Annotated in this window: 47 protein-coding genes and 3 pseudogenes (2 of these 50 running past the window's edge); 27 read left to right on the forward strand and 23 right to left on the reverse strand. The window is 60.0% G+C overall.

All coding sequences use genetic code 11. The features are described from left to right. Together U0C82_RS16660 and U0C82_RS16665 are read right to left on the reverse strand one after the other, a co-directional pair. Positions 1-142, reverse strand: the start of a protein-coding gene (locus U0C82_RS16660) for a hypothetical protein (protein WP_322188673.1). Its footprint begins 2,474 nt before the window's first position; only the first 142 of its 2,616 coding nucleotides appear in the window; the start codon lies at positions 140-142; its stop codon lies off the left edge, out of view. Positions 143-269: 127 nt separating this feature from the next. Continuing rightward, positions 270-524: a hypothetical protein gene (locus U0C82_RS16665; protein WP_322188675.1), complete on the reverse strand. Its 255-nt coding sequence runs from the start codon at positions 522-524 to the stop codon at positions 270-272. 233 nt (positions 525-757) lie between these two features. Here U0C82_RS16665 and U0C82_RS16670 point away from each other — a divergent pair, with 233 nt between their 5' ends. Beyond that, complete coding sequence (locus tag U0C82_RS16670) at positions 758-1,423, forward strand: serine integrase family protein (protein ID WP_322188677.1); 666 nt, start codon at positions 758-760, stop codon at positions 1,421-1,423. Here the strand turns inward: U0C82_RS16670 and U0C82_RS16675 are convergent. Next, complete coding sequence (locus U0C82_RS16675; RefSeq protein WP_322188679.1) at positions 1,418-1,987, reverse strand: tyrosine-type recombinase/integrase; 570 nt, start codon at positions 1,985-1,987, stop codon at positions 1,418-1,420. The two genes, U0C82_RS16670 and U0C82_RS16675, sit on opposite strands and share 6 nt — an antisense overlap. 425 nt (positions 1,988-2,412) lie before the next feature. Next, positions 2,413-2,763, reverse strand: coding sequence for an SH3 domain-containing protein (locus U0C82_RS16680; RefSeq protein ID WP_322188681.1), 351 nt, complete (start codon positions 2,761-2,763; stop codon positions 2,413-2,415). A 311-nt stretch (positions 2,764-3,074) separates the two neighbouring features. Here U0C82_RS16680 and U0C82_RS16685 point away from each other — a divergent pair, with 311 nt between their 5' ends. Together U0C82_RS16685 and U0C82_RS16690 are read left to right on the forward strand one after the other, a co-directional pair. Further along, entirely contained in the window at positions 3,075-3,470 is a 396-nt protein-coding gene (locus tag U0C82_RS16685; RefSeq protein ID WP_322188683.1) for a hypothetical protein, read from the forward strand. A gap of 488 nt (positions 3,471-3,958) precedes the next feature. After that, positions 3,959-4,597 (forward strand): hypothetical protein, encoded by a 639-nt coding sequence (locus tag U0C82_RS16690; protein WP_322188685.1) that lies wholly within the window; start codon positions 3,959-3,961, stop codon positions 4,595-4,597. A 690-nt stretch (positions 4,598-5,287) separates the two neighbouring features. Here U0C82_RS16690 and U0C82_RS16695 read toward each other — a convergent pair. From U0C82_RS16695 to U0C82_RS16710, 4 genes are all read right to left on the reverse strand, one after another. After that, positions 5,288-6,622, reverse strand: a complete 1,335-nt coding sequence (locus tag U0C82_RS16695) for an HlyD family type I secretion periplasmic adaptor subunit (RefSeq protein WP_322188687.1) — start codon at positions 6,620-6,622, stop codon at positions 5,288-5,290. 117 nt (positions 6,623-6,739) lie between these two features. Beyond that, a complete protein-coding gene (locus U0C82_RS16700; RefSeq protein WP_416186708.1) occupies positions 6,740-8,863 on the reverse strand; it encodes a type I secretion system permease/ATPase in 2,124 nt (707 codons plus the stop codon). A gap of 86 nt (positions 8,864-8,949) precedes the next feature. Beyond that, positions 8,950-10,953, reverse strand: a complete 2,004-nt coding sequence (locus U0C82_RS16705; protein ID WP_322188691.1) for a hypothetical protein — start codon at positions 10,951-10,953, stop codon at positions 8,950-8,952. A 164-nt stretch (positions 10,954-11,117) separates the two neighbouring features. Beyond that, positions 11,118-12,836: a hypothetical protein gene (locus tag U0C82_RS16710; protein WP_322188693.1), complete on the reverse strand. Its 1,719-nt coding sequence runs from the start codon at positions 12,834-12,836 to the stop codon at positions 11,118-11,120. Positions 12,837-13,411: 575 nt separating this feature from the next. Here U0C82_RS16710 and U0C82_RS16715 point away from each other — a divergent pair. From U0C82_RS16715 to U0C82_RS16760, 10 genes and pseudogenes are all read left to right on the forward strand, one after another. Continuing rightward, positions 13,412-14,191 carry a helix-turn-helix domain-containing protein gene (locus U0C82_RS16715; RefSeq protein WP_322188695.1) on the forward strand — a complete coding sequence of 260 codons (780 nt, stop codon included), beginning with the start codon at positions 13,412-13,414 and terminating at the stop codon, positions 14,189-14,191. A gap of 12 nt (positions 14,192-14,203) precedes the next feature. After that, on the forward strand, positions 14,204-14,710 hold the full coding sequence (locus U0C82_RS16720; RefSeq protein ID WP_322188697.1) for a hypothetical protein: 507 nt from the start codon (positions 14,204-14,206) through the stop codon (positions 14,708-14,710). A gap of 79 nt (positions 14,711-14,789) precedes the next feature. Further along, positions 14,790-14,981, forward strand: a pseudogene (locus tag U0C82_RS16725) (transposase); the annotation flags it as partial. A 248-nt stretch (positions 14,982-15,229) separates the two neighbouring features. Beyond that, entirely contained in the window at positions 15,230-17,458 is a 2,229-nt protein-coding gene (gene bcsA, locus U0C82_RS16730; RefSeq protein WP_322188699.1) for a UDP-forming cellulose synthase catalytic subunit, read from the forward strand. An 11-nt stretch (positions 17,459-17,469) separates the two neighbouring features. Further along, positions 17,470-19,827, forward strand: a complete 2,358-nt coding sequence (locus U0C82_RS16735; RefSeq protein ID WP_322188701.1) for a cellulose biosynthesis cyclic di-GMP-binding regulatory protein BcsB — start codon at positions 17,470-17,472, stop codon at positions 19,825-19,827. Then, on the forward strand, positions 19,824-20,957 hold the full coding sequence (locus tag U0C82_RS16740; protein WP_322188703.1) for a family 8 glycosyl hydrolase: 1,134 nt from the start codon (positions 19,824-19,826) through the stop codon (positions 20,955-20,957). Before U0C82_RS16735 ends, U0C82_RS16740 begins: the two co-directional genes overlap by 4 nt. Next, positions 20,954-22,999 carry a hypothetical protein gene (locus U0C82_RS16745; RefSeq protein WP_322188705.1) on the forward strand — a complete coding sequence of 682 codons (2,046 nt, stop codon included), beginning with the start codon at positions 20,954-20,956 and terminating at the stop codon, positions 22,997-22,999. The genes U0C82_RS16740 and U0C82_RS16745 overlap by 4 nt, the downstream gene beginning before the upstream one ends. Positions 23,000-23,056: 57 nt before the next feature. Further along, entirely contained in the window at positions 23,057-23,959 is a 903-nt protein-coding gene (locus U0C82_RS16750) for a UTP--glucose-1-phosphate uridylyltransferase (protein ID WP_322188707.1), read from the forward strand. An 881-nt stretch (positions 23,960-24,840) separates the two neighbouring features. Next, on the forward strand, positions 24,841-25,509 hold the full coding sequence (locus tag U0C82_RS16755) for an SOS response-associated peptidase (protein WP_322188709.1): 669 nt from the start codon (positions 24,841-24,843) through the stop codon (positions 25,507-25,509). A gap of 426 nt (positions 25,510-25,935) precedes the next feature. Beyond that, positions 25,936-27,216 carry a pilus assembly protein TadG-related protein gene (locus U0C82_RS16760; protein ID WP_322188711.1) on the forward strand — a complete coding sequence of 427 codons (1,281 nt, stop codon included), beginning with the start codon at positions 25,936-25,938 and terminating at the stop codon, positions 27,214-27,216. Between the two features lie 313 nt (positions 27,217-27,529). Here the strand turns inward: U0C82_RS16760 and U0C82_RS16765 are convergent, their stop codons facing one another. Beyond that, positions 27,530-28,306, reverse strand: a complete 777-nt coding sequence (locus tag U0C82_RS16765) for an alpha/beta fold hydrolase (RefSeq protein WP_322188713.1) — start codon at positions 28,304-28,306, stop codon at positions 27,530-27,532. 392 nt (positions 28,307-28,698) lie between these two features. Between U0C82_RS16765 and U0C82_RS16770 the strand changes: the two genes are divergently transcribed. From U0C82_RS16770 to U0C82_RS16785, 4 genes are all read left to right on the forward strand, one after another. Continuing rightward, positions 28,699-29,022, forward strand: coding sequence for an EF-hand domain-containing protein (locus tag U0C82_RS16770; RefSeq protein ID WP_322188715.1), 324 nt, complete (start codon positions 28,699-28,701; stop codon positions 29,020-29,022). A 15-nt stretch (positions 29,023-29,037) separates the two neighbouring features. Further along, positions 29,038-29,541, forward strand: a complete 504-nt coding sequence (locus U0C82_RS16775; RefSeq protein ID WP_322188717.1) for a hypothetical protein — start codon at positions 29,038-29,040, stop codon at positions 29,539-29,541. Positions 29,542-29,980: 439 nt separating this feature from the next. Next, positions 29,981-30,496 carry a hypothetical protein gene (locus tag U0C82_RS16780; protein ID WP_322188719.1) on the forward strand — a complete coding sequence of 172 codons (516 nt, stop codon included), beginning with the start codon at positions 29,981-29,983 and terminating at the stop codon, positions 30,494-30,496. Positions 30,497-30,725: 229 nt separating this feature from the next. Further along, the gene (locus U0C82_RS16785; RefSeq protein WP_322188721.1) at positions 30,726-31,511 is read left to right on the forward strand and encodes a PRC-barrel domain-containing protein; all 786 of its coding nucleotides are present in this window, start codon (positions 30,726-30,728) and stop codon (positions 31,509-31,511) included. 860 nt (positions 31,512-32,371) lie between these two features. On the opposite strand, the gene U0C82_RS16790 is transcribed toward U0C82_RS16785, so the two are convergent. The 8 genes from U0C82_RS16790 to U0C82_RS16825 all read right to left on the reverse strand — a co-directional run bounded on the left by U0C82_RS16790 (position 32,372) and on the right by U0C82_RS16825 (position 42,834). Then, positions 32,372-33,337: a L,D-transpeptidase family protein gene (locus tag U0C82_RS16790; protein ID WP_322188723.1), complete on the reverse strand. Its 966-nt coding sequence runs from the start codon at positions 33,335-33,337 to the stop codon at positions 32,372-32,374. 515 nt (positions 33,338-33,852) lie between these two features. Continuing rightward, positions 33,853-35,127: a benzoate/H(+) symporter BenE family transporter gene (locus U0C82_RS16795; protein ID WP_322188725.1), complete on the reverse strand. Its 1,275-nt coding sequence runs from the start codon at positions 35,125-35,127 to the stop codon at positions 33,853-33,855. Between the two features lie 78 nt (positions 35,128-35,205). Then, complete coding sequence (locus tag U0C82_RS16800) at positions 35,206-36,012, reverse strand: enoyl-CoA hydratase/isomerase family protein (RefSeq protein WP_322188727.1); 807 nt, start codon at positions 36,010-36,012, stop codon at positions 35,206-35,208. 28 nt (positions 36,013-36,040) lie between these two features. Continuing rightward, on the reverse strand, positions 36,041-37,597 hold the full coding sequence (locus U0C82_RS16805) for an AMP-binding protein (RefSeq protein ID WP_322188729.1): 1,557 nt from the start codon (positions 37,595-37,597) through the stop codon (positions 36,041-36,043). Beyond that, complete coding sequence (locus U0C82_RS16810) at positions 37,590-38,099, reverse strand: (2Fe-2S)-binding protein (RefSeq protein ID WP_322188731.1); 510 nt, start codon at positions 38,097-38,099, stop codon at positions 37,590-37,592. The genes U0C82_RS16805 and U0C82_RS16810 overlap by 8 nt, the downstream gene beginning before the upstream one ends. Further along, the gene (locus tag U0C82_RS16815; RefSeq protein WP_322188733.1) at positions 38,087-38,917 is read right to left on the reverse strand and encodes an FAD binding domain-containing protein; all 831 of its coding nucleotides are present in this window, start codon (positions 38,915-38,917) and stop codon (positions 38,087-38,089) included. The genes U0C82_RS16810 and U0C82_RS16815 overlap by 13 nt, the downstream gene beginning before the upstream one ends. Next, a complete protein-coding gene (locus tag U0C82_RS16820) occupies positions 38,914-41,883 on the reverse strand; it encodes a xanthine dehydrogenase family protein molybdopterin-binding subunit (RefSeq protein WP_322188735.1) in 2,970 nt (989 codons plus the stop codon). Before U0C82_RS16820 ends, U0C82_RS16815 begins: the two co-directional genes overlap by 4 nt. 87 nt (positions 41,884-41,970) lie before the next feature. Then, positions 41,971-42,834: an AraC family transcriptional regulator gene (locus U0C82_RS16825; protein WP_322188737.1), complete on the reverse strand. Its 864-nt coding sequence runs from the start codon at positions 42,832-42,834 to the stop codon at positions 41,971-41,973. 390 nt (positions 42,835-43,224) lie between these two features. Here U0C82_RS16825 and U0C82_RS16830 point away from each other — a divergent pair, with 390 nt between their 5' ends. The 4 genes and pseudogenes from U0C82_RS16830 to U0C82_RS16845 form a co-directional block, all read left to right on the forward strand. Next, a complete protein-coding gene (locus U0C82_RS16830) occupies positions 43,225-44,406 on the forward strand; it encodes a LysR family transcriptional regulator (protein ID WP_322188739.1) in 1,182 nt (393 codons plus the stop codon). A gap of 55 nt (positions 44,407-44,461) precedes the next feature. After that, a complete protein-coding gene (gene arfA, locus U0C82_RS16835; protein WP_322188741.1) occupies positions 44,462-45,979 on the forward strand; it encodes an arabinosylfuranosidase ArfA in 1,518 nt (505 codons plus the stop codon). Between the two features lie 26 nt (positions 45,980-46,005). Further along, a pseudogene (locus U0C82_RS16840) lies at positions 46,006-46,335 on the forward strand (ATP-binding cassette domain-containing protein); the annotation flags it as partial. A 19-nt stretch (positions 46,336-46,354) separates the two neighbouring features. Next, positions 46,355-46,978: pseudogene (locus U0C82_RS16845) on the forward strand (carbohydrate ABC transporter permease); the annotation flags it as partial. Positions 46,979-47,471: 493 nt separating this feature from the next. Here U0C82_RS16845 and U0C82_RS16850 read toward each other — a convergent pair. After that, positions 47,472-47,666, reverse strand: a complete 195-nt coding sequence (locus U0C82_RS16850; RefSeq protein WP_322188743.1) for a hypothetical protein — start codon at positions 47,664-47,666, stop codon at positions 47,472-47,474. Between U0C82_RS16850 and U0C82_RS16855 the strand changes: the two genes are divergently transcribed. From U0C82_RS16855 to U0C82_RS16870, 4 genes are all read left to right on the forward strand, one after another. Then, positions 47,643-49,424, forward strand: coding sequence for an MHYT domain-containing protein (locus tag U0C82_RS16855; RefSeq protein WP_416186705.1), 1,782 nt, complete (start codon positions 47,643-47,645; stop codon positions 49,422-49,424). The genes U0C82_RS16850 and U0C82_RS16855 overlap by 24 nt on opposite strands. 377 nt (positions 49,425-49,801) lie before the next feature. Further along, the gene (locus U0C82_RS16860; protein ID WP_322188747.1) at positions 49,802-50,317 is read left to right on the forward strand and encodes a phosphatidylglycerophosphatase A family protein; all 516 of its coding nucleotides are present in this window, start codon (positions 49,802-49,804) and stop codon (positions 50,315-50,317) included. A 232-nt stretch (positions 50,318-50,549) separates the two neighbouring features. After that, a complete protein-coding gene (rirA, locus tag U0C82_RS16865) occupies positions 50,550-50,996 on the forward strand; it encodes an iron-responsive transcriptional regulator RirA (RefSeq protein ID WP_322188749.1) in 447 nt (148 codons plus the stop codon). A gap of 102 nt (positions 50,997-51,098) precedes the next feature. Continuing rightward, positions 51,099-51,410 (forward strand): DUF1289 domain-containing protein, encoded by a 312-nt coding sequence (locus tag U0C82_RS16870; RefSeq protein WP_322188751.1) that lies wholly within the window; start codon positions 51,099-51,101, stop codon positions 51,408-51,410. Between the two features lie 229 nt (positions 51,411-51,639). On the opposite strand, the gene U0C82_RS16875 is transcribed toward U0C82_RS16870, so the two are convergent. Together U0C82_RS16875 and U0C82_RS16880 are read right to left on the reverse strand one after the other, a co-directional pair. Continuing rightward, positions 51,640-52,119, reverse strand: coding sequence for a Dps family protein (locus U0C82_RS16875; RefSeq protein ID WP_322188753.1), 480 nt, complete (start codon positions 52,117-52,119; stop codon positions 51,640-51,642). 163 nt (positions 52,120-52,282) lie between these two features. Further along, a complete protein-coding gene (locus U0C82_RS16880; protein WP_322188755.1) occupies positions 52,283-52,759 on the reverse strand; it encodes a hypothetical protein in 477 nt (158 codons plus the stop codon). 234 nt (positions 52,760-52,993) lie between these two features. Between U0C82_RS16880 and U0C82_RS16885 the strand changes: the two genes are divergently transcribed. Next, positions 52,994-53,251, forward strand: a complete 258-nt coding sequence (locus U0C82_RS16885; protein WP_322188757.1) for a DUF1289 domain-containing protein — start codon at positions 52,994-52,996, stop codon at positions 53,249-53,251. A gap of 50 nt (positions 53,252-53,301) precedes the next feature. Here the strand turns inward: U0C82_RS16885 and U0C82_RS16890 are convergent, their stop codons facing one another. Beyond that, positions 53,302-54,078, reverse strand: a complete 777-nt coding sequence (locus tag U0C82_RS16890; RefSeq protein ID WP_322188759.1) for an alpha/beta hydrolase — start codon at positions 54,076-54,078, stop codon at positions 53,302-53,304. An 81-nt stretch (positions 54,079-54,159) separates the two neighbouring features. After that, positions 54,160-54,483, reverse strand: a complete 324-nt coding sequence (locus tag U0C82_RS16895; RefSeq protein WP_322188760.1) for a DUF2218 domain-containing protein — start codon at positions 54,481-54,483, stop codon at positions 54,160-54,162. Positions 54,484-54,711: 228 nt separating this feature from the next. On the opposite strand from U0C82_RS16895, the gene U0C82_RS16900 reads away from it, so the two are divergent. Next, positions 54,712-57,006 (forward strand): TonB-dependent receptor domain-containing protein, encoded by a 2,295-nt coding sequence (locus U0C82_RS16900; protein ID WP_322188762.1) that lies wholly within the window; start codon positions 54,712-54,714, stop codon positions 57,004-57,006. Positions 57,007-57,164: 158 nt separating this feature from the next. Here U0C82_RS16900 and U0C82_RS16905 read toward each other — a convergent pair whose 3' ends face one another. Further along, a protein-coding gene (locus U0C82_RS16905; RefSeq protein WP_322188763.1) for a (2Fe-2S)-binding protein crosses the window boundary here: on the reverse strand, positions 57,165-57,671 show its 3' portion. Its footprint extends 273 nt past the window's final position; 507 of the gene's 780 nt are visible here — the last part of the coding sequence; its start codon lies beyond the right edge, outside the window; the stop codon is at positions 57,165-57,167.

Consider the following 57,671-nt stretch of genomic DNA (forward strand, 5'->3'; position numbering starts at 1 on the left):
GATAGCTAAGGATCTGGTTGTATGGGTTTTCGCCAAGTGGATCCGAACGTGTAACCCATTCCGCATCTATGCCGACCTCGGCAACCAGTTTTGGACGTGCGGGATCGGACGTGTCGCGCGGAGCCGCGATACGATTGGGCATGATGACCTCGAGGAAACGGGGGAGGGGATCGGCGGTGGTGTAGTCGGGTAAAGAGCCCCAATGGGAGACTTACACCAGCGTTTTGAAAGCCCGGCGGCGAAGATCGCCGCCGGGTATAAGGGTCAAACTACTGCAACCATTCGGGCAGTTCTACAACCTTTCCTCTCGAAATTGCCGTCAGCAAACGCCGAAGCGTTTCAAGAACGAGCGAGCGCTCAACGCCTTCAAAATCGGCCGGATCGAACATGATCAACACATCGTTGTTGCTGTCAATGATGATGACGCGACCGTCTGGAAGGACCTTCAGACCAGCGGCGAGGTCGAGTGGGATAAGATTCCCTTGTGGGAATGCTGCAAGGATATGCCTTACTTGGCTAGCCATAATGTCTCCATGATGATCGAAGGGTTTACAAAAAGGAGGTGAGCTTCCTGTCGAATCTCGTCCTCGACCTGATATTAGGCCCGAAACCTGATGATTGTCCATATGATAATTGATTAGTAGACAAACATTTCTGAACCCCCGAATTCAATTCGACTGCACGACGTTTCGAATTTAGAACGGAGCGGCGGCGGATGCGATTGGATCGCCTCCGAAACCAACGGAGCTAGAATCGTATGAGAGCACGAGCGTATGCTTATGCAGCATGGATCGAGGGGGATGAGTCCGGATACTTACCCACGGTAGAAAAACAATTTGAAGAGATTAAAACCTACGCAATTGATCATCATATTGAAATTATCGAAGAAATTTCTGAAGTGATAGAACAGACAACACCACCCATTGCAAAAAGAAAGAGTTTAAGACGGTTTTTCAGTTCAAAAAACGACGAGATCTTGCTTGTATATAATACCTTGCTAGTCGGAAGAAATCCAAAGGAGATCTCTGAAGAAATTTCTGCTTGCATTACGTTCAAAGATATGCGATTTATAGTCGAACTGAGAGAGATTAAGCTCCGCGGATTCAACTCACTACTAGCTATGATGTATGTCTATTCAGGAAGATCGAAGATTGGATATCAACAGCATACAAAGGACCGCCTTAGGGCTGAAGGAAAGTATCTAGGTGGAAGGCGACCTTTTGGCTGGGATGTCGACGAGTCACTAAATTTAGTTGAGAACCCGTCGGAGCAGGAGATAATACGACTCATGCTTACCATGAGGTCAAACGGCAAATCGCTCCGCGCGGTTAGCGATGCGCTAAAAAAAAGAGGATTCGATATCTCCCATCAAGGAGTTCAAAAGATCCTGGCTGCGAACGAAAAATTGAGTAACGTGTCATAGTATCGAGACAGCCGCGCGCATCATGTCGTCGTTCACGTCGATATAGCGCTGGGTGGTGCCCAGGTGCTTGTGACCGGCCAGCGTCATGATGACCTTCGCGCTGACCCCGGAATGGGCAAGCCGCGTGATGAACCATCTCCGGCCGCTATGGCTGGTCGCGCCGTCCAATCCAGCTTCCCCGTAGAGCCGCGCCATCAACTGGCACAGCGTATTCGCAGAGAAACCCGTTTGCTTCTGCGTGACCAGCAGGGGCGCGGATCGGTCCGCGTTCTCATGCATCCCATTCACGAACGACGCTATTTCCCTTCGGAGGCGATCGTTCACGAATACGACCCTCGCATGCCCGCCCTTGGTGACGGCCGCGCAGAGACGGATTTGATCCCGAACCCCGCCGTCTCTGTCGATGACATCGGCAAGCTTCAGCGCGGCAATCTCCCCGACGCGCAAACCTGCCTGATACGACAGCATCAGGGCGAGCCGATTGCGCGCGCCGTGTCGGCTCTGCGCGATCACCGCCAAAAGTCGACGAAACTCCTGGTCCGTCAAAACCCGCGCTTGCTTCACCGAAACCTCACGAAAAGCCTCTGTCCGTGCTTTCCATTATGTTTCCGTTTGACGGGGAGGGCGACCGCTCAGACGCGAGCAGCAAGACGTCAGCAGGATCAACAACTTGCGCCGCCGATCGGACGGAATGTCAGAGAATGTGCATTTCCTTATGTTACTTCCATACTCTATTGGGCCACCAACGGCTGGTCAGACATGGCTGCACAATTACCTAACCGAACAATCCCCTCGTCAGCCTGCCAGCCTTGGCGTGCTCTTCAATCGGGCGGGGCCGAGGCCGCGCGGCCAACGCCGACGGCTACACCACACAGCGGGACACCGTTCCCGCAGTTCGCATCTCTTAAGCTTGACGATTAAGTCGGCCCTGCGGGCTCGGCACTGCAAAAGGCATTCGTGTCTGCAGCTAATATTGAGAGCTCAGAGCATCAGCCGGCTAGGTCACGGAGCCAACCGCCATGCACCCAACCCCGCTTCTTAGAGGGGCCATGGATGATCGCCACCCAAGCTCCACGAGCGTCGCAGGTGCCCACGATCTCTCCATTATAGACCTCGCCGATCTTCCGGTACTGTGTCCCCGGGCCTGTACGGACAGCGAGGAAGCCGTCTCCGTTTGGATCAAGTCCAGCGACGACGCTGCTAGCGCAGCCGGCGATTTCCCGATCGGGAAGGACGACAAACGGCACGTCCAGTGACTGTGCCGCGCTAGGATGGCTCGGAGTTAGCAAACCCACCGCTACGATGAAAGCTAACGAGAGAAACCCATTCACGCTGCGCATCGACACCTCCAAAGAACAGAACGACTAGCCCAACTCCCTATGCTGAAGCTGGAACACCTTTCACCTTAAATGCACGGCAATCCCGCTGGCCTGGCATACGAGCATCGCTACAATAAGGCAATTTAATACAAACCAAAATTTCTGCCAGATGTAATCGAAGATCAATTGTCGTTCACTGCCCTCACGCATGCACCGCCTTTGTTGCGCCTATCGCTGCGGAGCTTTTCCTGCTATACTGCTCGTAATTGCGTTAGACTGAGAGGGTTGGGGCGCTTTACCGAAATGGCAAGCGGATCGAGTGGATAGCCGCAATGACGACATTTAGCTTCCGAATTGCGGTGCTCGCATACGCCACCTGGGCGGCGGGCGTCTGGGTTTCGACCGCCGCTGCGAGGGAAAATTGTACCCCGTTGAAATTCGAGACGGGGGCGACATCCGCTGTAGTGCGCGGGGTGGCTCCGCCGGAGGATCCCAGGGACCCGTTGCCGTCAGGGATCTGCTACTCGATCGATGTCGGAGACGGACAGACCGCGCGGATTCGCTTCCGGTCGGACGGCAACGTGGCCGTCACGGTACCCGGCGTAGGCGACATGAGGGAGGATCTGGAATTCAAGACCCGCCGTGGCACGTATCGGCTTGAGGTTTGGCAGCTATCCCCTACCACGTCCGAGGTGCCGTTTGAAATGCGCGTCGAGGTTCTGCCGTGACCTAACGACGGAGCACGAGAACGCACAGGTCCGTTGGACTGCCGCTCCTTATGTGCTTAACCAAAAGCTTGTCCGGGTTCATGTCCGTCGAACTCATATAAATTACTGTTCTATTTTAAATATATTTTTAAATATTCGGGATTTTTCTATGATATATGTCTTTGTGATAACAGGATCTGCTCATGTTTTTGGCCAGTTTGTCTTTTCGTTCGTTGGCTTTTTCTGTCGCCTTCACCCTGGTGGCCTCCGGAGATCCAGTCCAGGCCCAGCCTGCGGACTCGGATATCTGTGTGATGGCGAAGAGTGTTCCCGGAATTGGCCACGCTACTACCAGCATAATCAAGTCATTATGGGTGGCTACCGCGAACTCATGAATGCCCTCAAGGGGGGCGAGATGAGGGGGCTCCGGACACCAGCAGAATCGTCCACCAGATGCGCCATGCGTTGGAAGACTCCCCCCCCGCCTTGACAGCAAGTTCCTGTCCGTAGTGATGGAGCCGCCCATTTTTTCCGATTTGAATAGGAACTGTGACCGCATCCCGACGCCGCCCACGGCGGGGGAATACCCGATCATCTATAATACCATCTCCCCACGGCTGGTGGGCGAGATGTGCGCTGGAGAGCCAGAGATCCGGTTCGACATTCAAGCGAGGCGCCCAGTGGCGATCGGTGTGAAGGTCGAGATGAAGGACTTCTACGATCCGGAACTATCGGCGAAGGCGCCTATCAGCTTCGCGAAACTAGAACGGCGGGCGGATCGCGGCGACAGGCTGGCTGCAATCATCCGAGGCTTGATGGGCATACGGATGGCGCAGTGCCAGAGCCTTCCTGCATCGATGGCATTCAAGGCGGTCCGGGACGACAAGCCGATTATGACGGCGTCCCTAGTCTTCCTTGATGAGGGCATCAAGATTTTGACACGAGAGGACGAGACGGACCGGCGCCTTGCGGAGGCGCAGGTAAAGGCAAGGGAAAAGCTCCAGGCGCAGGCCTCACGTACCAAGAACTGGGAGGGCCAGGCAGCCTTCGGCGCGGGGATCATCATCACCGGTCTCGCCATCATGATGATGAACCGCTGCAACGGCAGGGGCAGCTTCGGCAACACGGCGCTCCCGGACTGCGAATAGGCCGACGTCGTCCTCTGAGTGGATCGCAATGGCGTCGACATCGAGCGCGATGCCCCCGGCGGACATTCGGTCAGATAGCGTTCGATTTTCTTACGGAGGCTTTCGTTCAGAAATGCTACCCGCGCATAACCGCCTTTGATTATAGCAGCAACCAAAAGAAGCTGCTCTCGGATCTGCCGCTCGCCGTCGACAACATCAGCGACCGTTAGCCCAACTATCCCGCCCACCCAAAGGCCCGCGAAGTAAGGCAGCATGAACGCCATTCGATTTGGGGCAGCAGTATGCTTCTCCCTACCGCCGCCATCAACCGCTTGAAGTCCGCGTCCGCGAGCACGCGCGCTTGTTTCATCGCACCTCACGAAGACATCTCCTGAGGTGCGTTATGTTTCCAATTAGGGGGCAGGGCGAATGCCGGGGTTGGGACTCCGAGGTTTCTGCGGAATCAAGGTTTCAAGTGCGGTTGCGCCGGGAACATCTGGTAATGCGTATCTTAGTTCATTCGGAATCATTCGCCAAAAGGATAACGAAGATGCACTGCCAAAAGTCCCAATTTGCTCAGGTCGAACGGTGCGCGTCACGTTAGATGCGGAAGTAATTAATCTAGAAAAATTTTCCATTCAATTTCTTTTCAATTCGGCGCAGCTGAAAGGGTCGAGTAGCGCATGCTTCATACTCCGTTCGCATCCGAAACTAGTTCTCGCGGAACGCACGTGACATGCTGTCGACCACCGGCTTTGCGATATATTCGAAAAAGGTGCGCTCGGCGGTCTGAATCATGATCTCGGCGGGCATTCCCGGTGTCGGAGCGAAGCCGCGGACACGGCTGAGCTCGGAGGATGCCAACTTGACTCGCACAATGTAGATCTCGTGCTGAACACCACTCGTCGTATCAGGAATTGCGTCGGCCGAGATATAAAAGACTTCACCCATGAGGACCGGAGTCGTGCGCTGGTTAAGCGCGCTCAGCCGCACCATGGCCTCCTGACCGATTTCGACACTGTCGATGTCCGTGCGTGGAATCTGGACCTCGACGATGAGCGGTACATTGGCCGGCGTGATTTCCGCGATCGGACGGCCGCTCTCAATGACGCCGCCGGCGGTATGGTAATATAGGCGAACAATTGTGCCTTCGACCGGCGCAGGGATCGTAGCACGCTTCAAAATGTTCGAGGTGCTGTGCCGTTCTTCGCGGACCGTATCGAGTTCGGCCTCGATCGCCTGCAACTCTTCCAGCGCGGCTTGGCGGTAGGCCGCGAGCACCTGCTCGACCTGCTGGTCGTATTTTACGCTTTGGGAGACGGTCTCGTCGACTTCTGAGGAGAGGCGGCCGATCTGGCCTTCGGCTTCCGCGATCGCACGCTTTAAGGCGGTGACCTGGACCTTATTGATATAGCCCTTGTCGAGAAGGAAGAGCTTGCCTTCGAGTTCTTCCTTCAGCAGGCCGAGCTGTTGGTCCACGGAAGCCATTTGCTTGCGATAACCTTCGGCGCGAAAATCGAGGGCTTCCTTGTTTTGAGTGAGCAGGGCGATTTCCGCTTCGAGTTTGGCCCGAGCCCCCTCGAAGTTCAATTGCTGGCTGTCGAGAATGTCGGACACCTCGAAATCGCCCCGGTTGCTGGTGAGCATCGGCGGGAAGTTGATCGTCTCGAGCGCGCCATATTCGGCCTGCAGGCGGGCATTGATTGCTTCGAGCCTGACGTGTCTCAGCCAGAGCTGACGATCTTTGGCAAGCGCGCTCGTCTCGTCGAGTTTCACAATTGCTTGGCCTTTTTCGACGATCGCCCCTTCCTCGACCAATATTTCCTCGATTATGCCACCTTCGAGATGCTGGACGACCTTGTTCTGCCCAGTTGCGACGAAGCTGCCCGGTGCGATGACGGCCGCTGCAAGCGGGGCGGAGAAAGCCCAGGCGCCGAAGCCGCCGAAAGCGCCGACAAGCATGATGCATCCGAGCACCGTATGAAACGCGATGCCGCGTGGAACGCCGGCAAACCATTCCGGCTGATTGTCGTTTGCCCGCAGCATGTTCCCATCTTCCTTTGCAAGAGTGTTGAACTGGAAAACAGCGTCCCGCTTCCCAAACGACTGAAGTGGGGTCTGATCTTCAGAGCGATGGTCTAGCCCTTTGGCCGAGCGTTAGCATCAGCTCGCTTGTCCGCCGAGGCGGGGACCCTGTGAACGCTCGGCCAGCGTTTTTAGAACTTCCGTGCGTTCACCCATCAAAGCGATCCCGCCTTGAGACAGGACCATGATCCTGTCGACGCTGGTCAGAATCGCAGGTTTTTGGGTGATCGTGACGATCGTTATCCCCTGTGCCTTTGCTTTTTCGATCGCCCTTGCGAGCGCCATGTCGCCCGCCGTGTCGAGGTTCGAATTCGGCTCGTCGAGGACGATCAGGCGAGGCCGGCCGAAAAACGCCCGCGCGAGTGCAATGCGCTGTTTCTGGCCGCCGGAGAGCGGCGCACCGTCGGCTGCAACGACCGTCTCATAGCCCTGCGGCAGCGAGGCGATCATTTCATGGACGTCGGCGAGCTGTGCGGCGTGGTAAATGTCCTCGTCTGAAGCGTCCCGTTGCATCCGGGCGATATTGTCCTTGATAGAGCCGGGGAATAGCTGGACGTCTTGGGGAAGGTAGCCGATGTTCTGGCCGAACTGGCGCTGGTCCCAATTGCGAATATCCATCAGATCGAGCCGTACGGCTCCCGATGTCGGCACGATCGAGCCGACCAACATCTTTCCGAGTGTCGTCTTGCCTGCGCCCGAGTCGCCGATAATGGCGAGCGAGTCTCCAGCCTTCAGGGTGAACGTGAGGGCGTTGAGGACGACCCGTTTCGTTCCGTCCGGCACATAGAGGAGACGCTCCACGTCGAGACGTCCTTGTGGATTAGGCAGGACGAGGCGTTCCAGATTAAGCGACGAGGATTTGAGTAGCGCCGCGATCCGGCTGTACGATCCGCGCGAGAGCACGAACTGGTTCCAGCCTTCAATCGCGCCTTCGATCGGTTGCAGAGCCCGGCCGGCGATGATCGAGGCTGCAATGACCATCCCGCCGGTAATCTCGCCCTCGATCGCTAGATAGGCACCCCAGCCGAGCATCGCGACCTGCGTTAGAAGACGGAACGATTTGGAGATCGCGGCGGCAACAATGTTCCGGTCCTGCGCCTGGACCTGCGAGGTAAGGCATGCAGCCGTGTCCCTGCCCCAGATCTGTACGGCTTCCGGTATCATCGCCAACGCATTGATGATCTGGGAATTGCGCGACATCGAATCGAGATGGAGATTGGCCCGGCTCAGATGCTGGTTCGCCGTCGCAAAGGGCTTGGCCGTCAGACGCTGATTGATTATCGCGATAATGAGAAGTCCGAGGGCTGCAACGACCACGATCGCGCCCAGATCGGGATGGACGAGAAAGATGCCCAAAAGAAAGAGCGGGGCGAACGGGACATCGAGCATCGACAGGAGCGTGCCAGAGGTGAGAAAGGCCCGCATCTGTTGGAGATCGCCGAGCGTCTGATATTCCCGGCCATTGCTGTGTAATGAGGCGCGCGCTGCGGCGCTGAGGATGGGCGCGCCGAGCTTGACGGCGCATTCGACAGCCGTGCGCATTAGGATAAAGCGGCGGATGGCGTCGAAGAAACCGTTGAGAAGAACGGCACCGACGATCACCAAAGTTAGCATCATGAGCGTGTCGATCGAGCGGCTGGTTAGCACGCGGTCCGATATCTGGAAGAGATAGATTGGAATGGCAAGGACGAGGACGTTTGTCGCACAGGTAAAAATCATCACGATGATGAGGTTTCGCCTTATCGCCGAAAGCCCGTCGCGCAGGTTCTTAGAAAAATCGATCGAGCCGAGCCGTTTGTGAAAGGTCCCGCCGCCGCCGCCGCCGCCGCCGCCGCGTCCGCCGCCTCCGCCGGTTCCCGAGGGTGGTTTGCCGCCGTCGTCCGTCGTGCGCACCGGCCCGCGATCGAGGTTGATCGTTTTCGCCGAGAACGGCGTCTGCGGGCCGGTCTTTTCGATCTTGTCGGCCAACGGCTTCTCGGCGACGGGATCGTCGTACAAGGTGCGCGCATTCGGAGCTTTGGTGTTCGCCGCGCCGGCTTCCATCCGTTCCGCCTTAAGGCCTGCCGACGCAGAGCCTGGCGGAAGCCGTATGGTCGGTTGATCGGCGGCGTCATGTTCTCTGACCGATGTTTCCTTTTCGTCGAAACGTTCGCGCTCGTCCTCGCGCGCGATCGACCTCAATTCATCGAGAGCCGCGGTCATCCGCTGGTCCCAATCGGCACTCGGCGCATGGCTGCGGCGTTCGCGTGTGGACACCGGGTCGTCAACCATGGTCATGAACTAACTCCTCAAGCCAGCATAGTCTGAAGCACGTCATCGGTGCTTTGGAAGGACGGCAGCATCGTCTGGGCCGTGTGCATGTCGTGCGTTTGTCCGGGAAGCATGTCGTCGGCGAGAAACAGAACGGCTTCGCTCGCGAGATCGCCAGCGAGCGCAAGATCGGTTGGAACGCTGCCCAGATCGTCGAGGAAACCAGCTTGGTGGATCAAGGCATCCGAATAGACGCTGCCGGCGACTTCCACATGCTGGTCAAAGCCGGATCTGAGGATAGATGCGACATTTATCGCGGTATTGCCGCCCGTCTCGAAGCTGTTTTCCCCGAGCGGGCCGTTGTTCTCATCAATCCGTAGATGGTCGGAGTCAGATGCTATGATCGTTTGCTCGATGTAATCGAGCTCGAGATAGTCTCCCTTTATCAAGAGGATGTCCAAGGACCCAAGCCCGGCGAAGATGGAGTTTTGAAGCATATCCAGTGTCACCGCGCCGGGTCCGTCCCTCAGGGCGTCGAAAAGCGCGCTACTTTCGCCAGTCATCTGATGCAGCGTCGTCTCGCCGAAATGCTTGATCGATGCTTCGTTCCAGACGAGATTGTCCCCCTGCTCGAGAGCCAACTTTTCCGGCTTTTGAGCCGGGAAACGCGTGACGTGGTCTTCGTCGACTAGTATATTCGTCTGAGAGATGACGTTGGCCTTCCAGACGTCGCCGAGGACGACGATCAGGTCGAAGCTCTTGCCGAGTTCGATCAAGCGTACGGAATTGGCAAGGCCATTGCCTCCCGTCTGGAGATAGGTAGCAGCACCCGTGCGGGTCGCTCCGATCCAGTCGTCATCGACGAGACGGCTCGTCTGCTCGATCCATTGAAGATTGAGAAAATTACCTTCGAGGGTCGCGAGGGTAAAGTTGACGGGAAGCGCAAGAGAAGCCATGTCCAGTCCGGCGAAGGGATCGTTCGAGAAGAATAGCCGCTCTGCAACATTCACCGCCTCGTTTTCGATCCGCTCGGCCATGGACGAAACGCCGTCCACCACGTCGCGGTCGGACAGAACGTAGGTCTGAACAATGATATCTACGCCCGTATAATTGCCGCCGACATACATATTCGGCCCAGACAGCATGGCGTCGTAGAGGACGACTTCGTTCGTCAGCCTGTTGTCACCGCTTTCCATCTCAAATGACGAGATTACATCAACGACCCCTTCGCCGGCGGTTGACTGGCCTTTGGCGAATGTCGAGGGCTCGGCAGCGATCGTCTCAGGTTCCGTCAGGTCTCGTTCCGCAAGCCTTTGCGCAAGGTCTGGTCTTTCAGTGACTTCGAGCCCGTCAACGAAGATGCCCGATGCGTCTTCACCGCGAATGCTGGACCCCGAGCTCGTCCCGTTTGCATCGATCGCGTCCACGAGCATGGTCAGTTCTTCGATCATCGCCGCAATCGCTGCTTCGTTCTGCGGTGGATCAAATTCCATATCGAACGGCTGCAGCGTCTCGGCGATTGCAATCGCCCGCTCCAAACCCTCGAAATTCACAACAATCTCGCCGACACTGAACATGCCCTCGCCAAACATCACGATGTCGACATCTAAGAGCGATGCGTTCTGGAGAATGACCACTGCAACCTGATCGGCCGGCGGCTCCACGCTATACTTCATCTTGAAGGAGCCTGAAACGGTAAGACGGTAAAACGGGAAGGGCAAGGCGTCTGCGGCTAGGACAATCCCACCGAAGTTCTGCCACACGTCCGGCATCGGGACGATGGGCGGTTCGGCTTCCGGTCCGGGTCCGGTCCAAGCAGATCGTAGAAAGAATTCCGGCGGCGTATATTCTACATTAGGCCGGTAAAGGGTGAGGAGAAAACTGTCTTGCACGTCAGCCTGAAATAGTGGGAGATCGGTCTCCGAAAAGTTTGCGCCGAGGCCTTCGCGGAAGCTCTCGAAGCTCGATCGAGCCCGGCCTTCTTCCTCGGCCGTTGCGAAGAGGCCAATAAAATGGGCAATTTCCTCGCTGCGGATATCCATCACGACAATCCAAGTTTACTGGAAATTGGGAGCCAGAAAGAAGCGGATGACAGCCTCCGCATCTTTGAAAGAACGGCGGGCTCTAAAATCGGGGAAAGCCCGCCGTCGAGATCGAACAGGAGGGGGGAGCCTGCTTGGGGAGTGCAGGCTCAGCTGTTCGAAACTTAGCTGTCGTCTTCGCCAGTGAGCGTAGAGTCGTAGTTGCCGCCGACCACCGTCATGTCGACCTGGTTGCCGAGGATGTTGGCACCCATCACGATCGACTGGTTGAACGCGGAGGTGTCGATGTTGGCATCGGCCGTGGCATTGGAGATTGCCTCGATGATGCTGTCGTCACCGACATTCGAGCCCCACATGCCGCCGTCGCCACCAACTCCACCGGCACCGCCCGTGGCGGTTCCGCCGGCACCACCAGCACCGCCAGCACCGGCAAATGCTGCACCGCCAGCTGCGTCACCACCACGACCCATGCCGGCCATGATGTCGTCGATGGATGCTGAGCCGCCCGCGCCGCCGGCACCGCCGAGTGCACCGTTCAGCGAATAGGCGGTGCCGAAGGCCGCATCGAGCAGCACGCCGTCCCCGGCATCCGTGTCGCCGCCTGCACCGCCTGCACCGCCTGCTCCGGCGTTGGCATTGCCGGTGGTGGCACCGGTCGTCTGACCGCTGTCGCCGCCATCATCGACGCCGGCTCCAGACAGTCCGAGCGCCTCGGCGATCGAACCGGTGACATTGGCTGCACCTGCATCGCCGCCGTCACCGCCTTTATTGAAGCCGAGAAGAGCGCCAAGCCCATGGCCGGCACCGCCACCTGCGCCTGCGTCACTGTCGGGATCGCTGATGGCGACCGGAACCGTCGCGGCTACGGCCACTGCATCACCGGCATCGCCGCCTGTGGTGCTGCCCGCGCCACCGCTAGTCGCATCGGTGTCGCCACCGTCGCCCGCTTCGCCGCCGTCGGCATCATTGTTGTTGCCGCCGTTTGCCTGGCCCGCGGCAACGGCACCGATCGCTGCCGACAGGGCACCGGCATCGCCGCCATCATCACCATCGCCGGCTTCGACATCGTCCGCGAAGGCCTGTCCGCCGATGCCGCCTAGGGTGAAGGCGAGGCCGCCGAGCGCAGCGCCGCCGTTGCCCCCCGTGGCACCCGAAGCGTCACCGGCGCGACCGCCAAGACCGCCCTCACCACCTGCATTGATGCCGTCGGCGGACGTCGCGGTGCCTCCGCGTGCATCACCGTTCTGATTGAACGTCCCGCCTTCATTCGTGACGGTTGGCCGGTCGAGCGTGTCATTATCGACCACGCGGGCATCCTGGCTGAGTACGAATGCGCTGTCGTTGCCGTCGCCGTTCAGGGCGCTGTCGAGAATGTCTGAGAGGCTGATATCATCGCCCGGATCAACCGAGACCTCGCCGTCCTTATTGAACAGCACATTGTCGAAATCGGCATTGCCACCAATGTCGAAGTCGGCAAAGTCATCATCGGTCGGGTCGAAGTTATCGAGACCAAGATCGACATCCACGTCGACGTTGGTCTTAGTCTCGTTGACGTTCGAGTTGTGGTTGGTGCTCGAATTGTGATTGGCGTTGAGGTTTCCGTTCAGGTTGGCATTAAGACCGGCATTGAGGTTGGAGTTACCGTTGTCGTTCTCATTGTCGGACTTCGAAAACTGATACTGGCCCTGGAATTGATCCTGTTCTTGATCTTGGGACTGATCCTGATCCTGATCCTGATCCTGACCGGGCTTGTGTCCCCAGCCACCCAGATCAATATCTACATCCTTATTGTAGATAATTGTATCTCCGTCATCACCCTGAGTCGGGAAATGGTCGACAATATCTTCGAAGATCCCGAAGTTATTGTTATTTTTATTAGACATTGTATCGTCCTCATATGTTTAAAGGACAGCACCGCATTGCGTTCATTTTCGCGTAGCATCTGGCTGCCTGGTTTCGATTAAGCATCAGTATCTTCAACATCAGTGACGAAAGCGCGCTTCGGATAATGATTGAATATCTCTTGATATTCTTTCTTGAGTTCGTACACCTTATGGAAGACTTAATGCAGCTCCACTTTTGCTTAATATATTGCTAAGAGAAAGCCGGCAATTGGATTGATAACCGCATGGCTGCCGGCCGAAGTTGGAGCGTTCCCGCCAACCTTTTGAAAAAAAGCAATTTTTCGGTTTGTCACAGATGTGCGTCAAGTCTGAGTTACAAGTGCTAGCTAACCGAATCGGTATGGTACGCCGAATTCCTCTCCGGTTGATTATCCTGTAGCGCTAAACAAAGGCTCTGACCGGGGCATGCGAACTAGCCGAATGATTATCTATCTTTACGGAATGGCGACTGATAATATGATTAGATGGTTCGAAGCTTAGGAAATATGCGAGTGCAACCGCGAGTGCGACTGCGACTGCGAGGAGTTTAACGAAAAGTTCGGGGAGGAAAAGTGGTGTCTTTACAAGTATTTGGAGAGCGTAGTTCGCTTGCGCGCATTCACTCCAAGGGTCCCGAAACAAATAGCTTCGACGGAGCAACTCGTACACGATATATATTGCTCTCCGAGCCGAATTTATTCCCATTGTGTTACCGTGACGCGCTTGCGGCTATGAACCGGAACATTCGATTTGCGGCCCTGGATGCCGACGATCTCCAGCTAGACGGTACAGCGATGCACAATGCATTAGTCGTTCTGGACGGGACAGATGGGTGGGAGGTTCTGGGTCAGGCGAAGGGCATTCAAGACCGGTTTCCGAAGGTGACCATCATTCTGGCGACGGAAGGCGTGCCAAGTGAAGATGCAATGGCGGCCTTTTTTTCGCAGCCCTACGTCAGAAGTATTCTACCGATGGATGTTCGCCTCGATCTCTGGCTGGCGGCGATGCGGGCCATTTTTGAAGGTCTCGAGTATGTCCCCATGCGTTTTCTTTATTCCGGTCGTTACAATAGCAAAGCGGAACGGCATCCGGACGCGCCGCCGCAGCGAGAGGTACGTGATGGCTCGCACGACGACCGGATTTTCGGTGCCGGCGCTTTGCGGCATCTCACGCAGCGCGAACTCGAAGTGCTGGCAATTCTGTCGGAGGGCAGGCCAAATAAGATTATTGCAAAAAAGCTCGGCGTGTCCGAACACACGGTCAAGCTGCACATTCACAAAATCATGCGCAAGCTGAAGGTGTCGAACAGGACGGAAGCCGCTTCTTATTTCATCGCGATGTCAGGAACGACCTGACGGAGAGCAAGCATGGATATTCCCGCCAGCAACTCCGCCGGTCGTTTCGACGAGATACTCCGGTTGATCGGCGAACTTAACTATACTTGGACAAATACGGAAAGCCTGCTGGTCCATCTAATCGCGGGATTGGCGGCCGTTGATAAGGAGACCGCAACAGTGATCTTCCTCACACTCGGTGCGTCTAGAGCGCGGATATCGCTGGTAGAGCGGTTGGCAAAGTTGGACCGGGTCGAATCCGAGCGCCGCGACGCCGTTCTCAGTGCTATGCGGGCTTTATTAAAAGGTCAGAAAGTTCGAAACCACTATAATCACTGTCTTTACGCCTTCGACAGCGACAACCAGCCGGCGATGACCATAAATCTGCGTATCTCAGAATCCAGGGACAGTATCAGGCTCGATGGCTCGCGCCGCCTCGATGCCCGAACGCTAGAAGAGTTTTATGCTTCGCTTGAACAAATCAAGTCAACGAACCAGCAGATTTGGGGTATTATCCGCAAATACGAATTCCCGACGTGATCATTGAAATGAGATTAGGACCTGTTAGCGCCTGATCCCGACTCTATGTCAACCGCTTTTCCAATGAAGGACAGCGTTGATTCTGACGGATCGGCAATGGGCTGTGCTGGAGCCACTGACCGAGATCTGTTGCCCGCATGCCAAGGTCCCGAGTTCGCACCTTCGGCGTACGATCGAAGCCATCCTCTAGCGCCATGAGAACGGGGCGAAGTGGCGGTCCGTGCCGGCTGAACTTGGACCCTGGTGGATGGCAGCCCAGACCTTTATCCGCCGGTCAGAGTCAGCCAATGCAAGAGTTGGTATCATAGCCCAACGGCGTCGCGAAGCTTTCTCCAACAGTACATTTAAAATATTCATTAGATTTTAAATAGTTAGTGTATATAAAGAAATTTTTATGTTTTTACCTTGATCTGCATTAACGAATTACCGTTCATTGACTGTTTACAAGAATGCGTGCTTACTGTTCCGCAGCGTAGCAAAGACATTGGCGTGTTTGTTACTGGAACATAGGGCGTTAATATGTATAAACGGTTGTGCGGTTTCGCTTGGCTATTTTTCGCACTCTCTTTTCTAATCTTGGTTCAGCAGCCTGTCAGTGTTGATGCCCAGTGGAATATTGCGGCTACGGCACTCGCAGTTGCAACAGCGATCTACATAATTCGACTGGAAGGAGTCTGGCGGTACGTCTTCTTATCCGCCATTTCCATTGTCGTTTTCCGCTACGCCTACTGGAGAACGACATCGACCATTCCGTCTCCCGACGACCTTATCAGTTTCATTCCGGCGATCCTTCTCTATGGCGCCGAAATGTATTGTCTGCTGATGCTGGCGCTCAGCCTCTTCGTCGTCGCAGATCCAATAGAACGGCCGCGGGCAGCGCAGTTCCCCGATGAGGAGTTGCCAAGCGTCGACGTTTTCGTTCCGTCTTACAACGAGAGCAGCGACATTCTGAGTCTGACCCTAGCGGCGGCGAAAGGCTTGGACTATCCGGCCGAGAAGCTTCGCATCTTTCTGCTCGACGATGGTGGCACAGACCAAAAACGTCTGTCATCTGACAAAGCTGCAGCGTCTGCAGCGATCGACCGTCATCACGAACTTCAGCACCTTTGCACAGAACTCGGGGTCACCTACCTGACCCGATCTGCAAACGTTCATGCGAAAGCGGGCAACCTCAACAACGGGCTCCTTCATTCCCGCGGTGACCTCGTGGTCGTTTTTGATGCCGATCATGCACCGGCACGAGAATTCCTTCGGGAAACCGTTGGACACTTCATCGAGGACCGAAAATTATTCCTTGTCCAAACACCGCACTTTTTCGCCAATCCAGACCCGTTGGAGCGGAACCTTTCGACGTTCCAGCACATGCCGTCTGAGAACGAGATGTTTTACGGCCAGATCCAGAAGGGTCTCGACAAGTGGAATTCCGCTTTCTTCTGCGGATCCGCAGCGGTCCTGAGACGAAGTGCGCTGGAACAGGTAGGCGGCTTCTCCGGTGTCTCAATCACCGAGGATTGTGAGACGGCTCTCGATCTTCATTCGCGCGGCTGGAACAGCCTCTATGTCGATCGGCCGATGGTCGTCGGTCTTCAGCCTGACACCGTCGCGAGCTTCATCGGACAGCGCTCCCGCTGGTGCCGTGGCATGCTCCAGATCATGCTCTTGAAAAACCCACTGTTCAGGTCTGGGCTCAGCTTGCCCCAGCGGCTCTGCTACATGTCCAGCATGATGTTCTGGTTCTTCCCCTTCGTCCGCCTCGCGTTTCTTGTCGCCCCGCTGCTCCTTATCTTGTTCGATCTGAAAATCTTCGATGCGTCGGTCGATGAGTTCATCGCTTACTCAGTCTCGTATCTGATTGCTGGCGAACTCTTGCGTAACTACCTATACGGGCGGGTTCGTTGGCCTTGGGTGTCGGACCTTTATGAGTACGTTCAGTCCGTCTACCTTCTGCGCGCGATCGTCAGCGTCATTCTCAACCCTCGCCGTCCGACCTTCAACGTAACGGCAAAAGGTCAGACGCTCGACCGCAACCAGCTCTCCGAACTTGCGTGGCCCTACTTTGCGATCTTTGGCGTCCTTCTTTTCGCAACTGGAGTTGTAGCCTACCGCTTCCAGACGGAACCCGAAATCGGCGGAATGCTCCTCGTTGTCGGCGCCTGGAACCTCCTCAATCTGATCGTCGCCGGAGCAGCTCTGGGAGTCGTAACCGAGCGTATGGAGCGTCGTCAGACGCCCCGTCTTGCGAGCCAGCGGGAAGGGCAGTTGTTCTTTGGGGACGAGCGTATCGATGTTTCGGTCGAGGACGTTTCACTCGGTGGAGCGAAGGTGACGGTACTGTCCGACATGGCGAACCTACCTGACGATCGGCGGGCGCGCCTTCTAGTGAACTCGCACTCCGGCCGCGGTACACTCCAGTCGATCCCGATCGAGATTCGCTCGTTTACAAGCTCCGATCAAGGTCTTGTTCTAGGGGTGAACTTCCGAGCCGGTACCCAGCATTATGCAACTCTCGCCAATCTGATGGTTGCCGATCTCGATATTGTTCGCAAGCACCGCGCTGGCCGGCAGGTGGCCAGAGGCGTTTTCCGCGGCTCGCTTGGCTTTATACGCTGGGGACTCGCTCGCCCGTTCCAAGCGTTCCATCACCTCCTCTTCGACAGGGACGAACCATCTGCCATGCCGTCGAAGCCGGTTGCTCCAGCGGTCTACCCAAGTGGTGCTGCCGTATCTTCCGAACAAACTCGTTACTGAGGTCTCGGTTCATGTTCTACTTTTCAAGAATGCTTCTCGTTTCAACCGCGATCACAGCTCTCAGCTCGGCTGTATCCTTGGGTGCGGCACAGGCCCAGAACCAGTCGAACCCATTTGCGGCAGACCGAAGTGCTACCAACGTCGCCGTCTCGCTCAACGACGTTCAGACGCCTTCGAGCACTTTGAGGCGTTTTGATGCGAGCACCGATGAGTTCTTTTTGTCAGGCGAACGGACGACGCTAACGATCCCGTTCTACGTGACTCCCATTGAAACGACGCGGAACGCAAAGTTTGTCCTTGCTTTGCAGAGTGCCGTCTCCGTCATGCCAGAAACCTCTAACTTGAACGTTCGCGTGAACGGGGTGCCAGTCGCTCAGACACGGCTGGGGACAGGAAAGGCCGATCGTGTCGAGGCCGATCTCCCGGCCGGACTTCTCCAACCAGGTTTCAACGCGATCGAGATCATGACAGACCAGAATCATCGCGTCGACTGCTCGCTTCCTGGAACTTATGAACTCTGGACACAGATCGACCCGGCGGCGAGCGGCATTGACTTTGGTCTCGCATCGATCCCCATGAACCAACTATCAGACCTTGCAACGATCGCCGGGGTCGGAACAGACCGAACGCGGATCAACATAGTTGTTCCCACGTCCTCGCCAGACGCTACGCAAGTCAGTCAGGCGATGGCAATCGCACAGGCCCTCACCATCATTGGCAACATCTCGCGGCCGCTCGTGACAATCGGCCCGTCAGTCGCAATGGGTCCTGGCCTCGACGTCCTCCTGGCCAATACAGGAGGTCAGTCTGCCGAGGGTTGGCATACCCGCGATGAGCAGACGCTCTCCCCAGGTATCGTGTATCAGCCAGGGACGCGGGAGACGCCTTCACGACTAGTTCTTGGAGATGGTGAGAGAAACTCGAGCGATCGCGCGATTTCCGATCTCGTTGATCTTGCCGGGACTTTGAAGCCGGCGGGTACCGATACTGGACTCGCCGCACTCGAAAGGCGAAACGGTGCCAACCTACAAGCGAACGAGCCGGTCGCTCTGAGCGATCTCGGACTGGATACGAGCGAGTTCTCCGGGCGCTTCTATCGCTCAGACATCACCTTCTCGCTTCCGTCCGACTTCTATCCGGCCGACTACGACCGAGCCGAACTAACGCTGGATGCAGCCTACGCTGCGGACCTGTCGAGCGATGCATCGCTCGTTATTAACGCAAATGGCCGACAGGTGACCGCAATTCCGCTGAGATCGACTTTGAGCGGAACGATCGAAGATCAGACAATTAAAATCCCTCTCGGCTTCATGAAACCTGGCAAGAACAAGATAACGTTCCAAGCTTCTCTCCTTAACATGGCGGACGTAGCCTGTGATCCGACTGTGATGGCGGATCTTCGTCCCCGCTTCGCCATTCGATCCACATCGACTTTACAGCTCCCAAAGGTTGCACAGATTGGCCACCTTCCCGATCTTGCACTCATAGCTAATGGATCGGCCTATAGTGAACCAAGGTCAGATCAACCGCTCTCCCTTCTCGTGACGGATCGTTCCGCAGCTACGCTTGGCGGAGCCGCGACATTTATTGCTCGGATCGCACAAGCATCAAAGCAGATCAGACCGGTAACGCTTCAAACTGGCTTGCGGGACGATGGTCAGGCTGATGTCCTGGCGATTGGAACTTACGCAACACTCCCTAGTGAAGTTCTTCGCGCAACGGGTCTTGAGGACGGAACCGCCTTTCAATCGTCGGTCTCGGAAATCGTTGATGATAAAGTGTCGCTCTCGAGCGGATCGAGGCTGTTAGAGCCGGTTAAAGCAACGTTTTTTGCCAGCTTCGAACAGCCGATCAACCTCACCGAACGGCTCGATGAACTGAGGAACAGTATCTCTGCATTTTTCCAAGGTACGCGCTCGGCATTTGGAAGGCTTCCGGGTCTGTCGTCTTTCCTCGAAACGAAAGGATTCGTCGCTTTGGGGAATATTCCGGACAAGGCCACAGCGTTAACCGTCATTTCTCAAGCAGCGACGCCCGGCCCAGTTCCAAGAACCTGGACTGTAGTTGCGGGACCGGATCAAAATTCTCTCTCTCAGGGTATTATCGAACTGACGGAACCGTCGAACTGGCAGCAGTTACAAGGTGCTGCGGTGGCCCTTGCTCCGGATGGTACGTTGGTGAGTTTTGCTGCCGAGGGAGAACGTCTCTTCGAAACCCAACCACGCTCCGTCAGCAATCTGCGTCTTGTTTTCGCAGGATGGCTATCGCGTCATCTCCTTGAATATCTTCTCGGTCTCTCTTTGATCGCGTTGCTACTCGGGCTGTCGACACGGGCGCTAATTGGCCGGGTTGGAGCGAACACCAAATGAAGTTCGCCCTCCTGGTATTCACTATTCTCGTGATTTCGTCCGGCATGGCCTCGGGTCGTAAAACAGAAAGCCAATGGTCGGTCGAGGATCGCTGGATCCAATACGTCGCGAATCCCAAACCGGCACAAGTGGAGCACCCCAGCGAACGGAAGAACGATTTGACGATAGGAGCATGGCAACTCTATCGCAGCATCTTCATGGCTGACGGTGGACGGATCGTTGATCGCGAGAACGGTGCGATAAGCCATAGCGAAGGACAGGGCTACGGAATGCTGATTGCTGCGACGCTCGGGGACCGTGAGGCCTTTGATCGTCTCTGGGATTGGACGGAGCGCGAACTTCTCGTCCGCGATGATAGTTTGGCCGCCTGGAAATGGGATCCGAGCGCCGATCCTCATGTGAGCGACATGAACAATGCGACGGACGGTGACCTGCTGATCGCCTGGGCTCTCCTGCGAGCCTACAAAAAATGGAACGTTCGCGATTATCTCCGGGAAGCCGAAGCCATTGTCGATGATATCGTTTCAAAGGCGACGATAGTGACACCGTATGGCTCCGTCCTCCTTCCCGGAACCAAAGGCTTTTCCGGCAAGGATCGGCCCGACGGCCCCGTCGTCAATCTTTCCTACTGGGTGTTCCCGGCTATCGAGGAGCTCGCGGCACAGATGCCGGTCCTCGCGAAGTCTAATCTTGGCGAGAGCGGGATGAGACTGCTGCGTGATGTCATTGTTTCAGGCAAGACACTGCCGAGCGAGTGGACGGCTCTGGGCGGCGACGACCCCGTTTCGGCGGATGGGTTCGAGCCTGTGTTCGGCTACAACGCGCTTCGGATTCCCCTTTACGTTGCCTGGAGCCAAAAGCCTGACCCTCAGCTCCTTGAAGCGCTTGCCACCGCCTGGAGCGGTGGAGGCGAAGCCGGTCTCGACATAATCGATGTCAAAACACGGACCGCCGTAGAACCGATAAGGGGCCGCGGATACGGCGCGATCCATGAGTTGACGCTTTGCAGTCTCGGCCATCACACGAATCTCACGTCTACGGAAACCTTCGAACCTTCGACTTACTATTCCAGCACTCTACAGCTTCTTACCCTGATTGCGTTTTCAGAGAGGTATTCCCAATGCCCATGATCCGTTCCCGTGCGCTTCTCATAGCCACTTTTCTCTCAACGTCGTTTCTGGTCGTCACTCCTGTCGGATTTGCCCAGGCAACCGCCGATCCTTTCGCCAAAGTCCCTATTCCGCTTGTTCCCCAGAGTTCAGAAACGACCGTCGGGCTTTCAGATCAGGCTCGAACGACCCTCAACGAATTCTATCCTGCGCAGACCCGCGGCGCGTCGTCATCGTTTGCGCCAAGTGCTCAGCCGGTAGGCGCGACATCCAATGCAGCACCAGCGGAAGCCAGCTCAAGCAACCCGTTCGTCCCCGTAGTTCAGGCTGTGCAGACACCACAACGCTCTGGACCGACGAAGCCATTCGAAATGGATCTAGGTACCGGGCCGAAGGACGCGACAAAATTCGACACGAACATCATCGACGAGACGGCGCTGCGTTACTATGCCGATCAACGCAATTTGGAGCGTGTCGGGGCGGAGATTCGACGCCTGAAGACGTTGCATCCCCAGTGGGCGCCGCCGTCGGATCTGTTTGCGCCGCGAAGCACCGTCGACGAACAGCCGGTATGGGATCTCTTTGGTGCTGGCCAATATCTCGAGGCGCGCCAAAAGATTGAAAATCTCCAGAACGCGGACCCAAACTATCGTCCTTCGACCGACCTTCTGGCTAAACTTACAGAAGGCGAGGCGCGGGCAGCAATCCAAGCGAATTCGGATCGAAGCAATTGGTCCGGAACGATCGCGGTCGCCCGGGATCATTCTAATCTTCTCGTTTGTGAACATATGGATACGCTTTGGCGGGTCGGCGAGGCGTTTGCGCGTACCGACGATTATGCGAACGCTTTCGACCTTTACAGATATATACTCGTGAACTGCGAAGACCGCGGGGAGCGGCGTGCAACCCTCGAAAAGGCATCTGCGCTGCTTCCTCAGAAAGGTGTCGACGCTTTGTTGGCACTTGGTGATACGCAACCGGACGGAATGAACGAATTTGATGGGCTTCAGTTCGCGAAAGTAAGATCGGCTATCGCGGAGGCAATTTCGAACCCCATAATACCTGATTTAAAGATAGATCCCGCCGAACTCAATCGCTTTCAAGAGTTCGCAAAAGGTCAGCCGGACGGTGACGACGCCGCAATTATCGGCTGGTATAATTATTCACGAGGAGAATACCAGGCCGCCAGCGAATGGTTCGAGGAAGCATTTCAGGCCGGCGCCGACGACAAAGCAATCGAGGGTTACATTCTTTCGCTGCGTAATCTCGACGATCTCGACAATGCAGAGATGATCGCACTACGATACCGCGATCGTTCTCCAGAATTTGGCAAGATCTACATCGAGATCGTAGCAGATCGGATCAACGGACTCGAAGACGACGAGACATTGGATCGTGGCGATCTAGACAGCTTTACGAAGGTCGTCGATGACAGCAAGTCCGCTTTGGGCGCCCAGACGCTTGGATGGTATTTCATCGCCCGCGATGAGATCACAGATGCTGGAGAATGGTTCAAAAAGTCCGTCTCTTGGGAGCCTAGCGAGGAAGGAGTTGTCGGCCTTGCCGTTGTTGCGAGCCGCGAAAAGGACAACTCGGCGCTGTCTGCTATTAAAACCGAATACGGCGACCGGTATGCCGCTCTCTCCGATTTCAAAGAATATCGCCCGGTTGTACACCAGGCTGCCGTGAGATCTACGCGCTCTGATAAGAAACGGTTGAATGTAACGGAATCGAAACCTGTACGGGTGCGCTCTACCGGGGGGGGCGCAGACAAATTGATGGTTGATGCCAAAAGTCAGTTCGACGCGGGCAACTATCAGGCAGCTCTGAACGCCCTTGATAAACGCGAGGCGCGTGGCGGCAAGACTTACGGCGGGGAGATTCTAAGAGGCTGGGCCAATTTCAAGCTGAACCGGTTGAGCGAAGCCGAACGCATATTTCGAGCACAGGACAGCCAGCGCTCCACCAAGGATACACGCTTCGGTATCGGAGCCGTGCAAAACACAAAGTATAATATGTGGCCTGATCAGACGAATGATTGTAAAGTCAGATGGAAGTGCTAAAGCCGTTTCCAAATAAAAACTATGTAATTGCTTCGGACGAACTCGAAAGAAGATATTATGCGAACGATCCGCAAGGCTGTTTTCCCTGTAGCTGGTCTTGGAACACGCTTTCTTCCAGCCACGAAATCCGTGCCAAAAGAGATGCTGACCATCGTTGACCGTCCGGTCATTCAGTATGTCGTTGATGAAGCCTGGGACGCCGGCATCGAACATCTGATCTTCGTAACCGGCCGCAACAAGGGCGTCATCGAAGACTATTTCGACGTTCAGACCGAACTGGTCGATACACTCGTAAGCCGGGGGAAAACCGAGCAGTTGACTGTCCTTTCGGCGCTGCAGCCAAAACCCGGAATGGCAAGCTTTACACGCCAGCAAGCTCCTCTCGGTCTGGGACATGCAGTCTGGTGCGCCCGAGAACTGGTCGGCGACGAGCCGTTCGCGGTTCTTCTTCCCGACATGGTTATGAAGGCACAGAAGGGGTGTCTTGCATCGATGGTGGAGTTCTACAACGTCGCCGGCGGTAACATCCTATCCGTCGACGTATGTGATCCGAACGAGACTGATCGATATGGCATCGTTGGCAAAGGTCAGGATATGGGAAAGGGCTTTCGAGTGACAGACATGGTCGAGAAACCTAAACCTGCTACCGCGCCGTCGAACTATTCGATTTCCGGACGTTACATCCTTCAGCCGGAAATTTTCAATGTGCTCGAAACCCAGGAACGAGGAATGGGCGGAGAGATTCAGCTTACCGATGCAATGCGAACGCTTGCAATGGATCAAGCATTCGCTGCGTTGCCCTTTGACGGCACAACGTTTGACTGTGGTTCAAAAGAGGGCTTCATCGAAGCAAATGTTGCGTTCGCCTTGGACAGATCGGATGTTTGCGATACGGTTGGACGATCGATAGCTCGGATGCTGCGTCAAACTCATAATGATACGTTAGTTAAGGTTGCATGAGCCGAAAGATGGGTTTTGCAGTTAAATTTATGTGAGTATGCGGAAACAAGTTTTTTGTTTGGGCAAGCGCAGCCAAAGCGCGATGACGAAAATACCCAAGAAAATCAAGGTGCTAAAGGATGTTCTTTCGCATCATAATCCGCGTGTCGGGGGTTCAAGTCCCTCTCCCGCTACCAATCTTTTCAAGCGCTTAGCGGAAATACAGCCCTATTTCATGTCGCGGCCGTGTCGCAAGCGTTTCCCTTGATTTACAGGGGTTTCCATTCAGCATCGGCAAATCCGTGCGACATGAAATGCGACATGGCGCATGGCTGTGGCGCGGCGCGAAACTTCGAACAGATCGGCGTTGCACTCCGGACTGATTTTTCCCGAAACACGTTAGCGGTCGGCTTATCGCTCGCCTGACCCAACGCCCCAGTCCTGAAATGATCCGCTCACCGAAGCGGCCAACGCTTCCCCGATTGATCGAATAAGGTGGCTCTCAGTCGGTGTCACGGCGAGGGCATCGTGAGGATCGCGGCGACCGCAGTTTGTTCGCTTTGCGTTCTCGTGTGAAGCTGCGGCATGGTTCGAACGATTCGAAATTTCGCAGAGGCGCTTCGGCGCGGATTTGGTATCCGGATACATTGCGTTTGCGGCAAGCGCGTCGTGTATCGGTGCTCGGATCTGAGGGAAGCGATTCCGCCGACAGCGGACGTGGAGGTTCTAAGCTTCCGATGCTCATGGTGCGGAGCGAAGCCCGCCTATGTCCGCTATACCTCTCTGGACGATCTCGATCGAGAAAGCATCGCGCAATGGCGACCTCGTCCCCGCCGGCGGAAGACAATATTCTGATGTCCGCTAGATCCGAAGAGGGGGCATGAGAACGGCGGTTATTCCACATGTGCAATCTGTATTCGATCACCAAAGGGCAGGCCGCCATTCGCGCGTTCACGCGGGCTATCGAGGATCGCGCTGGAAATCTTCAGTCGCTTCCCGGCGTCTTTCCCGACACCATGGCGCCCATCGTGAGGCAGGCCGAGGGCAAGCGAACACTGAGTTTGGCGCGATGGGGGATGCCATCGCCCGGCTTCGTTCTGAAGGGCCGGAAGACAGATCCCGGCGTCACGAATGTTCGAAACGTGAAAAGCCCGCACTGGCGGCGTTGGCTTGGGGTGGAGCATCGTTGCGTGGTGCCGTTCACATCGTTTTCCGAATACGAAACGCAACGGGACGGCAAGAAGGCTCCGGTGTGGTTCGCCGCGAGCGAAGAACGCCCCCTCATGGCGTTCGCGGGGATCTGGACGAACTGGACCAGCGTTCGCAAGGTCAAGGAAGGCGAGATCAACGCGGATCTGTTCGGGTTCTTGACGACGGATGCCAATGCCGTCGTGAAGCCCATTCATCCCAAGGCAATGCCGGTGATCCTGCGAACGCCGGACGAAATCGACGTGTGGATGAACGCGGATTGGTCCGAGGCGGGCGACTTGCAGAAACCTCTTCCGGACGATCAGCTTATGATCGTCGCACGCGGCCCCAAGGAAGATGGAACGCGCACCGAACATATGTAGGGAACAGCCTTGTTTCTTCGGACGCTGTGGCGATCGGAGTTCGAACGGAGATGAGGACGCCGAATAGTGCGTCTACAACAAGCAGCCTTGGTGCTTGTGCGTGAGAATTCGGGCTGAGCCACCGACAGTCCGAGAAAGGTCTGCGTCGACGCCACGGGTGGCATACGGCCCTATTCTGCTTCGCTCGGACATGTGCTTCGGCTTGTGCGCGTCGATGATTGACACGTCAGACAATCGACCGGTCTCAGTCGGCGAATGCACGCCCGGCGTACTCTTGCGATCCTTCAAATCCCGCATCGCCACCGAGCGTCAACTGCGCCACACCGGTCGATTCTTCCATCTCAGCAGCAGTCGGCGTTGGGAAAATTATTAAGGACGAAGCTCCTATAAAGGACCGCTTACGCTAAGGTCCGAGGGAGATGGTTGATGCGTTCCTTTCTTCGCGATACGTCAGGCACGTTCGGAATGCTGTTTGCACTCCTGCTTGTCCCGCTTGTCGTCAGCGTGGGAACGGTCATCGATGTTTCTCACGTGAAGTGGGTGAAGGACGATCTCAGCAGCGCCGCCAATATTGCAGTCCTTTCCGCCGTCGCTATCGGTTCGAAAGGATATGAACTGGCGGTCAAGCAGGACGCCGAAGGTCGTGTGAGCGAAGCGGAAACCCTTGTTTACAGTCTGTTCAATGCCAACGCGAAAATCGATCGCGACAGCAGTCACACGAAGATCGAACCGAAAGTCACGAAAGCCAAATCGCTGATCACGTCGGAGATCAGATATTCGACGGACGTGAAATTGTTTTTCGGCGCGTTCCTCGGCATGGAGACGTTGAATGTGACAGGCGTCGCGAAAGCCGAGGTGGCAACGCAGGGGCCGGTCGATTTCTACATGCTGCTCGACAACACGCCCTCGATGGGCGTGGGCGCGACGTCCGCGGACATTCGAAGATTGCAGGACAATACGCCCGACAAGTGCGCCTTCGCCTGCCACCAGTTGGACCGCACCAATAACTATTACAAACTCGCCAAATCCCTTGGCGTCAAGATGCGGATCGACCTCGTCCGCGAGGCGACCCAGCGGTTGACGGAAACGGCGAAAGCAACGCGAATCGGCAGCGATCAATACCGTATGGCGGTCTATTCGTTCGGCTACAGGGCCGAAAACATGGGCTTCACCGAAGTCGCACCGCTTTCCAACGATCTCGACCTCGTTCGCACCATGACGAGCAAGGTGGACCTGATGACAATCCCCCACCAGAACTACAAATCGGATCAGTTGACCGCGTTCGATGAAACCCTGAAAGCCGCTCGCAAGGCGATACCGAAGCCTGTGGCCCCTGAGAAGGGCCAGTTAGCGCGCGAGCAGATCCTCTTCTTCGTATCCGACGGCGTCGCCGATGCCTACAAGCCCTTGGGCTGCAAGAAATTACCGACGGGAACGCGCTGTCAGGAACCCATCGACTACCAATATTGCGACCAGATCAAGAAGGACGGAACGCGGATTGCGGTGCTATACACCACCTACCTGCCGCTTCCGTCCAACAATTGGTACAATACGTGGATCAGGCCGTTCCAGAACGAAATCGGTCCGGCGATGAAAGCCTGTGCCTCTCCCGGACTGTTTTTCGAGGTCAGCCCTTCGGAAGGCATAGAGGCGGCGATGAACGCGCTTTTCGTCAAGGCAACAATGTCGCCGCGTCTGACATTCTAGGATGTCCGCTCGTTGAAGTGTCTGTTCCGGCGCTTGGAACGGGCGGTGACGGCGCGCGGGAATGGGCGATTGGCTCGGCGTCTGGAAGGAATTGGCTCACCAACGCGATGCCAAGCCAATGGGGTTCCAGCTTCGGTATACGTGTTCGGTATCACGCCTGACGGCGGATCTGGTCGAGACAATTGTTGAGAACGCCCTCACCAAGCCCATACGTCACTTGGCGATGCCGGTGTTCGTTTCATGCCTGTCGAGACCGGCAGCTTTCGGCTTCGATCAGACGCGGGCGGCGAGAGCAGCCGTTTCAGAGACCGGACTATCCGGTTTCTTCGAGAATGAGCCGGATCGTTTCCTCCGGCTGATCCCACATCGGGAAATGCCCGCATTGTTCAAACCAGTGCAGCTTTGCGGACGGAAACGCTTTCGTCGCTCGAGCCGCCTGACGTGGAAGACACAGACGATCCTGCCGACCCCATCCAATGACCACAGGTCGGGACGAGAATGCTGCGGGTCCTTCCTGTCCGGGAGCCGAGGCAAGGTCACGCACGAGCGCATCGAAGGTCTTCGTCGTGGCAAAGCTCTTCAGTTCCGCCGCCACCATCTCTCCATCCAGCTTGGAGGGACGCGCCGACAATTGTGCCAGAAGCATGCTCCGGGAAAGAGCGGATCGGGAAAGGGTCGGAAGTGCAGGCTCCAGGCCACGCACGAGCCGGATCGACGCAGCAAGCGTCGAGCGGAAATAGGTTCTTTCCCATCCCTGCCAGAACCCGCCGGGATCGAGCGCGATCGTCGCTCCAGCTTTTCCGCGACGTGCCATTTCGAGAACGATCCGTGCCCCGAGCGAGCTTCCGACGATGTCCACCCCAACCAGATCGTTTTCGACAATGAACGTCTCGACACTGTCCGCAAGCCCCGCGAACGTATCGCTGGTGGCATCCGCTGGCGTATCGCCGTGCCCCGGCAGATCCAGAGCGAGAACGTCCCGTGAGGCGGAGAGGGCGGGGAGGATCGTCGACCACGACCGCCAGGAGCCGCCGAGGCCGTGTACGAGAAGCAGCGGCGGGCCGGAGCCATGACGAGTGCAATTGAGCATTTTAGCTTTTCCTTCATTCGACCAGATGGTGGAACCTCATCTAGCGCCGGGCTGCGCCTACGAAACCCATGCGCGGACCCGCGCTTCGATCCCCGTGCCGGTCGCTTCCCGCAACGGGGTTCCGGAACAGCGATCTCGGCGGGACCGAGATTTCCTGTCAGGCCGCCTCGAGAACTCCAGCGACGACCAGATCCCATACTCTTTGAATTGTTGCGCTGGATGCGGCGGTCCGTCAGGGAAACGTTCGACACGCGTGGCGACGCACCAAATCACCTTTCCCAAACATTACATTTTCAAAATGGTGGAACGGACAATATCCGCATCGCTTAACTCTGCAAGGTCGCATGATGCGGCTGCAATCTGATTAATTACGATCAATCTAGGAGTTCCCGATGACTAATCGTATCACGACGTTCATCTCCGCCGCTGCTTTCAATCTCGCAATCGGAAGCGGTGCAGCCTTCGCGCAGGAAGCTTATTCTGATTGGGATACTGACGGCACCGCCGGTATCAACCAGGAAGAGTTCAACACGGGCTTCGGTGAAGGCGGCGTCTATGACTCCTGGGACGCGAACAGCGACGGCTCGCTGACCGAAGACGAGTTCAACGCTGGCGTTTATGATGGCTACGATGCCGATGACAGCGGCGCCCTCGAAGAGCCCGAGTTCGGCGATGTCGGCGACGACATGGGCGATGGCGGCTTCTTCGACGTCTAAGATCGCTGACCTTTCATGTTTTGCCTCTCCTGGCGGCTCGAGGCCGCCGGGATTTTGAAAAGCTCCCTTATCTCGTACCGAGGAAACATCATTATGAAAAAGACACTTCTCACCGCCGCCGTCCTCGCATTCGGTATTTCGCCTGTGATGGCTCAGACAAGCGATTCCGGCACGTCATCGCCGGACGCGGCGACCAGCGACAGTGCCGCCGCAACGTCGGGCGACAGCACGTCGTCGTCGATGTCGACCGAGGACATGGTCGCATCGCAGGAAAAGGTCCTGGGTGCTCTGGAAAAGGCCGGATATGAGGACGCATCGATCATGGACGCGGCCTACATGGTTCAGGCCAAGACCCCCGATGGCGAGCAGGTTCTCATGATGATCGACACCAGCGGTCGCGTCATGGGCGCCCAGAAGGCACCGTCGGCCGGCAGCACGGCATCGCCGCACTCCGGCAACAGCAACAGCGGCGCGACGTCCGGCTCCAATGACAACTCGACGACAGAGCCCAGCAACTGATCTCCTGATGCTGTATCCTTGTCTCTCCTGTCGTTAGAGTGACGGCCGGCGTGTCGAAAGACGCGCCGGCTTTTTCATGCCGACAGGTCTGTCTGTCTGTTTCGGACGTGCAATCGAGCGTGTGTGAAGATCATGGGTCGGGGTCCTCGTCTCGGTTGCCATGTGTTCCTGCGAAGGACGTCTTCATTAAATTTCAGAATTCTTGGAACAGGCGCCGATTCATAGGGTTGGCTTAGTACATGTTTTCGAAGTGACCGATCGTTGCTGGTCGTTCGAAAGGGTTTGGTTTCCGTGGAGGGAACCAGACCAAGGCGGAGACGGGGAACGAAACAGGCGCTGCGCTCTCCTCGGAGCGTCCCTCCCTTTCTCGCCGATCGATTGCGCGGACCCCATCGGGTTCGCCGCTTTCATGCATCGAAACATTCAAAAGGAGGACATCATGAAGTTCCTGTTTTCGACCGCCACAGCGCTTGCGCTTTTCGTCTCCCCGGTTTTCGCCCAGGACCCATCGCAGGCACCCGCCGCGCAGACGGATGCGCAGTCGAGCGGCTCGGCGTCGAGCGCCGATGACCGGATGGCCCGCGACAGCGCGATGGAGAGCGCCAAGGGCGCCGGCATGTCCGATGTCACGGTCGTCGAACGCGCTTTCGTTCTCCAAGGCACCAACGCCGCCGGCAATCCGGTGTTCATGATCGTCGATCCGCCCGGTGCACTCCTCGGCATCGGCGCGCCGATCGCAGTCGCTGCTACGAGCCCGGGATCATCGGATGCATCGCGCAGTGCGGACGCGGAAACGGCGGACGGCACCGCGAAGACCGTCGAGGAAATGGCCGGCGAGCCGGCGCAGACCGGGTACATGGCCACGCAGACCGATCCGGCCTCGCCGCAGATGTGGGATCCGATGATGGTCGAGCAGCAGATGCGCGATCTCGGCCTCGACAAGCCCGCGCAGTAACTCCCAAATCCCGAGAGGTCACCGCATCGTAAGCCGATCGGGACCAAGGAAGCGGGCATGACGATGATCCTTCCGTCATGCCTGCGCGTCTTGAGCGCGGAAACGGTCGAAAAGCCGCGTCCGTTTGGCCGCCCGGTCGCGTTCGAACCTCTTCGAACCAGCGACCATTCGACGGGGAGCACGATGCGGTGCGTTCCGGAAAACCCCTGCAACTCAAAGGAAACACATCATGCTGTTCCATCGAAACCCCGCTTTACTCGGCATCGTCGCGGCTGCTTCGCTGACGGTGGCCTGCCTTCCTACAGCCGAGGCGCAGGATGACGGATCCAGCGGCACCGCAGGCTCGGCGTCGTCCGAACGAAGCGACGAGCCGGACACGTCCGTCGCGGCGCTGGCAGGCTTCGATATCGAAAACTATGCCGACGGCTTCACCGCCGAGGGGCTTCTCGACGAAGATGTGCAGGGGACCGACGGAGAGCCGATCGGCGAGGTCCTGAATATTGTCGTTGGCGGGAACGGCGTCATCGATCGTGTGATCATCAATTCCGATGGGTTTCTCGGTATTGGCGAGACGGTCATCTCGATCCCCTTCGACAGGTTGGACCTGACACCCGGCACCGATGGGGTGACGGCCGCGATCGAAGAGGATGACACGGACGCCTACTCGATCTTCGGAGAAGGCGATGGCAACGGCGTTTCGAAAGACAGCTACCGCGTATCTGCGATGATGGGTGACGACGTCGTCCTGAACGACGGCACCGACTACGGATATCTCGCGGATCTCGCCTTCGACCAGAAGGGTACGTTGCAGGCCGTCATCGTGCAGCCGGATATCGCCTTCGAAGCCGACGGCTACTATGCCTATCCGTTCACGGGATATGGCGTCCAAGCATATGAGTTTACGCCCTACGCATCAGAGTACACGCTTCCCTACGCCAAAGGCGACGTCGAGCAGACCGACCCGTTCGATTACGACGAATTCCAGGAAAACTCCGCGCTTGCCGGCTCCGGCTGAACCACCCGATGTAACCAGATTGGCAGATCACGCGATTTGATCGGGCAGCGTTGGACATACGCCGTGACGCTGGGCTGAAGTTCGACGTGGTCTGTCAACCATCCGGCTCGAACGGCAATGGTGGTCGCGCTCCCGTGGCCACAAATGTCCCACACAACATCGCGGGCGAACGAAGCAGGTATGAATAAAGACTGATCCGAAGGTCTTTCGCGTCACGATTCCCATGTCGGGGTGCAAACCTCTCGTCTGCGACCATCCAATCGGCTCGATGATAATCTGTCCGGGGTGGCACCGGTGTAGCTGCCTTGGGGATGAACCCAACCCTCTGTTGCGCGGCAGAGTTCGCGGATGGGTCTTGTGGCGCCCTCATGGCGTGGAAAACGCTGCACGGTTGCCGCTCGACGATGGGGTTCGACTGGGCAGAACCGATCGGAATTGGGTCTGGGTTGCGGAACCGAGGGACCGGGAACCCGGCGCCTTTTCTCCTTCCGGATCTCGGCGGCCTCCACTCTTTCGTCACCCCCCCGCGATCGTCGAGGGTGACGCTCTCACCCCTCTTCAGCGTCGGAGCCAGCTGGGTCTCAGCACAGGTGACGCATGCAGCCCGGTAGAACTCACTCCTTGTCGATGATTCAATGTCGCGTCAGGCGCGACGCTGACCTGCGTCCACGAGGGCAGCCTCCCGCGCGACCGAAGATCCGATGGATATCGGCAACCGAACGTGCATCACACCGGCGGGAAGCGAACGATTGAGTGCAACAGCGCATCATCCTCGATTCCGGCAATCTTTCACGATAGTCCAGGCCGGATCTGCTCCGCAGCCGCGACATGTCGGGGAAACAGGCTCGAATATCGCGGTCTCAGTCGACGAATTCGACGTCGATTCCGGTCTCCACAAGTTCAGCCAGTTCCCTGGCGTCCCAATTGGTCAGCCGCACGCAACCGTGCGACGCAGCCTTGTCGATCTTGGCCGGCTCGTAGGTGCCATGAATGCCGTAGGTCGGCTCCGACAGGTCGATCCAGACGTTGCCGACAGGGTTGTTGGGACCCGGAGCGATCGTCAGCTGCTCATCATTGTCGCCCTGCTGGAAGTTCTCGCTCGGGCGATACGAATAGGTCGGGTCTATGGCAATCGCCTTGATCTGGTGCGTGCCCTCGGGGGACGGATTCTCTTCGCTGCCGATCGTCGCGGGATAGGCAAGGATCAGCCTGTCGTCCTCGTCATAGGCGCGGATCTGGGCGCGGTCCTTGTCAGCCTCGATGCGGTCGATCGTGACGCCCGTCCGCGCATCGCCGATGTCGGCCACGAGGATGGTCGTGCCCTCGGTCAACTCCTTGCTGTCGTTCAAGGCCTTGAACAATTCGATATCCATATGGTGACGTTCGGCCAGCATCTCCTCGATGCTGGTGAAGCCCACCGACTCGAGTTCGGCCAACTCTTCGTAATCGCTGGGGATTTCGTCGATGAAATCCCGGTCGGTATCGCTCGCGGTGATCTCGTACTCGACCAACAGATCGGCGTTCTTCTCGCCGCCCAGCAGTTCCCAGACCTCTTCGTCGAGTTCGCCGTCGACCGTCAGGTCGTTCATCGTCTCATAAGCCGAAAGCGCCTTGGTGAGGTTCTCGCCGTTGTAACCATCGATGACTCCCGGCGACACATGGGACCGGTCGAGCAGGATCTGAGCCTTGATCATCACCGGATTGAGGTCGCCTGCAGCGACGTCCGATCGCTCGGCCAGCTTGGCCCCGTTCACATCGTCTCTGGTGATCGCAGCGGCCAAGGTTGATGTGGGCCATGCGCAGGAGAGTGCCAACAGTCCACTCATCACAGTTTTCGGTAACTTGCCCACGTCAATCTCCTCGGAAATGGTGTCCGCCGATATCCGAGCACAGAGCCCCGCATTGAATCGGCCATGGAGGAGATCCCTTCGTGTGGAACTGGAGATTCCCCGCCGTCTAATAAGGCAACGGGATGAATTGGCTTCCGTTCCAGTCGTTCCGCCTGAGGAAGTTGCCGAACCGCCGACCAGCTTGCAGGCGAAACGACCCTCCCGCTGAGCGAGATGAACCTGACGAAGGGCTTTGACGCTCGCCCGGCCGGAAGCTCCGCTGGCCCGTGAACGCTCGGTGTCTGATTACCGACAGACGCACATCAGTATCGGTTTACCGCGGTTGCGGCCGGAATCGGATCGGCCGGTATGTGACGGCAAGACGCAAACGAACGGGCGCTTGAACGAGCGCTGGCTCGTTCCGTCGAAATCATCCAGCATCGCCAAACGAATGCCGCGCCTGAGCGCGATGGCTCGGGCGCGGCGTTCGTTCGATGTTGGAAACCGATGTGTCAGGCGACCGAGCTCGCACCGACGCTCGCAGAACCGTCGTCTTTGGAAACGGCCGGTTTCTCGACGAGCATGGAGACGGTCGCGCCGATAAGCAGCGCCCAGAACGGAGCGCTGATTCCCAGGATCGAGATGTTCGACATGGCGATGATCAAAGCGACGAAGGCGCCGATCTGATAGCCCGCAGCCTTCGAGAAGGCCGACTGGAACGCCATGACGAGGACATTGATCATCGCAAGACCGGCCACGGCGCCGATCAGTGGTCCGGGAAGCATCAGGATCAGCGGCACGACCGCGCCGGCGAAAATACCGAAGGCTGCAAAGAGCACCCCGTTGACGACGGTCGCGGCGTAGCGGCCGTCCCGATTTTCGCCGGCCTGGTCCGAAGAACAGATGGCGGTCATCGGACCGGCAATGTTGGCGTTGTGGCCGCCGAGGAAGCCGGCAAGGATCCCTCCGACGCCGGATATGATGGTCATGGCATTGACCGGCGCTTTGTATTTCTCGGCGAGGAGAACGCCGGTCGCCTGGGCGTTCTCGGCACCTACGACGAGGATCGCGAGCGGTATGGCGATGGCCAGGAAGGCGTCGATCGAGAACGTCGGCGCGGTGAATTCCGGCAGCACGAACCTGATGCCGGCGTCGCTCCCCCCAAACGACCCCATGACGGCGGCGGCGACCAGCCCGACGACCAGGGCCGACAGAACCGGCGGGACGGCTTTCAGGAAGCGCATGGACAGGAAGAAGGCGACCACCGCCGCGCCGACGACGATCGGAAGTGCGGAAACGGCGTTGACGGCGCCGATCCCGAACCGGATCAGGGCTCCGGCAATCATCGCCATCACGATCGGCATCGGCAGCCAACGCATGACCTTTCCGATCAGCCCGGTGACACCGAGGATGAGGACGATAATGCCGGCCATGATGAACGCGCCGACAGCCTGATCGAACGGAAACACCGCCAGCGAACCGGCGACGAGCGCTGCCCCCGGGATCGAATAGGCGCCGGTGATCGGCACCTTGTAGTAAAGACCCATCAAGAGGCTGATCAGGCCGCCGAGGCCGTAGATCGCGAGCAACCAGGCGACGGTCTGGCCGTTCGTCAAGCTGCCGGCGTCGGCTGCGCCGATCACGATCAGCGCCGGTCCCGAGCAGCCGAAGATCGCAGCGACGAGCCCGGCGCTTGCCGTCTTCAGATTGATATTGCCTGTCAGATCTCGAAGTCCGGCACCGATGCCGGGGCCGGGCTCGATGAGCCCGTGCTTTCCAGTTTCCATAATGTCCTCCCTGTGTTGAACGTGACCCCCCCCGGTTCCTCGCCTTTTGGGGTTTCACGCGAATTGATGGCGATGCGCTCAGCGTCCGGTGAAGCTTGCCTTGCGCTTCTCGTGGAAGGCTTCGACGCCTTCCTTGAAGTCATCCGACTGGCGCAGACGGCTGTAGTTCAGCCCCTCGATCTCGATCGCGGTGGTCAAGAGGGCGTCTTCGGTATCGTTGAGCAGTTTCTTGGCGGTGCGCTGGGCGAGCGGGGAAAATTCCAGAAGCTCGTCGACGAGCGCATCGACCGTGGCTTCCAGCTCTCCGTCCTCGACGCACTCGGTCGCGATGCCCCAATCGTACGCCGTGCGACCGGGAATGCGTTTGGAGCGCATCACGATATCCTTGGTCCGCGTGACGCCGACGATTTTCTGCAACCGCGCCGAGCCGCCCGAACCGGGAATCTGGCCGAGCTTCTGTTCCGGCAGCGCGTAGCGACAGGTCTCCGAGACGATGCGGAAATCGCAGGCAAGCGAGATTTCGAACCCGACGCCGAACGTGTAGCCGCGATTGGCAGCGATCACCGGCTTGGAGCAGCGGGCCGGAGCCGCGACATTCCAGGCGAGCTTCGAGACGTGTTCGGGACTTGCTTCCATGAAGCCCCTGATGTTGCCGCCGGAAGAGAAATGCTCGCCGGTGCCTGACAGGACGATGATCCGTACATCGGCGTCTTCGTCGAGAGCCTCGAAGACGAGGCGCAACTGATCGCGCGCCTCCATCGAGATGACGTTGAGCGGCGCGCGATCGAGGATCACATCGGCGCGTCGTTTGTCCGCTGAGATTTCGACGCGAAAGCCGTCGAGTTCGGACAGGCGCGGATCTGTGAAGGTGTAGGTCTTGCTCATGGCTGGACGGGTCTTTCGGAAAATTGAATCAGGAGAGTGCGGTCTGACGTTCCGCGTGCGAACCGGCCTCTACGGCGTATTCGCCAGCGACGAGCTTGCGGCGCAGGAGCTTGCCGACCGGCGATTTGGGAATGTCTTCGACGAAGACGTAGGCTCGAGGGCGACGGAAATTGGCGAGGCCCGAGGTCTTGCAGTGGGCGTCGAGATCGTCGACCTCGACCGGGGCCGAACGCTTGACGAAGGCGGTCACGATCTTGCCCCAGCGCTCGTCCGGCAGGCCGACGACTGCGACCTCGACGACATGCGGATGAAGTGACAGGCAGCTTTCGACCTCGACAGGCGAAACGTTCTCGCCGCCGGTGATGATCATGTCGTCGGCCCGGCCGGTGACGAAGAGGTCGCCGTCCTTGTCGAAGAAGCCGGTGTCTCCGGTGAAGTACCAGCCCTCGCGCAGAGATTTCTTGTCGGCTTCGGGCCTGTTCCAATAGCCCTCGAAGCTTTCGTCGCCTTGAAGTGCGACGATGATCTCGCCTTCTTCGTCCACCTTGGCCGGCGTACTCGCATCCTTCGCTCCGAGCGGCACCACCCGCACCCGCTGATTGATCCCGGCGCGGCCCGCCGAGCCTGGCTTTGCCGGAGCGTTCTGATCGATGGTGAAGGTATAGACTTCCGAGGAGCCGTAGTGGTTGACGAATAGCTCGGGCTCGAACGCCTTCTGCAGCTTCGTCATCAGGCCGTCGGTCATCGAGGCGCCGGCAAAGCCGAGCTTTGTGACCGATGCGACCCTATCCTTCGCGAAGTTCTCATGGTGGAGGATGTCGTGATAAAGCGTCGGCACGAGATAGAGATTGGTAACGCTTCGTCTTTCGATCGTCGCGAGCGCGCCTTCGACATCAAAGCGCGGAAGGCAGACGAAATTACCGCCGATGACGGAACTCGCCAGAAGCGAGCGCACCCCCATGGTGTGGTAGAGCGGCATGACCCCCAGGGTGCATTCGCCGTGCCGGTAAAGGTTCTGCGCCACATGGGCGATCGCTGCAGCGCGCTCGGCATGGTGACGACGTGGCACGCCCTTCGGCTTGGACGTCGTCCCGGATGTGTAGAGCATCAGCGACCAGTCGTCGGCTTTCGCCCGTGGCGAGGCGTCGGGTGCGGACGCCTCCATCATCGCGCTGAGGGACTGGATGCCATCCGCAGCTTCGCCGAGCGTGAGCCGAGGCAGGTTCGCAGCCTTGTTCGATTGCGCGACGGCACCGGCCGTGATCGCCTCGAAGACGACGAGCTTGGCCTCGGCATCCTCGATCGTAAAGTCGATCTCCTCGGGTTTTGCCCGCCAGTTGAGCGGCGTCACGATCAGTCCGGCAAGTTGGCAGGCCCAATGCAGGGAAGCGTTCTCCCAGCGATTTTGCAGGATAGTCAGGACGTGGTCGCCGGGTTTCAGACCGATCTCGTCGAGACCGGCGACAAGGGCCGACACCTTGCCGAACCAGACCTCGTAAGTGAGTTCCAGGTCGCCATCGCAGATCGCGAGAGCCGTCGGGTCGCGCTCGACGCTTGCGATGAAGCTGGTTCCAAGATCAAGCATGGGCAAGTTCCTCCTTCAAGTGCCGTTGGGCGGCGAGCGCTGCCTTGACGATCGGCGCATAACCCGTGCAGCGGCAGAGATGGCCGGACAGGTGTTCGCGGATGTTCTTTTCGCTCGCATCGGGATTTCGGGAGAGGAGCGCGTCGAGGCTCATCAGGATGCCGGCGGTGCAGAAGCCGCATTGGAGCGCGAAGTGCTCGCGGAACGCCGCCTGGAGCGGGGACAGTTCGCCGGGACGAGGTTCGATCCCCTCGACGGTTCGGATATCCGCACCTTCGGCCTGCGCCGCGACCATCAGACAGGCGCGTGACGGCTCGCCATCGATCTGGACGGTGCAGGCGCCGCAAACCCCGTGCTCGCAACCGACATGGGTGCCGGTCGCGCCGACCGCATGGCGGATCAGGTCGGTCAGGAGCATACGGGGTTCGGCCCGTACGTTGACCTTGCGCCCGTTCAGCGTGAAGGCGATCTCGTGCGTCGTGTCTTTCGTCAGCTTCGGCATTGGATAGCCTCCTCCACAGTGCGCCGCCCGAGTTCGCGAACCAAATCGCGGCGGTAGCGTGCGCTCGCGTGCAGATCGTCCCGAGCGTTGAGGCTCCAGGCGAATTCGTTGAGCTGGTCGTCGAAACCGGGATCGGACGGATCCGGCAGCGCGACAGCCTGCGGGATATCGGCGACGCCGCCGACCGCGAGGCGAACCGCGCCACCCGGTTTTGCGACCGCCGCGCAGGCGACGATGGCGAAGTCGCCATGACGGCGGGCGATCTCTCGAAAGGCCGTTCCCGTTCCTATCGCATGGGTGGGAAAACTGATCGCCTCGATCATCTCGCCGGGACCGACCGCAGTCGCCATCATGCCGAGGAAGAAGTCGGCGGCTGACAGAACGCGTTTGGCCTTTTTCGAGCGCAGCCGCACCTCGCCACCGAGGGCGAGGAGAGCGAGGGGCAATTCCGCACTCGGATCGGCATGGGCGAGCGAACCGCAGACGGTGCCGCGGGAGCGGATCTGGGCGTGCCCGACCCATGGCAACATCGCGGCAACGAGCGGCAGCATGCCGGAAAGCGGTGCCCATCGTTCCAGCGCGACCTGACGCACGCCCGCGCCGATCTCGATCCGGCCTTTCGCCTCCGAGATCCGGTCGAGCCCCCTGATATGCATTACATCGACGAGGATCGCAGGGCGCGCGAGGCGCATGTTGAGCATCGGAACCAACGATTGCCCCCCCGCGATGACGCGGGCTTCGTCACCGCCTTCGGCAAGCGCGCTCAAAGCCTCATCCAGCGATTCGGCGCGCACATAATCGAACGGAGCCGGTTTCATGCGCCACCTCCGATCATCGCTCGCAGACGCGCAAGAAGACCGTTGCCCGGGACGCTGGTGCCGCCGGCATGGTTCGCGAGGGCCTTGAAGAACTGGCCGATGACGACACGCGCCGCGCCGTCGAGCAGACGCCCGCCGACGGAGGCGACCTTGCCGCCAATTCCCGCTTCGTAGGTATACGAAATCAATGTTTTGCCGGAGCCTGCATCGCTCAGCGTGATCCGGCCCTCGCCTTCGCCGAAACCCAGTGCGCCCGTCGTCTTGCCGCGAAGGGTGACGGCGTTCGGCGGGTCGAGATCGAAGAGTTCGATGTCGGCCTTGTAGCGGCCTTTCACCGGGCCCACGCCGAGGGTCACGTCGGCCAAGAAATGGGTGTCGGACGCCTTGCGCACCCCGTGCGAGCCGGGAATGATGGCATCGAGCGTGTTCGGGTCGAGCAGCATCGCCCAGACCTTCTCGCGGTGCGCTGCAACCGTTGCCGAGCCTTCGCCGGTCAGCTTTCGCGGGCCGGCCCGCTTCGAGCTGTCGTTCCCGCGCGGCGGGTTCTTGGCTTGCGGCTCGTCGTCGGCGATCAGTTCCCTTATCCGCGATGGGGTCAGCGGCAGGGTGAGATTTTCCGCCCCGATCGCGTCGGCGACCGCGTTTGCGATGCAGGCCGGCGTCGACATGCAGTTGCCCTCGCCGACGCCCTTCGCGCCGAGCGGTGTGAAGGGCGAGGGTGTTTCGTGATGGAGGATCAGGGGTTCGGGAACTTCCATCACGGTCGGGATCAGATAGTCGGCGAGCGTTCCGGACCGGAAGCTTCCGTCCGCGCCATAGGCATATTCTTCCAGAAGCGCCGCGCCGAGCGCATGAGCGAACCCGCCGCGCACCTGACCATCGACCATGGCCGGATGAAGGATCGTGCCGCAATCGTGCATCGTCACGTAGCGGTCGATCCGGGCTTCGCCGGTCTTCGGATCGATTTCGATCCCGCAAAAATCGAAGATGAAACCGTGGCACAGCGAGGAGTTGACCTCGTCTGCGGCGTTCGGAGCCGAGAGTTCGTCCGGCGTCCAGAACACGGTCTCGCGGATCGTCTGATCGACGGTATCGGGCAGGGTCCCGGGTGCCCAATGGGCGGCTGCGGCAACACGCGGGAAGGAGACCGAATTGTCCGGGTTCTTGATCGAGGACGCCCGTCCGCCTGCGAATGCGATATCCTCCGGCGCAGTGTTGAGCTTGCCGGCCGCGACCTTCGCGAGCTTTGCCTGTAACCGGTCCGCCGCGAGTTTGGCCGCTCCGGCCACGGCCGGCGCGAAACGGCTGGAATAGTTGCCCGACGCGATAGACCATGCGTCCCGGCCCGTGTCGACGTCCGCGACGACCGACACCGCACCCGGTTCCAGTCCCAATGCATCGGCGACGACCTGCGCCAGCACGGTGCGGTGCCCCTGACCCTGAGGCACCGAGGCAACCTTCACCGACACCGAACCAAGAGGATCGATCGCGATGGTCGCCGTTGCCTGCGCGCCGTTCTTCGGGCCGGCCCTTTCGCGCTCTTCGGGCGTCAGGACGGAGGTGATGTATCCCATGTTGGAGACGCTCGGCTCGATCACGGCGGCAAATCCGATACCGTAGATGCGCCCCTCGGACCGGGCCGACTTGCGCCGCTCGATCAGTTCGGCGAGACCGCCCTCGGTGATCGCGCGATCGAGCACGGTCTCGTAATCGCCGGAGTCGAGGAGCGAACCCATCGCCGTGCGGTAGGGAAAGGCATCGGCGGGAACGAGGTTGCGCCGAATGACCGCCACGGGATCGAGACACAGTTCCCACGCGATCTTCTGCATCAGGCGTTCGAGAGGAAAGTAGATCTGCGGTCCGCCGAAGCCGCGGTTGAGGCCGGTCGGCGTCTTGTTGGTGAGGACGATGCGATTGCGGATCGAGACGTTCTCGATCGCGTAGGCCCCGGTCATGTTGCCGTGCATGCGGTAGAGGGTCGCCGGTTCTGGGGCTCTCAGATGAGCTCCGCAATCTTCCAGCTGATCCCAGGCGAGCGCCGTGATCCGGCCATCGGCCTCGACCGCAGCTTCCAGCTTCGTGACGCGGTTCGTCGCCGAAACCGAGGCGGAGAGATGTTCGAGCCGATCCTCGATCCATTTGACCGGGCGGCCGGCGATGCGCGCAGCCACCCCCATCAGGATCATATAGGGAAACACGCCTTGCTTGATGCCGTAGCTGCCGCCGGAAGAGGGCGGCGTCTTCAGCCGCATGCGGTTGCCCGGCACGTTCAGGGCTCGGGCGACGACCGCATGGATCGAGAACGGTCCCTGGAAATTGGCTTCGATCTCGTAGGCGTCCTCGCCCGGATCGTAAGATGCGATGACGCCATAGGTCTCGATCGGGGTGCACGAATTGCGCGGATAGACGGTCTCGATGCCGATACGGTGGGGAGCCCGCGCGAACGCTTCCTCCGGTTCGCCATACGAGAACGAGCGTTCGTTGATAAGATTGGAGCCGAGCGAGGGATGGAGCACAGGGGCGTCGCTCGACAGCGCCGCGAGGGGCTCGACGACTGCGGCAAGCGTCTCGTAGTCGACGACGACACGCTCAGCGGCATCCTCGGCGAGATAGCGGTTCGTTGCCACCACGATCACGACCGGCTCTCCGACATATCGGACCCGGTCCGTGGCGATCGGCCAGCATTCCACGTTCGCCTTGACACCGACCGTCATCGATCGGGTCAGCCGCTTGATGTCCTCGCCGGTGATGACCGCGACGACGCCCTCGCTTTGCAACGCCTCGGCAAGATCGATCGAACGGATCGTTGCGTGACCGTGCGGCGAGCGGACGATCGCCGCATCGAGCGTTGTCGTGCTCGTCGCAAGATCATCGATGAAGCGGCCGCGGCCGGTCAGAAGCGCCGCGTCCTCGACACGCGGCACCGAGCGGCCGATCCAGCGATCGGTTGGCGGATTGATCGTCATTGAACCTCCCTGACACTCCTCCGAATGTCTTGATTGGGAGGTTAGGGACGGAAGGCCCCCGGGCGCGATCCCGAGGCGTCGCGCGACTTACCGAAGCGTCTCAAAATCGACGCTCTGCAATCGCGCGACATTGCGGAACGTCGATGGAGGCGAGCCGGCATGGTCGTGGAAGAAACGCGAGAAATGCGCCGGGACCGAAAAGCCGAGAGTCTGGGAGACGGACGTGAAACTGGCGGTTCCGTCGCTCACGGCGATCACCGCCCGCTCCAGGCGCAAGACGTTGAGGTAGACGCGCGGACTGACGCCGAGCGAAGCCTCGAACAAGCGGAAGAACTGAGCGCGCGACAGGCCGGACGCGACGGCGATACTGTTCATATCGGACACCGCGCCGGGATCGGCTTGCATCCACAGGACTGCCTTTCTGATTCGGGGATCGATGATCGCGGAGGCGGCGGCTCGCAGGGAGGAGGGCACGCCACGCCAATCGGCAAAGCGTTCGATCACCGCGATCATGAGGTCCGCCAGAAGGCGCTCGTGTTCGTCCGCGCCGCCTGGCTGATGAACCATCGCCTCGGCGAGCTGTCGGGTCAGCCTGCGAATTGCGGGGCTCGTCGCATCGACCGACCGCGTGAAGAAATCCGGAGCGCCGCTCGCCTTCCAGTTCGGGCGGAATTCACCGAGCCAGCGCGGCTCGATATAGAGCGCGAGGATGATCGTGGCGGGCTGGTTCTGGTGATGGGAGTAGGAATGAGGCTCCCACGCATTGATCAGGACGGCGCTCTCGTCCGTGAGAGGCACGATGCGATTGCCGACGGCAAACTGTGTATCGGCCCCCTCGACCTTGAGAAGAATGTGGCAGTGCGGGTGCGCGTGACGCACGAGGGGGCGATCCATGTCGAGAAGCGCAACACGGCCGAACGGTCCCCTGGCAAGTCTCAAAGCATTCGACATTGCCCGACGCTACCACGAGATCGCTCGGCGTGCACGGGCTCCGTATCGTGGCTGCCCGGGCAAACCGTCACCGATCGACGCAATTGCATCCGGCGGAACGGATCGGTTTCGCTTCGTGCATCGCACCGATAGCCAGCCTCAGGGGTAGCGCGTCGCCGCATCGAGTGATTCTCTTCCACATGGAGGTGACGCATGATGGGCTGGCGCTGTTCCCCTCTCTGTGCGAGCGGGTGGCGGCCTTTTGGGTGGCGGGCCGATATCAGCCGAATTCCGGTCGCGGCTGGATGAGAGTTCCGTGGCACAGGTCGGCTCATGCAGCTACCGCGGCGTTTGCCGAAACGGCTGTGAATATGCTGAACCTGGCGCGCATCAACGACGCGCTGCAGACACGTGCGGACACAAGCACGAAGATGCAGCCTGCTTGTCCTAGCCGACCGGGCTGACGACACGCGTGTCAGGACATTCTCATGGTCTTGCCCGGAACGCGTCTCCCTCCCTTGCGATAGCATGAAAGACATTCCAGGTAGCGTATGGGGAAGCGCCGGGGCCATACTGGCAGACGGGCGGACCTGCGCTTGCTCGATGCATGGAGACTGGGCAATGGAGCTTTACCTTCGATCTCTCAGGCCGGTGCAACTGCGGCTGGTCGCGGCCATCGAACGTCTCGGCAAGCTTAGCCTTGCCGCCCACGCTTGCGGCATGACCGTGCCGGCCGCCTCGCGGATGCTGTCCGAGATCGAAGGCAAGCTGGGCGTCGCGTTGTTCGAGCGGGACGCGAAGGGCATGACGCCCACGCCGCCCGGGAAGGTGCTGGGGCGTTGCGCCCTGAAGATCGTCCATGAGATCGACCAGATGGCGCATGACTTCATGGCCCATCACGACGGCGCGGCGGGCTCGGTGCGGATCGGCGCGGTGACGGGCGCGGCGCTGGCTGCCGTCATTCCCGCCACCCTTCAGATGAAGCAGAGGGCGCCTTTCCTGAAGGTGTCGCTGGATGTGTCATCCTCTTCGCGGTTGATGTGGGGGCTCGAGCGGGGCGAATTCGACTTTGCGATCTGCCGGGTTGCGCCCGGCGTCGACGCCCGCGAATTCGAGGTGTCGCCCGCTCGCGACGAGGCCGTTCTGCTGATGGTTCGCCGCCAGCATGCGCTGGCCCACCGCGACCGGCTGCTGCTTGCCGAGATCGCGGACCTTCCCTGGACCATGCAGGAGCAGGGCGCTCCGATCCGCCATGCCATCGAGATCGCCTTTCGCGGGGAGGGCGTGGACATGCCGCGCGATCTGATCGAGACCGCCTCGGTCGTGGCGATCATGGCGCTGCTGCGCGATTCCGATATCATTGCGGCGGTCACGCAGGAGGTTGCGGACCTGCTGTTGAGGCCGCCATTCTCCGCCGATCTGACGCTGTTGAAGACCCTCAAACCCATCATCATAGAGCCCTATCACGTCCTGCGCCCACGCGACCGGAGTCTTTCGGCGGGCGCGAAGCTGATGCTCTCGCTGGTCAAGACATTCCTCGATCAAAACGGCGTTACCAATTCTGGTAAGGAGGATGGGGACCAAATCAATTGATCGCGAGCTGACCCCGCCGGTACCTTCCTTCCGACGGATCCAGGGGGAGGGACATGTGAAGGCGCGCGCAACAATCCACAAGGATTTCACCATCGCCCGCATCGACGACCGCCTGTATTCGGCGTTCATCGAACATATGGGTCGTGCAATCTACACCGGCATCTACGAGCCCGATCACCCCACTGCGAATGCGCAGGGGTTCCGCGAGGACGTGCTGGATCTCGTCCGCGCCCTCGACATTCCCGCGATCCGCTATCCGGGCGGCAACTTCGTCTCGGCCTATAACTGGGAAGACGGGATCGGCCCCAGGGACCAGCGGCCGGTGCGGCTGGATCTGGCGTGGCGATCGCGCGAGACGAATCAGGTCGGGATCAATGAATTCGCGGGCTGGGCCAAAGATGCCGGGATCGAGATGATGCTGGCCGTCAATCTCGGCACCCGCAGCATCGAGGACGCACGCAACTTCGTCGAATATTGCAACTACCCCCGAGGCACTTATTGGAGCGATCTGCGCCGCCAGCACGGTGTCGAAGATCCCTATGACGTGCAGATGTGGTGCCTGGGCAACGAGATGGACGGGCCTTGGCAGATCGGCCACAAGGAGGCCAAGGAATACGGGCGTCTGGCCGACGAGACCTCCAAGGCCGTCAAGGCCTTCGGTCGCGGCATCGAGACGGTTGTCTGCGGATCGTCCAACGACCGGATGGCCACCTATCCCGAGTGGGAGCGACAGGTTCTGGACGAGTGCTACGAGAATGTCGATTACATCTCGCTGCACAAGTATTTTGGCAATACCAGCCATAATACGCTGAACTACTTCGCCAAGATCGACGAAACAGGTCGCTACATCCAGGCCATCGGCGGCGTCATCGATTTCATCAAGGCCAAGAAGCGCGCCAAGAACGACGTCCATATCTGCTTCGACGAATGGAACGTGTGGTATCACAACCGCGAGCAGGACACCCGCAACTGGCGCGAATGGGATTGGCCGGAGGCGCCCGAGCTTCTGGAAGAGGACTACAATCTGGAAGACGCGCTTCTGGTGGGCGGGCTGCTGAACGAATTCATCCGGCGCTCGGATCGGGTCAAGATCGCCTGCATCGCGCAGCTCGTCAACGTCATCGCCCCGATCCGCGCGGAAAAGGGCGGCAAGGCCTGGGCGACCTCGATCTATCACCCCTATCAGTTCGCCAGCCTCTACGGGCGCGGTACGGCGCTGGACGTGGCGGTGGACGGGCCGCGCTACAATGCGCAGGTCGCGCACGACGTCAGCTATCTCGACATCGCCGCGGTGCACGCGGCGGACGGTCGGTCGCTGGCGATATTCGCGATCAACCGCAGCCCAGACGAGGCCATGGAGCTGGATCTGGCGTTGAACGGCTTTCGGGACGCCCGCTTGATCGACCATCAGGTGCTGGGCGGCGAGGGCATCGGCGCGCGCGAGGCCAATACCAGCGCCGATCCCTTCCGGATCACCCCGCGCAAGGGCGACAGGCTGTCGGTGGACGACGGCACGCTGCGGGCCGAGCTGCCGCCTTTGTCCTATCACCTGATCCGCATTGCCGTGCAGTGACGATGGAGATTGCGGAACAACAGCAGATGAACGCAGACAGCGGCGTTCGGCTGGAAGCGGTCACCAAATCCTTCGGCGTGGTCGAGATTATCCGCGGCGTCGACATCAGCATCGAGAAGGGCGAATTCGCGGTCTTCATCGGACCGTCGGGCTGCGGCAAGTCCACCTTGCTGCGGATGATCGCGGGACTGGAGGACACGAGCACGGGCACGATCCGCATCGGCTCGCGCGACGTGACGGACGAGGACCCCGCCAAGCGCGGCGTGGCGATGGTGTTTCAGTCCTACGCGCTTTATCCGCATCTCACCGTGTTCGAGAACATGGCCTTCAGCCTGCGCCTGGCGCGCGAGTGCAAGGACGTGGTGCGACCCGCGCTGGTATCTGAATTCGGTAGGTACATCGGTTATCATCACGGCTGTCGTGCTATTTACCGGCATGATGTGCGCCTATGCCCTGTCGCAGCTGCGCTTTCCGGGCCGCAAGCTGCTTTATCTCCTGATCGTGGCCAGTTTCATGGTGCCGATCCCGGCGCTGTATGTCGCGCAGTTCATCCTGATGAACGATTTCGGGCTCGTGAACAGCTGGGCCGGAATCATCATGCCGCAGCTTGTCGTTCCAGTCGTGATCATCGTCTACAAGCAGTTCTTCGATGCCATTCCCCGCGAGATGCGCGAGGCGGTCCTTCTGGACGGCGGCGGAGAGTTCACGCTGCTGTTCAAGCTCTATCTGCCGCTGAACTGGGGCATCACCGCGGCCCTTGCCATCATCACCTTCATCGGCGCCTGGAACAACTTCTTCTGGCCGTTCCTGATCGCCAGCAGCGAAAGCATGATGACGATCCCCGTGGGTATCACGCAGGTCAACGACACCTTCGGCATCGCCTACGGTCGCATCATGGCTCTGGCTCTGCTGGCCGCCGCGCCGGTGATCCTTGCCTATCTCGTGTTCCAGAAGCGCGTGACGGACGCGGTGATGGTCTCGGCCGGGGTCAAGGGCTAGGTCCAGCCCCGTCAGGGCCGAACGGCTCCGGTCGAGAGCGGGGCGTGTTGGGGCGATGGTGTCCCTTGTCTCGATCGCCCGGAGTTGCAAGGGCATCGGCAGGATGCGCGTGTCGGCTGAGGCCCTGGACGATGGATGCGGTGATCGACCAAAATCTCGCGCCGGAAGTCCGCTCTGCCGTCCCGCTGATCGCCCGAGCTTTCGTCGCGCAGCCGACGTCCACCTCGTCATCGGTCCCGACGCGCATGATGGCATGGCAAGGCGGCTCTGAACGTGCCGGACAACAAAGGGTCCGAAGCGGCTTTCCGTCCGGGGCGTCTTCGCGCGCAATCGCGAGCGGACACAACAAAGCCGCCAGAAGTTTCCTTCGGCGGCTCAGCGCGTCCGTTGAGGACGGTGCAGCTGTCTCGGTTTGAATGCCAGTACATCCGTGGTCAACGAACCGAGAAGCTCTTGGCGCGCGAGCCCCGTAAGGCTGCGCGCTGCACACTGCTTAAATGGATATCATCCGGGCCTTGTGCAAGGCTTGAGCCGTCGCATGCCCCGAGGCGCCTGAGAACCCATGCCCGGTAGGGAAACGCGCGTCCGGGTGATCGGGAATGCCGGATGCCTGAATTACCGGGATGACACACGGCGTGTCGTTCAGGTCGGGTTCAAGCGAAAGGTGCTTGACCAATTCGAGGATCACGTCTTCTCCTGCCTTGGGGCAGCCGCGATTCGACTTCGACAACAGGACCAGATGAACGCAAGCCACGATCCAATCTTTGTCCTGCTGTCCCTCCTCATCGCCGTCCTCGGTTCATGGACGGCGCTCGATCTGTTTCGCCGTGTGAGGGCCAATCCGGGACAGGCAAGGCTTGTCTGGCTCGCCATCGCCGCGCTTTCCATGGGCCTCAGCATCTGGTCCATGCATTTCGTCGCGATGCTGGGTTTCGACCCGGGATCGGCCGTGCGGTACGATCCGCTCCTCACATTCCTCTCCATGGTTCTGGCGATCGGGGCGACGGGCGCGGCCTTCTTCTTCGCGTCGCGCGACAATGCGCGGCTTTCGCACGTTTTCATCGCCGGAAGCGTCATGGGCATCGGTATCTGCCTGATGCATTATGTCGGCATGGCGGCGCTGCGCACCGCCGTCTCCCTCGGCTACGATGCGCGCCTCGTCGTCCTGTCGCTGCTGATCGCGATCGCCGCCTCGACGGCGGCTCTTCTCGTTGCGCGGCGGGAGCCGTCGTTCAGCCTGCGCGTGATCGCTGCCCTCATCCTCGGTGCGGCGATCGTCGGAATGCACTATACGGCCATGGCAGCCCTCGAACTCATTCCCACGCTTGAAGTCCGGCTGGAGCCATACGGCGCGCCGCCCTACGTGCTGGCGGTCTCGGTTGCCGGCGGCACGCTCCTGATCCTGCTGCTGGCGCTGATGGCCTCCCTCTCCGACCAGCGGGCCAACGTCATCTCGGCGCTCGAGGCGGGCGGCGTCGGCTATTGGGAACTCGACCTTCGCACGCACGCCCTGCAGATCTCCCCGCGGGGCAAGGATATTTGCGGCGTGAAGCGCGAGGACGATTTCACGCACGAGCAATTTCTCTTCCGGCTGTCGCCGGAAGAACGGGAGAAGCGTGACCATGTCTTCGAAGCCGCACTGGCGACGGGTTCGGATTACAATGCGGAATACTGCCTGACGGAGGATGCGCGCTGGGTCAATCTTCGGGGTCGGGTGATGCGCGACGGGCGCGGCCGTCCCCGGCGGATGATCGGCGTCATCCTCGACGTGACGGACCGGCACGAGGCGTTCGCCGCCGTCTCCTTGAGCGAACGGCGCCAGCGCCTGATGGTCAACGAACTCAATCATCGCGTGAAGAACACCCTGGCGACCATCCAGTCGATCGCCCGGCAGACCGCCCGGAACGCCAACAGCCCCGAGGAGTTCCGCGTGAGCTTCGAAGGGCGCCTTCTCGCACTGTCGGAAACGCACAATGCTTTGACCCGCGGAGGCTGGGAGGTCGCCTGCCTCCGCGAACTCTTCGAGCACGAGCTCAAACCCTATTCCGAAGCGCAGATCCATATCGAGGGCCCGAGCGTGTCCCTCGAGCCGCGCGAAGCCCTGGCGCTCGGCATGGTCATCCACGAACTCGCCACCAATGCCGCCAAGTACGGGGCGCTCTCCGTGCCGACCGGCTCGGTCCACGTCGCCTGGGCGCTTCTGCCGGGGGAACGGGACGCCGATCCCTCGACCCTGACGCTCGACTGGTCCGAACAGGGCGGCCCGGTCGTGCAGGCGCCGAACCGCAAGGGCTTCGGCTCGCGCCTGCTGCACCTCAGTATCGAAAGGGAAATGGGCGGCAAGGCCGAGTTGCGCTACGAGGCGCACGGCTTCGTGTGCTCCCTGTCGATCCCCCTCGTTCGGATGGCCGTCGTCGAGTTCAGCGAGGAGGCCCTCGGCTTCTAGAGCATCGCGCGCCTCTTCCGATAAACGAGGCCGTGACAATCCGTTCGATGTCACGCATCGGGCTTTCCGGCAGGCAATTCCGATTGTCGGGTCGATGCTTGAGGACGAACGTCTCTCGATCGTCGCCGGGCGCGGCTGGATGGGCCGGGGGGGGCACGGCAGCCCTGCCGCCGGACAGTGCCGCAGACCGCCATCGCATTGCGGCCGCGCACGCCCTTTGCCGGCGATATAAGGCGATCCAATGCCGTGTCCGCTCCGCCGACCGCCCGTGCAATCGGTGCCTGGGCGAGGATTCAGAGGACTTGAAGGGTGCGATTGCGGAACAATCTCCCGGATGTCGCACGACATTCGCGCTCGCCCCGGGGATTGACCCATCCATGCTGCCTGAATTCTCGATCGCCTTGCTTCCCGAGGCCATCGGCCCTGGGGGTCATGCCGCGCTGCTGATCGCAAGCTGGTTCGGTGCCGGTTTTGTCGAACCGCTGCGCGCAAGCTTGGCCGTTGCCAGCGTCTGGCCGCTTGCGGTTCTTCTGGCAGGACGCTCGGCCCTGGCGCTTGCCCTGGCCGCGTTTTCGGTCGCGATCGTCGGTGCATGGTCGGCGGAGGCCTGGCAGGATCTGTTGTCGATCCGGGACGACCGCCGGATCGTGGCAGACGAGGTCGCCGGATATCTGGCCGGATTGGCGCTGCTCGGCAGGACGGGGTGGTTCGGTGCCGCCGGCTTCGGCGCGCTTTTCCTCCTGCTCGATCGTCTGAAGCCTTGGCCTTTCGATCGGATGGAGGCCATGGCCGGAGGCGTCGGCGTGGTGGCCGACGATCTGGCGGTCGGCATGTTTCTCGGCCTTGCCATCCTGCTGGTCCGGGCGTTGCGAACCCCGATCGGTGGCAAGTGAGCCCGGTTTTACGCGCCCATGCCGGCTCTCGTGGGGGCAGGATGCCGGTGTTCACAAGGCGGCATTCGAAAGCTGATTTAATCTTGCTGTGAGGATTCGCCGCGAGGCGGGGATCGACCGCGGACTTCGTCCGATCCACGAGGGGTCCGAGCGTCCGGCAAAGGGGCTGGCAAAAAGACTGGAAAGGTTCTAAATTGGATGAAGAAAGTCTTGTTCAACGGAGGTCCACCGCATGCGCTTGACGCGCCAGACCAACTACGCGATCCGGATCCTGATGTATCTCGCTGCCAAACCCGACCGCCTCAGCCGGCTGGGTGAAATCGCGAAGTCCTATTCGGCGCCAGAGCCTTTCATGTTCAAGATCCTGCAGCCTCTTGTCGCCGCCGGCATGGTGGAGACGGTACGGGGAAGGGGCGGCGGCATTCGCCTTGCGAGGGATGCGAGCGACATCAATCTCCGGGAAGTCGTCGAGCTGACCGAAGAGGGATTTTCGATGGCCGAATGCTTCGAGTCGGGTTCGGACTGCCCGCTCATCCACAGCTGCGAGCTGAACAGCGCGCTTCGCGAAGCCCTCAACGCCTTTCTTTCCACGCTCGGCCGCTTCACCATTGCCGACCTGACCAAGAACAAGGCCTATCTCCACCGCACGCTCGGCATCGACAGCGAGATCGCCGCCTGAGGGCGGCGTGACCCGCGACGAGCCCGGACTGCGACTTGAAATCGGACTGTGCGGCCGCGATGTCGAACAAGGCTGCCCGCTTGCGGCGGGCGTCGATTGTGGATGGGGTGGATGAGCCAAGTGATCAGGGATGAACCGGGCGGCGAAGAAGCGGCGTGGGAGAGTGCGCCGAGCCCGTGCATCGACGTATGCAAATACAAGCGGCAGGGCCGGTGCATCGCCTGCTCGATGACGAAGCTGGAGAAACAGGCCTTTCCCCATTCGGGAGGCGCGGCGCAGAAGAGGGCGTTCATCAACGCGCTGATCGGCCGGCTGGAGGAGACTGGCCGCAACCCGGCGTTCTGGGCCTACACCTATCGACACAAATGCGAACGCGAAGGCGTTCCGTGTCCGATCGAGATCGAAGAAGGATAGGTGCGCGGAGGCCAGGGGTCCCCGGCAAGGCGCAGGACGGCGGCCCTCGTCCGCTGAGTGGGTTGGGCCCGGTCGGGCGCACGACGTGACGGGCCCTTGCGCGGTTCAGCGCCGCGCAAACAAAAAGGCCGCACGCTCCTTGCGGAGCGCGCGGCCCTTCCTTTTAGAATCGACCCGCACTCACTCGCCCTCTTGACGAAGCGGGTCGACGAAGCCGGTCTAGGGCGACTTATGCCGTCGTCTTGAGGTGGGCGCGCAGCATCCAGGCGAACTTGTCGTGCACCTCGATCCGGTTCGTCGCCATGTCGTTGGTCGCCCAGTCGCCATGTTCCTCGGCCACTTCCGCCAGAGCCGACAGGGTGGAGGACAGGGTTTCCTGATCCTTCATCATGATCTCGACCATGGATTTCGCGTCCGTATGGCCGTCATGTTCTTCGATCACGGAGCGCTCGAGGAAGACCGCGTAGCGGCCCTCGGCATGGGCGTCGAAGGACTTGATGCGCTCGGCGAGGAAATCCTGCCCTTCGAAATGATCCTCGTAGATTTTCTGGAACAGTTCGTGAAGCGGCCCGAATGCCATGCCGGTGACGTTCCAGTGGAAGTTCTGCGCCTTCATCGTGGTGACGGTCGTCTCGGCGAGCGCCTGGGTAAGGCCTTCGACGATTTCCTGCTTGGCGTTCGGTTCCATTTTCGCGGCGACGAGGCCCATGATTGTCTCCTTCGGTTTGCTGGTGATCACGGATATCGAATGGGATCGAGGTCCGTATGGTCTGGAGTCTCTAGGGCTCTTTCTAGAGCATGCGGATGACAGGGCAAACAACCCCCGAGCCATGAATTGCACGTTTAACTGAAGCCGGCACCCGATTGTTCGTTCAAACGAGCGCCGCGAGGGATGCTGCGAGAAAGCGCATCCAACGGCGTCCCTGCGGCCGCACTCTCCACGAGACCAGCGCCGCGCCCTCCTTCTCTTCGCCCCGGTCGAACGCACTCAGGAGCCGGAGCATCCAGATCTCGTCGCTCGACGGGTTCCGCGTTCCGGGCCGGTGAAGATCGATGGTCCGCGAGCCGTGACTGACCAGACCGCGGAAGAAGGCGTTGGCGACCGGTTCGATCGCGCGCTCCTGCGTTCCGGACAGGAGGAAACAGGCGCGCTCGATATCGGGCTTGGGGGCGAGCTTGCTCTTCAGCGCCAGCCAGCGCAAGCGGTTCAACCGGTCCAGATCGCCGGCGCTGATCTCGGAGTTCCGGCGGGCGGTCGTAGGGCAGCCGCGGCTGCCGAACGGCAGGATGACGGCGCTCTCGGTGGACGCATCCGGCAGGGGCTTGCGTTGAACAGAAACGGCACTCATGAAAGCCGCGATCCTCGTGCAGTTTCGAATGGTTCTAAACTTGACAATCCTTATCCACCTTAATACCAGCTTGCCGGGCGCTGCGCAATCGGCGACGGAAGCCGGTGGTGCCGTGGTGTCGGCTTGCCGCGGACGTGCGGCAGAAGCGGCTTCTTTCGCGAGGCTTCACGCCGCATGGGGTCGTGAAGGCGGCAATCCTTTCCAGAACCGAAGACGACGAAGGACGTTTTGAACATGGCCGGTTTGTGGCGCAAGGCGCCATCGCCCTGCATCGGCATCTGCAAACGCCCGGGCGGGATTTGCGTGGGCTGCGGCATGACGAAGGCAGACAAGAAGACGTTCAAGCGTCGCCGCAGCAAAGGCGAGCGCAAGGCGCTGTTCCGCATCCTGATCGAACGGCTCGACGGCATGGGGCGTCTCGCGCGGTGGGAGCATGTCTATCGCAGGCGCTGCGATCGCAAGGACCGACCCTGTCCGCTCGACAAGCTTTGACGCGCGTTTCCGCCGGATCGGCGTGCGTCGCGAGCGCGTTCCACCCTGTGTCATCCGGGCATGCCCGCAAGACGGATCGCCTCGTCGATCGCCGGCCTCACAATCGAGCCATGGGTCTGTTCAGGATGAACCGAGAGCGAGACGACAAGACGCGGGTCGCCTGAAAGTCGGGCCGCCAGATCCGCGCCGCCCGGACCGGTCCGCAACATCTCGATCCGACGCCTTGCGTCTGCGTCGAGCCCTTCGCGTTCAAGCCGCCGCCCCGCCATCATGATCCGCAGATGGGCGACCGCGCCGCGATGGTCCGCAAGGCTCGTCTGGCGGAACGCTTCGGCATCGCGCATCAGATCATGCCTGTTCCACCAGACCGAAGGGTCGGCGGCAACGATCGATCGAGCCGGAAAACGGCTGGTCAGAACGGCGTTGACGGCAAGATGGCCGGCGAGCGAGTGGCCGAAAAGCGTCGTTCGACCGAGGGGCGCAAGAGTTTCGACAAACGGCAGAACCCGGTCGGTGAGGAAGGCGAGAAAAGCGTCCCGCCCGCCGGTCTCGTAGGACGTCTGCGGATCTCGAGTCGGAATGCCGTCCCGGGACGCACGCGATGTGAGGTCACGGTAGCGCCGTCTGATGATCGTCTGGCGGTCGTCCTCCGGATAGCCGATACCGACGATCAGAAGCGGGCCGGCATGTTCCTTCTCGCCGAGCCTCGAGGCGAGCGGCACGCTCGCATTGCCATCGAGCAGGACGAGGGTCGGCCAGCCCGCTGCCGGCGCCGCGCCGAACGCCTTGATCCAGATCCGGTGCGCGAGCCCGCCCGCATCGATCAAGTCATGGCTTTGCTGCGGCAAGGACCGGTGCCGGTGATCTGTCGCGGCCTGCATGTCATGAAACGGAAAGGCGCGCATGCATCACGATCGTGCGGCGGTGATGGGCACGGCCGGCAAGGCGCACCCCTGCCAGTCGAGCCTGTCGAATGGCTCGCGAAACGCGAAGCGCTTCAGATGGCTTTCGAGCACGGACTGGATGGTTTCCAGATCGGCCGCCTTCGGCGCGTGCGCCTCGAGCAACAAGCCGTCTGTGCCAACCGCGGCCCGCCCGGTGCCGGCGTCGAAATGAAAGGTCGCGTCGCTCGCGGTCTCGTGGACCGTGATCTTGTGCGCGAAATGTTTCGCCAGCGCCTGTTTGTAGCGAAGCGCGTTCTCGGTGGTGACGAATGTCGACGATGCAAGCATGCCGAAGGCCTCTTCATGTTGTCGCAATCGCCCGGGTCCGGTTCGAAGGAGAGGTGCACCCGGTCGAGGCGCGCCGAGCGTTCGTTCCTCGCGCCATCGCCATCCATGGGAGCGGTCCAGACGGCAGACAGGGCCCGGTTCCTCTTTAGAAGTTCTCCGGAAAACCGCCGCTTCTGCAACACTCCGGATGCCGACCTGCCGGACGAGCGATCAATAAGTTGATTCTTTTTGTCATATTCAAGAGGTTCGCGCAAGGTTCCGCATTTCAAGACGGTGGCCATCATTCTGGAGTTTCCCATGCCGTTCCCGTTTCGACCCGACACGTCCCGCCGCCGGCCGGGCGCCGTTCTGGCGCTCACCGTCTCGGCGCTCGCCCTGACGCTTTCGCCGGCAGTCGCACAGGAGGGGGACATCGTCGATCTTTCACTGTTCGGGGATGCGACGGCCGGTGCTGCGGCGGACGGCGCCGACGAACCGGCCGCCGAACGCCTCGAGGCTGCGGCTCCCGGTGCGATCGCGCTCGGCCAGGTGGTCGTGACCGCGTCCGGCTTCGAACAGAACGTCGCCGATGCGCCGGCCTCGATCTCGGTGATCCCGCGCGAACAGCTCGAGACCGGCCAGTTCCGGGACCTGACGGACGCGCTTCGCGCCGTCCAGGGCGTTTCCGTCACCGGCAATGCGAACGAGGAGGATATCTACATTCGCGGCCTGCCGGGTGCCTACACGCTGATTCTCGTCGATGGCGTGCGCCAGAACACGCGCGAGTCGCGACCGAACGGCTCGTCCGGCTACGAGCAGAACTTCATTCCGCCGCTCGAGGCGATCGAGCGCATCGAAGTGCTGCGGGGACCCGCCTCGACGCTCTACGGGTCGGAGGCCGTCGGTGGCGTCATCAACATCATCACGCGCAGGGTTCCCGAACGTCTCAGCGGCTCGGTCACACTCGAAGGCACGGCGCAGTTCGACGAGCGATACGGACATTCCGGCCAGGCAAGCTTCTATGCCGGCACGCCGCTCGTCACCGATAGTCTCGGGCTTCAGGTCTGGGGCCGGGGCCTTGCGCGAGAGGAGGACGAACTGGTGTCCGGAACGGGCGCGGACGAGACCGGCGACGTGTCGGCGCGCCTGTCCTGGTCCCCGAACGCCATCCATTCCCTCATCCTCGAAGGTGGCGTCACATCGGTCGAGACGGAGACGACGGTCGGTCGGACGATCGAATATTCGGCACGCGCCAGCGACCTTCGCCGCACCTACGAGCGCGAGCACGCCCGGGTAACCTATGAGGGCGACTATTCCTGGGGCTCGGCGAGCGCGTCGGTGCAGCACGAGGTCGGCCGGCGCGAGAGCGAGAGGGGCGACAATGTCGGCGGTTATCTGCGGGACGACCGCGAGCCGGAGATCGCAAGCACCGTCGCCGACGCCAAGATCGTCAAGCCGTTCGCGTTCATGGGCGGCCAGACGCTGACGATGGGCGGCCAGTTCATCGGCAACGAATTGACCGACCAGAATCCCGGCCGGCGCACGGGGCAGGACGAGAAATTTTCCGTCGACCAGTTCTCGCTGTTCGCCGAGAACGAATGGCAGATGACGGACACGTTCGCGCTCACCGGCGGCGTCCGCTTCAACCATCACGAGATCTACGACGAAAACTGGTCGCCGCGCTTCTACGGCGTTTGGCGCCCGCTCGACAACTGGACGTTCAAGGGCGGCGTCTCGACGGGCTATAAGGCGCCGGAAATCCGCCAGATCGCCGATGGCTACGCCTATACGACGGGGGGCGGCGGCTGCTTCTACGGTCCGGCGTCGGCGCTGCCGGCGCGGCAGAGCCCGTGCGGGGTCATCCTCGCCAATCAGGATCTCCAGCCCGAAACCTCGACCAATTACGAAGTCGCAGCTCTCTTCGACAGCTATGACGGCGTGCGGCTGGGGGCGACGGCGTTCTGGACCGAGTTTGAGGACAAGATCCAGTCGGACCGCGTCTACGACGCCAACGGCAAGTTCGTTCGCTGGAGCGAAGATCCGAACTATACGCTGTTCACCTTCTACAATGTGGATGCCGCCCGCATCCGCGGCGTCGAACTGACCGCGGGTTGGGATCCCATGGACAGTCTGAGCCTGATCGCGAACTATACCTATACCGAGAGCGAGCAGAAGACCGGAGACTATGCCGGCTTTGCGCTGGCCCGCACCCCCAAACACCAGGCCAATGCCCGGGCGGACTGGTTCACTCCGGTCGAGGGTCTCTCCGTCTATGCCGCCGGTTTCTACCATGGCGAGGAAACCAATGCGGGCCTGCGCATCGGCTCGTCGGGCAAGCCGGTCTATGATGGGGACGGTAAGATCGTCGCGCGCAAATATCCCGACTACTTCACCGCCGATATCGGGACGACCTACGAAATCTCGCAGAACGTGACGGTCAACGCCGCCGTCTACAATCTCTTCGACGAGGAGGTGACCCCGGACGAGTACAACACCGTCGTCGAGGGACGGCGCTTCTGGGCCAGTCTCAAGGCTTCGTTCTAGAGGGCCCTGCGGTCCGGCGGTCCGATGATCGACCGGGTGTCCCGAGGCGGGGCGCCCGGCATGGTCGGCGGTGCGGTGAAGCAAGGGTTGCCGGCCTTCGTTGCGCACGGTCCGGTGCGGTCGGGACAGCTGGACGCGCTCCGACGGTCCTGCAAGCTTCAGGTAGCGCTGCCGGCCGCATCGATCCTGCGAAGCGGGCATGTTCCGCAGAACCGCTTCGACGCACAGGCATATTTGAGGCAGCAGGTGGCGCGGACCGGCCGCGCGGGCGCGCGCTCCGCGACGATGTCCGCAGTGCCGTCCGGTCCCGCAGTGGGCCAGTCGATCGCGGAGACGAAGTCGGGGGCGGCGATCTCCAGGAACCGCTTCATGCCGTCGGCGACGCGTTCGGGTGCGGCGCCGTGACGGCGAAGCCCGAACCAGGGGGACAGCATGCCGATGGCGATGTTGCTCGCTTGAATCGTCGGTGCGACGGTGGCGCGCCTGTCGCCGACGCATTCGAGACGGCGGGCGATCGCGCCGATCATCGTGCCGAACTCCTCGACCGTTCCGCGGTCCACGGTTCGCAGACCCGCCGTCGGCATGCCGGTCGCAAGCTCGGGGTCGCACAGCCTGATCGCGTCATCGGCCGCGCCCACGGGAAGTCGCTCGTCGACGAGCCAGGC

Origin of the sequence: Fulvimarina uroteuthidis (assembly GCF_034321785.1) — a bacterium.
Classification (GTDB): Bacteria; Pseudomonadota; Alphaproteobacteria; order Rhizobiales; family Rhizobiaceae; genus Fulvimarina; species Fulvimarina uroteuthidis.

Coding starts and splice junctions, on each gene's coding strand:
- U0C82_RS16665 (WP_322188675.1), bottom strand. CDS start 524: ATGGCTAGCCAAGTAAGGCATATCCTTGCAGCATTCCCACAAGGGAAT.
- U0C82_RS16670 (WP_322188677.1), top strand. CDS start 758: ATGAGAGCACGAGCGTATGCTTATGCAGCATGGATCGAGGGGGATGAG.
- U0C82_RS16680 (WP_322188681.1), bottom strand. CDS start 2,763: ATGCGCAGCGTGAATGGGTTTCTCTCGTTAGCTTTCATCGTAGCGGTG.
- U0C82_RS16685 (WP_322188683.1), top strand. CDS start 3,075: ATGACGACATTTAGCTTCCGAATTGCGGTGCTCGCATACGCCACCTGG.
- U0C82_RS16695 (WP_322188687.1), bottom strand. CDS start 6,622: ATGCTGCGGGCAAACGACAATCAGCCGGAATGGTTTGCCGGCGTTCCA.
- U0C82_RS16700 (WP_416186708.1), bottom strand. CDS start 8,863: ATGACCGCGGCTCTCGATGAATTGAGGTCGATCGCGCGCGAGGACGAG.
- U0C82_RS16705 (WP_322188691.1), bottom strand. CDS start 10,953: ATGGATATCCGCAGCGAGGAAATTGCCCATTTTATTGGCCTCTTCGCA.
- U0C82_RS16710 (WP_322188693.1), bottom strand. CDS start 12,836: ATGTCTAATAAAAATAACAATAACTTCGGGATCTTCGAAGATATTGTC.
- U0C82_RS16720 (WP_322188697.1), top strand. CDS start 14,204: ATGGATATTCCCGCCAGCAACTCCGCCGGTCGTTTCGACGAGATACTC.
- bcsA (WP_322188699.1), top strand. CDS start 15,230: ATGTATAAACGGTTGTGCGGTTTCGCTTGGCTATTTTTCGCACTCTCT.
- U0C82_RS16735 (WP_322188701.1), top strand. CDS start 17,470: ATGTTCTACTTTTCAAGAATGCTTCTCGTTTCAACCGCGATCACAGCT.
- U0C82_RS16740 (WP_322188703.1), top strand. CDS start 19,824: ATGAAGTTCGCCCTCCTGGTATTCACTATTCTCGTGATTTCGTCCGGC.
- U0C82_RS16745 (WP_322188705.1), top strand. CDS start 20,954: ATGATCCGTTCCCGTGCGCTTCTCATAGCCACTTTTCTCTCAACGTCG.
- U0C82_RS16750 (WP_322188707.1), top strand. CDS start 23,057: ATGCGAACGATCCGCAAGGCTGTTTTCCCTGTAGCTGGTCTTGGAACA.
- U0C82_RS16755 (WP_322188709.1), top strand. CDS start 24,841: ATGTGCAATCTGTATTCGATCACCAAAGGGCAGGCCGCCATTCGCGCG.
- U0C82_RS16760 (WP_322188711.1), top strand. CDS start 25,936: ATGCGTTCCTTTCTTCGCGATACGTCAGGCACGTTCGGAATGCTGTTT.
- U0C82_RS16765 (WP_322188713.1), bottom strand. CDS start 28,306: ATGCTCAATTGCACTCGTCATGGCTCCGGCCCGCCGCTGCTTCTCGTA.
- U0C82_RS16770 (WP_322188715.1), top strand. CDS start 28,699: ATGACTAATCGTATCACGACGTTCATCTCCGCCGCTGCTTTCAATCTC.
- U0C82_RS16775 (WP_322188717.1), top strand. CDS start 29,038: ATGTTTTGCCTCTCCTGGCGGCTCGAGGCCGCCGGGATTTTGAAAAGC.
- U0C82_RS16780 (WP_322188719.1), top strand. CDS start 29,981: ATGAAGTTCCTGTTTTCGACCGCCACAGCGCTTGCGCTTTTCGTCTCC.
- U0C82_RS16785 (WP_322188721.1), top strand. CDS start 30,726: ATGCTGTTCCATCGAAACCCCGCTTTACTCGGCATCGTCGCGGCTGCT.
- U0C82_RS16790 (WP_322188723.1), bottom strand. CDS start 33,337: ATGAGTGGACTGTTGGCACTCTCCTGCGCATGGCCCACATCAACCTTG.
- U0C82_RS16795 (WP_322188725.1), bottom strand. CDS start 35,127: ATGGAAACTGGAAAGCACGGGCTCATCGAGCCCGGCCCCGGCATCGGT.
- U0C82_RS16800 (WP_322188727.1), bottom strand. CDS start 36,012: ATGAGCAAGACCTACACCTTCACAGATCCGCGCCTGTCCGAACTCGAC.
- U0C82_RS16805 (WP_322188729.1), bottom strand. CDS start 37,597: ATGCTTGATCTTGGAACCAGCTTCATCGCAAGCGTCGAGCGCGACCCG.
- U0C82_RS16810 (WP_322188731.1), bottom strand. CDS start 38,099: ATGCCGAAGCTGACGAAAGACACGACGCACGAGATCGCCTTCACGCTG.
- U0C82_RS16815 (WP_322188733.1), bottom strand. CDS start 38,917: ATGAAACCGGCTCCGTTCGATTATGTGCGCGCCGAATCGCTGGATGAG.
- U0C82_RS16820 (WP_322188735.1), bottom strand. CDS start 41,883: ATGACGATCAATCCGCCAACCGATCGCTGGATCGGCCGCTCGGTGCCG.
- U0C82_RS16825 (WP_322188737.1), bottom strand. CDS start 42,834: ATGTCGAATGCTTTGAGACTTGCCAGGGGACCGTTCGGCCGTGTTGCG.
- U0C82_RS16860 (WP_322188747.1), top strand. CDS start 49,802: ATGCTGCCTGAATTCTCGATCGCCTTGCTTCCCGAGGCCATCGGCCCT.
- rirA (WP_322188749.1), top strand. CDS start 50,550: ATGCGCTTGACGCGCCAGACCAACTACGCGATCCGGATCCTGATGTAT.
- U0C82_RS16870 (WP_322188751.1), top strand. CDS start 51,099: ATGGGGTGGATGAGCCAAGTGATCAGGGATGAACCGGGCGGCGAAGAA.
- U0C82_RS16875 (WP_322188753.1), bottom strand. CDS start 52,119: ATGGGCCTCGTCGCCGCGAAAATGGAACCGAACGCCAAGCAGGAAATC.
- U0C82_RS16880 (WP_322188755.1), bottom strand. CDS start 52,759: ATGAGTGCCGTTTCTGTTCAACGCAAGCCCCTGCCGGATGCGTCCACC.
- U0C82_RS16885 (WP_322188757.1), top strand. CDS start 52,994: ATGGCCGGTTTGTGGCGCAAGGCGCCATCGCCCTGCATCGGCATCTGC.
- U0C82_RS16895 (WP_322188760.1), bottom strand. CDS start 54,483: ATGCTTGCATCGTCGACATTCGTCACCACCGAGAACGCGCTTCGCTAC.